This window comes from Actinoplanes sp. NPDC004185 (assembly GCF_053603475.1).
Window position 1 is genome coordinate 111383 of the sequence record NZ_JBSGFR010000013.1, and the last position, 56746, is coordinate 168128.

Annotated in this window: 55 protein-coding genes (2 of these 55 cut by a window edge); 28 read left to right on the forward strand and 27 right to left on the reverse strand. The window is 70.9% G+C overall.

Annotation, left to right across the window (positions count from 1 at the left end):
- Both ileS and ACWEOZ_RS15855 read left to right on the forward strand, forming a co-directional pair.
- Nucleotides 1–131: the end of an isoleucine--tRNA ligase gene (gene ileS, locus ACWEOZ_RS15850; protein WP_451911400.1), read on the forward strand. 2989 nt of this gene lie to the left of the window's left edge; 131 of the gene's 3120 nt are visible here — the last part of the coding sequence; its start codon lies beyond the left edge, outside the window; it ends in the stop codon at nt 129–131.
- Complete coding sequence (locus ACWEOZ_RS15855; RefSeq protein ID WP_451911401.1) at nt 131–1168, forward strand: WD40/YVTN/BNR-like repeat-containing protein; 1038 nt, start codon at nt 131–133, stop codon at nt 1166–1168. Before ileS ends, ACWEOZ_RS15855 begins: the two co-directional genes overlap by 1 nt.
- Nucleotides 1169–1186: 18 nt before the next feature.
- On the opposite strand, the gene ACWEOZ_RS15860 is transcribed toward ACWEOZ_RS15855, so the two are convergent.
- The 4 genes from ACWEOZ_RS15860 to ACWEOZ_RS15875 all read right to left on the reverse strand — a co-directional run bounded on the left by ACWEOZ_RS15860 (nt 1187) and on the right by ACWEOZ_RS15875 (nt 5740).
- Complete coding sequence (locus ACWEOZ_RS15860) at nt 1187–2719, reverse strand: methyl-accepting chemotaxis protein (protein ID WP_451911402.1); 1533 nt, start codon at nt 2717–2719, stop codon at nt 1187–1189.
- 179 nt (nt 2720–2898) lie between these two features.
- On the reverse strand, nt 2899–3813 hold the full coding sequence (locus ACWEOZ_RS15865; RefSeq protein WP_451911403.1) for a hypothetical protein: 915 nt from the start codon (nt 3811–3813) through the stop codon (nt 2899–2901).
- Nucleotides 3810–4484 carry a response regulator gene (locus ACWEOZ_RS15870; protein WP_451911404.1) on the reverse strand — a complete coding sequence of 225 codons (675 nt, stop codon included), beginning with the start codon at nt 4482–4484 and terminating at the stop codon, nt 3810–3812. The genes ACWEOZ_RS15865 and ACWEOZ_RS15870 overlap by 4 nt, the downstream gene beginning before the upstream one ends.
- Nucleotides 4481–5740, reverse strand: a complete 1260-nt coding sequence (locus ACWEOZ_RS15875) for a sensor histidine kinase (RefSeq protein WP_451911405.1) — start codon at nt 5738–5740, stop codon at nt 4481–4483. Before ACWEOZ_RS15875 ends, ACWEOZ_RS15870 begins: the two co-directional genes overlap by 4 nt.
- 145 nt (nt 5741–5885) lie before the next feature.
- On the opposite strand from ACWEOZ_RS15875, the gene ACWEOZ_RS15880 reads away from it, so the two are divergent.
- The gene (locus ACWEOZ_RS15880) at nt 5886–6800 is read left to right on the forward strand and encodes an ABC transporter ATP-binding protein (RefSeq protein WP_451911406.1); all 915 of its coding nucleotides are present in this window, start codon (nt 5886–5888) and stop codon (nt 6798–6800) included.
- The gene (locus ACWEOZ_RS15885) at nt 6797–7636 is read left to right on the forward strand and encodes an ABC transporter permease (protein WP_451911407.1); all 840 of its coding nucleotides are present in this window, start codon (nt 6797–6799) and stop codon (nt 7634–7636) included. Before ACWEOZ_RS15880 ends, ACWEOZ_RS15885 begins: the two co-directional genes overlap by 4 nt.
- Nucleotides 7637–7643: 7 nt before the next feature.
- Here ACWEOZ_RS15885 and ACWEOZ_RS15890 read toward each other — a convergent pair whose 3' ends face one another.
- Complete coding sequence (locus ACWEOZ_RS15890) at nt 7644–8252, reverse strand: CGNR zinc finger domain-containing protein (RefSeq protein ID WP_451911408.1); 609 nt, start codon at nt 8250–8252, stop codon at nt 7644–7646.
- 123 nt (nt 8253–8375) lie between these two features.
- Here ACWEOZ_RS15890 and ACWEOZ_RS15895 point away from each other — a divergent pair, with 123 nt between their 5' ends.
- The 3 genes from ACWEOZ_RS15895 (at nt 8376) to ACWEOZ_RS15905 (ending at nt 12104) form a co-directional block, all read left to right on the forward strand.
- Nucleotides 8376–9137, forward strand: coding sequence for an SDR family NAD(P)-dependent oxidoreductase (locus tag ACWEOZ_RS15895; protein WP_451911409.1), 762 nt, complete (start codon nt 8376–8378; stop codon nt 9135–9137).
- Between the two features lie 87 nt (nt 9138–9224).
- Entirely contained in the window at nt 9225–9971 is a 747-nt protein-coding gene (locus ACWEOZ_RS15900; protein ID WP_451911410.1) for an alanyl-tRNA editing protein, read from the forward strand.
- A 336-nt stretch (nt 9972–10307) separates the two neighbouring features.
- Nucleotides 10308–12104, forward strand: a complete 1797-nt coding sequence (locus tag ACWEOZ_RS15905; protein ID WP_451911411.1) for an alpha/beta hydrolase — start codon at nt 10308–10310, stop codon at nt 12102–12104.
- Between the two features lie 86 nt (nt 12105–12190).
- Here the strand turns inward: ACWEOZ_RS15905 and ACWEOZ_RS15910 are convergent, their stop codons facing one another.
- A complete protein-coding gene (locus tag ACWEOZ_RS15910; protein ID WP_451911476.1) occupies nt 12191–13543 on the reverse strand; it encodes a hypothetical protein in 1353 nt (450 codons plus the stop codon).
- Between the two features lie 5 nt (nt 13544–13548).
- Nucleotides 13549–14595, reverse strand: coding sequence for an NAD-dependent epimerase/dehydratase family protein (locus ACWEOZ_RS15915; protein ID WP_451911412.1), 1047 nt, complete (start codon nt 14593–14595; stop codon nt 13549–13551).
- Between the two features lie 131 nt (nt 14596–14726).
- Between ACWEOZ_RS15915 and ACWEOZ_RS15920 the strand changes: the two genes are divergently transcribed.
- From ACWEOZ_RS15920 to ACWEOZ_RS15960, 9 genes are all read left to right on the forward strand, one after another.
- Nucleotides 14727–15386, forward strand: coding sequence for a glycosyltransferase family 2 protein (locus ACWEOZ_RS15920; protein ID WP_451911413.1), 660 nt, complete (start codon nt 14727–14729; stop codon nt 15384–15386).
- The gene (locus tag ACWEOZ_RS15925; RefSeq protein WP_451911414.1) at nt 15383–15997 is read left to right on the forward strand and encodes a TIGR04282 family arsenosugar biosynthesis glycosyltransferase; all 615 of its coding nucleotides are present in this window, start codon (nt 15383–15385) and stop codon (nt 15995–15997) included. Before ACWEOZ_RS15920 ends, ACWEOZ_RS15925 begins: the two co-directional genes overlap by 4 nt.
- Complete coding sequence (locus ACWEOZ_RS15930; RefSeq protein WP_451911415.1) at nt 15994–16662, forward strand: methyltransferase domain-containing protein; 669 nt, start codon at nt 15994–15996, stop codon at nt 16660–16662. Before ACWEOZ_RS15925 ends, ACWEOZ_RS15930 begins: the two co-directional genes overlap by 4 nt.
- On the forward strand, nt 16635–17873 hold the full coding sequence (locus ACWEOZ_RS15935) for a molybdopterin-dependent oxidoreductase (RefSeq protein ID WP_451911416.1): 1239 nt from the start codon (nt 16635–16637) through the stop codon (nt 17871–17873). Before ACWEOZ_RS15930 ends, ACWEOZ_RS15935 begins: the two co-directional genes overlap by 28 nt.
- Before the next feature lie 17 nt (nt 17874–17890).
- A complete protein-coding gene (locus ACWEOZ_RS15940) occupies nt 17891–18481 on the forward strand; it encodes a hypothetical protein (protein ID WP_451911417.1) in 591 nt (196 codons plus the stop codon).
- A 176-nt stretch (nt 18482–18657) separates the two neighbouring features.
- The gene (locus tag ACWEOZ_RS15945; RefSeq protein ID WP_451911418.1) at nt 18658–19377 is read left to right on the forward strand and encodes a response regulator transcription factor; all 720 of its coding nucleotides are present in this window, start codon (nt 18658–18660) and stop codon (nt 19375–19377) included.
- Complete coding sequence (locus ACWEOZ_RS15950) at nt 19370–20419, forward strand: sensor histidine kinase (RefSeq protein WP_451911419.1); 1050 nt, start codon at nt 19370–19372, stop codon at nt 20417–20419. Before ACWEOZ_RS15945 ends, ACWEOZ_RS15950 begins: the two co-directional genes overlap by 8 nt.
- A 14-nt stretch (nt 20420–20433) precedes the next feature.
- Complete coding sequence (locus ACWEOZ_RS15955; RefSeq protein ID WP_451911420.1) at nt 20434–20952, forward strand: hypothetical protein; 519 nt, start codon at nt 20434–20436, stop codon at nt 20950–20952.
- 20 nt (nt 20953–20972) lie between these two features.
- Complete coding sequence (locus tag ACWEOZ_RS15960) at nt 20973–22109, forward strand: MAB_1171c family putative transporter (protein ID WP_451911421.1); 1137 nt, start codon at nt 20973–20975, stop codon at nt 22107–22109.
- Nucleotides 22110–22197: 88 nt separating this feature from the next.
- On the opposite strand, the gene ACWEOZ_RS15965 is transcribed toward ACWEOZ_RS15960, so the two are convergent.
- Entirely contained in the window at nt 22198–22617 is a 420-nt protein-coding gene (locus ACWEOZ_RS15965) for a helix-turn-helix domain-containing protein (RefSeq protein WP_451911422.1), read from the reverse strand.
- 215 nt (nt 22618–22832) lie between these two features.
- Here ACWEOZ_RS15965 and ACWEOZ_RS15970 point away from each other — a divergent pair, with 215 nt between their 5' ends.
- Complete coding sequence (locus ACWEOZ_RS15970; RefSeq protein WP_451911477.1) at nt 22833–24035, forward strand: cytochrome P450; 1203 nt, start codon at nt 22833–22835, stop codon at nt 24033–24035.
- Between the two features lie 895 nt (nt 24036–24930).
- Here the strand turns inward: ACWEOZ_RS15970 and def are convergent.
- Together def and ACWEOZ_RS15980 are read right to left on the reverse strand one after the other, a co-directional pair.
- A complete protein-coding gene (def, locus tag ACWEOZ_RS15975) occupies nt 24931–25467 on the reverse strand; it encodes a peptide deformylase (protein WP_451911423.1) in 537 nt (178 codons plus the stop codon).
- Between the two features lie 79 nt (nt 25468–25546).
- Nucleotides 25547–26674, reverse strand: a complete 1128-nt coding sequence (locus ACWEOZ_RS15980) for a M48 family metallopeptidase (protein WP_451911424.1) — start codon at nt 26672–26674, stop codon at nt 25547–25549.
- A 215-nt stretch (nt 26675–26889) separates the two neighbouring features.
- Here ACWEOZ_RS15980 and ACWEOZ_RS15985 point away from each other — a divergent pair, with 215 nt between their 5' ends.
- Nucleotides 26890–27723, forward strand: a complete 834-nt coding sequence (locus ACWEOZ_RS15985; protein ID WP_451911425.1) for a TIM barrel protein — start codon at nt 26890–26892, stop codon at nt 27721–27723.
- Here ACWEOZ_RS15985 and ACWEOZ_RS15990 read toward each other — a convergent pair.
- From ACWEOZ_RS15990 to ACWEOZ_RS16005, 4 genes are all read right to left on the reverse strand, one after another.
- The gene (locus tag ACWEOZ_RS15990; protein WP_451911426.1) at nt 27703–28221 is read right to left on the reverse strand and encodes a pyridoxamine 5'-phosphate oxidase family protein; all 519 of its coding nucleotides are present in this window, start codon (nt 28219–28221) and stop codon (nt 27703–27705) included. The two genes, ACWEOZ_RS15985 and ACWEOZ_RS15990, sit on opposite strands and share 21 nt — an antisense overlap.
- Nucleotides 28218–29423: an RNA polymerase sigma factor gene (locus ACWEOZ_RS15995; RefSeq protein ID WP_451911427.1), complete on the reverse strand. Its 1206-nt coding sequence runs from the start codon at nt 29421–29423 to the stop codon at nt 28218–28220. The genes ACWEOZ_RS15990 and ACWEOZ_RS15995 overlap by 4 nt, the downstream gene beginning before the upstream one ends.
- Entirely contained in the window at nt 29423–29758 is a 336-nt protein-coding gene (locus ACWEOZ_RS16000) for a YciI family protein (RefSeq protein ID WP_451911428.1), read from the reverse strand. Before ACWEOZ_RS16000 ends, ACWEOZ_RS15995 begins: the two co-directional genes overlap by 1 nt.
- Nucleotides 29759–29837: 79 nt before the next feature.
- On the reverse strand, nt 29838–30875 hold the full coding sequence (locus ACWEOZ_RS16005; protein WP_451911429.1) for a LacI family DNA-binding transcriptional regulator: 1038 nt from the start codon (nt 30873–30875) through the stop codon (nt 29838–29840).
- 72 nt (nt 30876–30947) lie between these two features.
- Between ACWEOZ_RS16005 and ACWEOZ_RS16010 the strand changes: the two genes are divergently transcribed.
- The 3 genes from ACWEOZ_RS16010 to ACWEOZ_RS16020 all read left to right on the forward strand — a co-directional run bounded on the left by ACWEOZ_RS16010 (nt 30948) and on the right by ACWEOZ_RS16020 (nt 35447).
- Nucleotides 30948–32063 (forward strand): phytanoyl-CoA dioxygenase family protein, encoded by a 1116-nt coding sequence (locus tag ACWEOZ_RS16010; RefSeq protein WP_451911430.1) that lies wholly within the window; start codon nt 30948–30950, stop codon nt 32061–32063.
- 175 nt (nt 32064–32238) lie between these two features.
- Nucleotides 32239–33699, forward strand: coding sequence for an adenosylhomocysteinase (gene ahcY, locus ACWEOZ_RS16015; protein ID WP_451911431.1), 1461 nt, complete (start codon nt 32239–32241; stop codon nt 33697–33699).
- Nucleotides 33700–33785: 86 nt separating this feature from the next.
- Nucleotides 33786–35447, forward strand: a complete 1662-nt coding sequence (locus tag ACWEOZ_RS16020; RefSeq protein ID WP_451911432.1) for a Na+/H+ antiporter — start codon at nt 33786–33788, stop codon at nt 35445–35447.
- 62 nt (nt 35448–35509) lie between these two features.
- Here ACWEOZ_RS16020 and ACWEOZ_RS16025 read toward each other — a convergent pair whose 3' ends face one another.
- From ACWEOZ_RS16025 to ACWEOZ_RS16070, 10 genes are all read right to left on the reverse strand, one after another.
- Complete coding sequence (locus tag ACWEOZ_RS16025) at nt 35510–37108, reverse strand: ABC transporter permease (RefSeq protein WP_451911433.1); 1599 nt, start codon at nt 37106–37108, stop codon at nt 35510–35512.
- On the reverse strand, nt 37105–37995 hold the full coding sequence (locus ACWEOZ_RS16030; RefSeq protein ID WP_451911434.1) for an ABC transporter ATP-binding protein: 891 nt from the start codon (nt 37993–37995) through the stop codon (nt 37105–37107). The genes ACWEOZ_RS16025 and ACWEOZ_RS16030 overlap by 4 nt, the downstream gene beginning before the upstream one ends.
- Before the next feature lies 1 nt (nt 37996).
- Entirely contained in the window at nt 37997–38617 is a 621-nt protein-coding gene (locus tag ACWEOZ_RS16035; RefSeq protein ID WP_451911435.1) for a TetR/AcrR family transcriptional regulator, read from the reverse strand.
- Nucleotides 38618–38680: 63 nt separating this feature from the next.
- Entirely contained in the window at nt 38681–40081 is a 1401-nt protein-coding gene (locus ACWEOZ_RS16040; protein ID WP_451911436.1) for an arabinose isomerase, read from the reverse strand.
- On the reverse strand, nt 40078–40671 hold the full coding sequence (locus ACWEOZ_RS16045; RefSeq protein WP_451911437.1) for a LutC/YkgG family protein: 594 nt from the start codon (nt 40669–40671) through the stop codon (nt 40078–40080). The genes ACWEOZ_RS16040 and ACWEOZ_RS16045 overlap by 4 nt, the downstream gene beginning before the upstream one ends.
- Nucleotides 40668–42086, reverse strand: a complete 1419-nt coding sequence (locus tag ACWEOZ_RS16050; RefSeq protein WP_451911438.1) for a lactate utilization protein B — start codon at nt 42084–42086, stop codon at nt 40668–40670. Before ACWEOZ_RS16050 ends, ACWEOZ_RS16045 begins: the two co-directional genes overlap by 4 nt.
- Nucleotides 42083–42817, reverse strand: a complete 735-nt coding sequence (locus ACWEOZ_RS16055) for a (Fe-S)-binding protein (RefSeq protein WP_451911439.1) — start codon at nt 42815–42817, stop codon at nt 42083–42085. The genes ACWEOZ_RS16050 and ACWEOZ_RS16055 overlap by 4 nt, the downstream gene beginning before the upstream one ends.
- A gap of 1 nt (nt 42818) precedes the next feature.
- Nucleotides 42819–44228: a rhamnulokinase gene (locus tag ACWEOZ_RS16060; protein WP_451911440.1), complete on the reverse strand. Its 1410-nt coding sequence runs from the start codon at nt 44226–44228 to the stop codon at nt 42819–42821.
- Nucleotides 44225–46255: a bifunctional aldolase/short-chain dehydrogenase gene (locus tag ACWEOZ_RS16065; RefSeq protein ID WP_451911441.1), complete on the reverse strand. Its 2031-nt coding sequence runs from the start codon at nt 46253–46255 to the stop codon at nt 44225–44227. The genes ACWEOZ_RS16060 and ACWEOZ_RS16065 overlap by 4 nt, the downstream gene beginning before the upstream one ends.
- 114 nt (nt 46256–46369) lie before the next feature.
- Nucleotides 46370–47404 (reverse strand): LacI family DNA-binding transcriptional regulator, encoded by a 1035-nt coding sequence (locus ACWEOZ_RS16070; protein WP_451911442.1) that lies wholly within the window; start codon nt 47402–47404, stop codon nt 46370–46372.
- Nucleotides 47405–47570: 166 nt separating this feature from the next.
- Between ACWEOZ_RS16070 and ACWEOZ_RS16075 the strand changes: the two genes are divergently transcribed.
- The 7 genes from ACWEOZ_RS16075 to ACWEOZ_RS16105 all read left to right on the forward strand — a co-directional run bounded on the left by ACWEOZ_RS16075 (nt 47571) and on the right by ACWEOZ_RS16105 (nt 54500).
- Nucleotides 47571–49097: a sugar ABC transporter ATP-binding protein gene (locus ACWEOZ_RS16075; RefSeq protein ID WP_451911443.1), complete on the forward strand. Its 1527-nt coding sequence runs from the start codon at nt 47571–47573 to the stop codon at nt 49095–49097.
- Between the two features lie 85 nt (nt 49098–49182).
- Complete coding sequence (locus ACWEOZ_RS16080) at nt 49183–50193, forward strand: ABC transporter permease (protein WP_451911444.1); 1011 nt, start codon at nt 49183–49185, stop codon at nt 50191–50193.
- Nucleotides 50186–51175: an ABC transporter permease gene (locus tag ACWEOZ_RS16085; RefSeq protein WP_451911445.1), complete on the forward strand. Its 990-nt coding sequence runs from the start codon at nt 50186–50188 to the stop codon at nt 51173–51175. The genes ACWEOZ_RS16080 and ACWEOZ_RS16085 overlap by 8 nt, the downstream gene beginning before the upstream one ends.
- A 25-nt stretch (nt 51176–51200) precedes the next feature.
- Nucleotides 51201–52274, forward strand: a complete 1074-nt coding sequence (gene rhaS / locus ACWEOZ_RS16090; RefSeq protein WP_451911446.1) for a rhamnose ABC transporter substrate-binding protein — start codon at nt 51201–51203, stop codon at nt 52272–52274.
- 3 nt (nt 52275–52277) lie between these two features.
- Entirely contained in the window at nt 52278–52604 is a 327-nt protein-coding gene (locus tag ACWEOZ_RS16095; RefSeq protein ID WP_360815918.1) for an L-rhamnose mutarotase, read from the forward strand.
- Between the two features lie 5 nt (nt 52605–52609).
- The gene (gene rhaI, locus ACWEOZ_RS16100) at nt 52610–53776 is read left to right on the forward strand and encodes an L-rhamnose isomerase (RefSeq protein ID WP_451911447.1); all 1167 of its coding nucleotides are present in this window, start codon (nt 52610–52612) and stop codon (nt 53774–53776) included.
- 88 nt (nt 53777–53864) lie between these two features.
- Entirely contained in the window at nt 53865–54500 is a 636-nt protein-coding gene (locus tag ACWEOZ_RS16105; protein ID WP_451911448.1) for a GNAT family N-acetyltransferase, read from the forward strand.
- Nucleotides 54501–54506: 6 nt separating this feature from the next.
- Here the strand turns inward: ACWEOZ_RS16105 and ACWEOZ_RS16110 are convergent, their stop codons facing one another.
- The 3 genes from ACWEOZ_RS16110 to ACWEOZ_RS16120 all read right to left on the reverse strand — a co-directional run.
- A complete protein-coding gene (locus tag ACWEOZ_RS16110; RefSeq protein WP_451911449.1) occupies nt 54507–55067 on the reverse strand; it encodes a DM13 domain-containing protein in 561 nt (186 codons plus the stop codon).
- 116 nt (nt 55068–55183) lie between these two features.
- Nucleotides 55184–55957: an ATP-binding cassette domain-containing protein gene (locus tag ACWEOZ_RS16115; protein ID WP_451911450.1), complete on the reverse strand. Its 774-nt coding sequence runs from the start codon at nt 55955–55957 to the stop codon at nt 55184–55186.
- Nucleotides 55954–56746 carry the 3' portion of an ABC transporter permease gene (locus tag ACWEOZ_RS16120; RefSeq protein WP_451911451.1) on the reverse strand. 242 nt of this gene lie beyond the right edge of the window, so the window shows 793 of its 1035 coding nt (coding positions 243–1035); its start codon lies off the right edge, out of view; its stop codon occupies nt 55954–55956. Before ACWEOZ_RS16120 ends, ACWEOZ_RS16115 begins: the two co-directional genes overlap by 4 nt.

Sequence of the window (56746 nt, forward strand, 5' to 3'; positions counted from 1 at the left end):
AGGAGCACGCCCAGTTGGTCGCCGACGAGGTGCTGGCCACGGACTACGCCCCCGGTGAGCCGGCCTGGGCCGAGGCCACCCCGGTCCACGAGGAGGCGATGGGTCTCACCTTCTGGCTGCGGAAGGCCTGATGCCGGTGGCCAGGCTGCTGCGCGCGCTCGCCGCCCTCGCGTTGGTCGGCGCCTGCGCGTCGGCGCCCACCAACGCCTGGACAGAGCTGTCGCTGCCCGGCCCGGGCACCCGGCTGCTGCGGGACGCGGTCGCCTGCGGCGAGCACTGGTACGTCGTCGGCGGCCGCGCCGGCGCCGACGGCGAGACCAGCCCGGCCGTCTGGGACAGCACGGACGGCCGGAGCTGGCGCAGCCTCACGCTGACCCCGCTGCCCGGCAGCTACTACGGCCCGCGCAGCGTCCTGTACGCCGTGGGCTGCGCGAACGGCCGGATCGCGGCGGTTGGCTCGCGCAGCGGTGGCGCGCACGGCAACCCGCGGACCAGCACCTGGTATCAGCGCCCGGACGGCTCACTCGCCGAGGCGGCGGCGCCCTTCGAGACGTACGGCGGTGACACGGCGGTCGACGTCGGCCGGATCTCGGGCGGCACGGCCGGATTCCTGATCGCCGGCAACCGGACCAGCGGCGCGGCGGCCTGGCTCTCCCCGGACGGCACGCGCTTCCGCCTCTTCGAGAACGCTCCCGGCCTGGCCCGGGCCTTCGCCCGGGACGGCGCTGTCCTGGATGGACGGTTTCTGCTCGTGGGCAGCTTCGGCGACGCACCCGCCGCGTGGAGCTCGGTCGACGGCAGCTCGTGGCAGCGCGCGGAGGTCCCCGACGAGGACGGCTACGACGAGCTGCAACGCGTGGTCCGGCTGGATGACCAGCTGATCGCGGTCGGTCCGCGCGGTGACACCTTCGGCGCGTGGCAGGGCCCGGACTGGACTGCGGTCGGCCGCTTCGGCAAGCCCGACGCCACCGGCGTACGGTCGCTGACCGTCTCGGCCGGACGGTTGTACGCGGCCGCCGGCAAACTCTGGCAGTCCGTCGACGGCGGCCGGTCCTGGGTGACGGTCACGACCCCGCGCGGCGCGAGCCCGCTGTCCGCCGTGGCCGCCCGCGACGGCGACGTCCTGCTGGTCGCCGGAGATCGGGTCTGGCTGGCTCACGGGGTGTGACGTTGCCCGCTCGTCCGGTCAGCGGGCCGGCTCCAGCCGGAAACGGTTGACGATCACCTGCAGGTCGTCGGACATCTCGGCGAGCTGACCGGCGGCCCGGTTGGCCTCGGTGACCCCGACCGTGGTGAGCTGCACCGAGGCGGCGACGTCGTTGATCGTGTCGGCCACCCGGCCGCCGGCGTCAGCCGCCTCGGTGACGTTGCGGCTCATCTCGTTGGTGGTCACGGTCTGCTCCTCGACCGCGGAGGCGATGGTGGTCTGGAACTCGTTGATCCGGCCGATGATCTCGCTGATCTCCTCGATCGCGGCGACCGCGCCGACCGTGTCGGTCTGGATGGCGGCCACCCGCTGACCGATGTCCTCGGTCGCCCGGGCGGTCTCCTGGGCCAGGTCCTTGACCTCGCTGGCCACCACGGCGAAGCCCTTGCCCATCTCCCCGGCCCGGGCCGCCTCGATCGTCGCGTTCAGGGCGAGCAGGTTGGTCTGCTCGGCGATCGAGGTGATCACCTTGATCACGTTGCCGATCTCGGTGGACGACTCGCCCAGCTTGGCCATCACACCGGTCGTGGTGGCGGTGACATCAACCGCCCGCGAGGCCACACCCACCGCCTGGGTGGCGCTCTGGCTGATCTCGCGGATGGAAGCGCCCATCTCCTCCGCGCCCGCGGCGACGGTCTGGATGTTCGACGACATGGCCGCGGCGGACTCGGCGACCGCGCTCGCCTGCCGAGCCCCGGTTTCGGCACTGGTGGCGCTGTTCTTGCTGGTGGCGGCGAGCTCACCGGCGGCGGTGCTGAGCGTGCGGGAGTGCGTGGCGAGATCGTTGACGGTCTGCCGCAGGGTCACGGTGGCCCGGCGCAGCGACGTGGCCATGTGCCCGACCTCGTCCTGCTGGTCCACGTCGAGCTGCTGGGACAGATCACCCTCGGCGACCGCCTCCAGCACCGACGAGACCCGCCGCAACGGTGTCACGATCATCCGGGCCACCCAGAGCGCGAGGAGGACGGCGAGCGCCAGCGCGATCACGATGGTCCAGATCAGGCTGGTCCGCGTGGAGCCCACGGTCGCATCGAACTGCTTTCCGGCGATCAGCGCGGCGTCGGCCCGGCTGAGCTCCGTCGCGAACTGCTCCTCGTACGCCTTGCGCAGGTCGCGGTTGGCCCCCAGGGCGACCGTGATCGCGGCCTGCCGGTCCGTGCCGTAGGTCGTGAACTCCGCGGTCAGGGCGGTGAACCAGGCGTCCGTGGCCGCCTTGATCTGGTCGACCGTGGCCTGCTGTTCGGGCGCGGCCAGCCCCCGGGCAGTGTCGAGATGCCCGTCCACGGTCTCCTTACGGCCGAGGGCATCCTCCTGGAAACTCTTCTCGCCGGCGATGAGATAGCCGCGCTCGTCGTTGGCGGCGGCCTTGGCCGCCAGGGCGGCGGAGTTCAAGCTGGTGATGTACGGGACGCCGACCTTGAGCTCGTCGTTCCGGGTGGTCTTCAGGTCGGCGATCCCGGCCAGGCTCATGTACCCGGTGACAACCATCCCGGCGATGGCCACACCTGCCACGGTGAGAACCTTGGTCGACACCCGCCGGTTCCGGGCCCATCCGGTCAGACCTGCCACGTTGTCACCCCTGTATCCGAGTTGCTCCCGTGACCCCTATCGACCCGAGTTGCCCGTCGCTGATCACCAGGGTGCAAAAAAGTTGCCGAGTCTTCCCGCCCGGCAGGCCGGCCGTGCTCTGCTCAGGCGCGCGGCGGCGTCCTGCTCGCCGCAACCGCCACCATTCTGGGCATCGCGTGCGCCGTGGCGCGCACAGCCGGCTCGCGGGCTCCGGCCTCGCGCACCTGGGCGCGGGTCAGCAGGGTCACGCCGGCCGCCGCGACCACCGCACTCACCACAGCGACCGCCGCCCCGAGCAGCCCACCGGTGATCTGCTCCCCCAGCAGCACCAGACCGATGGTCGCCGCCGCCACCGGATTGGCGAGCGTGCTCACCGCCAGCGGCGCGCCCAGCCCGTCACGATAGGACCGCTGCGTGAACAACGTCCCAGCCGTCGACAGCACAGCGATCGCCAGCGCCGCGACGGCGACCGTGGGGTTGAGCAGCGCGCCGAACCCGTCGTCCGTGACGTGCACCGCGACGGTCTGGGTGAGGGCCGACGAGACGCCGAACGACACCCCGGCCGCGGCCGCCGCCCACAGGCCCGAAGCTCCGGGCACCGCGCCCCACCCGCCCAGCGCGGTCAGCAGCGCCGCCGTGACCAGCAGCAGGCCGACGAGCTGAGCCGTGGTCAGCGCCGCGATGCTGCTGGTCGTGCCGGCCAGCAGCAGGATGCCGATCAACCCGGCCACCGTCAGCCCGATGCCCCGGCCCTCGGTCCGGGTGACCGCCCGCCGGGCCAGCATCGCCGCGAGCGGCACCGCCAGCACCAGAGTCAGCACCCCGAACGGCTGGACCAGCGACAACGGACCGTAGCGCAGCGCCACCACGTGCAGGGCCGCGCCGACCCCGTTGAGGGCGATGGCCGCCCACCACAGCGGCATCCCGAGCAGCACGCCGAGCGGCTGCTGCGCCAGCCGCGCCTGCAGCACGGCCGCAGCCGCATAACCCGCCGCCGACGCGACGCAGAGCAGGACCGCGAGAACGAGCGCGCTCACGGCTGGTCACCCGGGCGGACCAGACCACTCTGGTACGCGATGACGACCAGTTGCGCCCGGTCCCGGACACCGAGCTTGCCCATGGCCCGGTTGATGTGCGTCTTCACGGTCAGCGGCGACAGGTACAGCCGCTCGGCGATCTCGTCGTTCGACAGCCCGTACGCCACCAGCGCCAGCACTTCCCGTTCGCGGTCGGTGAGTCCGCCGAGCTCCAGGGCGGCCGGCAGCGCACTCGGCACCGGCTGGCTCAGGAAGCGGCTGACCAGCCCGCGCGTGGCGGCGGGAGACAGCAACGCCTCACCGGCGGCGACGACCCGGATGGCATGCAGCAGATCGGTGGGATCGACGTGCTTGCCGAGGAAGCCGCTGGCCCCGGCCCGCAGGGCGAGCACGACGTTGTCGTCGTTCTCGAAAGTCGTCAGGACCAGCACCCGCACGCCGGCCAGGTCCTCGGCGGCGGCGATCCGGCGGGTGGCCTCGATGCCGTCCATGTCCGGCATCCGGATGTCCATGAGCACGACGTCGGCGCGGGCGGACCGGGCGAGCTCGACGGCCTCACGACCGGTGCCGGCCTCACCGACGACCTCAACCTCGGGGTCGGGCTCGACGAACATCCGGAAACCGGCCCGGATCAGCGGCTGGTCATCGACCAGCAGCACCCGGATCGTCATGACCGAACCTGCTCGCTGCCGACGGCTTCCGCGTTCAGACGCTCCGCGTAGTCGCTGGGCGGGAGGTCTGCGCTGGGCAGCTCGGCGTGGACGGTGAAGCGGCCGGCGGCGTCCGGGCCGGCGGTCAGCGCTCCCCCGGTCGAGGCGGCACGCTCGCGCATGCCGATGATGCCGTAGCCCGAGCCGGACCTCGGGGCGTCGGGCCGGATCTGATTGGTGACGTCCAGCGCCACCCCGTCGGCCGTGTAGGCCACGGTGAGCCGGGCGGTGCCGTCGCCGTACTTCTGGGCGTTGGTCAATGCTTCCTGAGCGATCCGGAAGGCCGCGAGGTCGACCAGCGCGGGCAGCTCCCGGGCTTCGCCGAGGCGGCGGTGGTCGACCCGCAGGCCGGCCGCGGCCAGGTCGTCGAGCAGGCCGGACAGCCGGGCCAGACCGCGGGTCGGTTCGGTGGCCGGCGTCTCGCCCCCGTCCAGGTCGTCGGAGCTGCGCAGCAGGCCGACCACCGAGGCGATCTCCTTCAGCACCGCGTCCGAGGAGCGGCTGATGTGGTCCAGCGCCGGAGCGACCTGCTCCGGACGCAGGTGCAGGATGTGCTTGGCCCCGGTGGCCTGCACCTTGATGACCGCGATGTGGTGGGCCACGACGTCGTGCAGCTCGCGGGCGATCCGTACGCGTTCCTCGACGACCCGGCGCCGGGCCTCCTCGTCGCGGCTCTGCTCGGCCCGCCGGGCGCGTTCCTCGACCTCGGCCACGTACGCCCGCCGGCTGCGGGTCGCGTCGCCGACCGCGGTGGCCATGCCGATCCAGGCCAGCGCGCCGAGGTTCTCCGGGGCGTACCAGCTGCCGCCGGCCCAGATCACGCCGCTCAGGCACACGACCGCCCCGAGGCTCACCGCGGTGATCCAGGCCGTGCGCCGGTCGGCCCACGCGCCGTGCGTGAAGAAGAGCAGGACGAGGGCGATCATCAGCATCGGCTGCCGGTCACCCTGCTGGATGGTGAACAGGATCGTGGCGAACGTGGTGAGGATCAGACCGGCCAGGGTGTAACGGCGGCGGAAGGTGATCGCCACGAAGCCGAGGGCCACCGCGATCAGGTCGGCGGTGCCCAGCATGCGGGGCTCCTCGCCGTGCCCGCCGCGGCGAACGGCCAGGACCACCGGGACGACCACGGCGAGGGCCAGGGCGGCGTCGCAGAGCTGCGGGTGCCGGCGTACGGCCTGCCACGCCCGCGTCTCACGCACCTCGCCCAGCTCCATGACGATCACGTTACGCGTGGACCTGCCTGCGAAGCGTCGTCCCGGTGCGGTAACCAGGTGACCTCGGATACCACGCTGGTAGTAGTCCGATCTGCCCGCCGCCGGACGACGCCGATCACCAGCGCGGTGACCCAGGCTGGCTCACATGATCGAGGTCCACGGACTCACCAAACGGTACGGCGCCAAGACCGCCGTCGACAACCTCACCTTCACCGTCGAACCGGGCATCGTCACCGGCTTCCTGGGCCCCAACGGCGCCGGGAAGTCCACCACGATGCGGATGATCCTGGGACTGGACCGGCCGACGTCGGGCACAGCCACGATCAACGGACGCCCGTACGCGGAGCACACCGCGCCGCTGAAGCAGGCCGGCGCGTTGCTGGACGCCAAGGCCGTGCATACCGGGCGGTCCGCGTACCACCATCTGCTGGCCATGGCCGCGACCACCGGGGTGCCGCGCACCCGGGTCGACGAAGTGATCGACATCGTCGGTCTGCACGAGGTGGCCCGCAAGCGGGCCGGCGCGTTCTCGCTCGGCATGGGTCAGCGGCTCGGCATCGCGTCGGCGCTGCTGGCCGATCCGGAGGTGCTGATCCTGGACGAGCCGGTGAACGGCCTCGACCCCGAAGGCATCCTCTGGATCCGGCACCTGATGCGGGGCCTGGCCGCGCAGGGCCGTACGGTTTTCGTCTCCTCGCACCTGATGAGCGAGATGGCGCTGACCGCCGAGCACCTGGTCGTGGTCGGTCGCGGCAAGCTCATCGCCGACGTCTCGGTGGCCGAGTTCATCGAGCAGGCGGCGCACGACTCGGTCCTGGTCCGCTCGCCGCGCGCGGTGGAACTGCACGACCTGCTGGCCGGACCGGGCGTCACGATGCTCAGCGTGGAGCGCGGCGCCTTCCAGGTGACCGGCCTCTCCGCCGCCAAGATCGGCGAACGCGCGGCCGCCGCCGGCATCGCCCTGCACGAACTGACGGTGCAGCGGCCGTCGTTGGAAGAGGCGTTCATGGAGCTGACCCGGGACGCCGTCGAATACCAGACCGTAGGAGCAGCAGCATGAGCACCGCGACCCTGTCCCCCGAAACGGCACCGATCGTCGCCCCGGTCGCCGCGTCCGGCCTCGAAGTCACGCAGAGCCGGGTGATCCGCTCGGAGTGGATCAAGTTCTGGTCGCTGCGCTCGACGCTGATCACCCTGGCCACCGCGGTGGCCCTGCTGATCGGCATCGGCCTGCTCGCCTCGTCGATGCTGAACTCCGGCGCCGCACCCGGGCCGGGCCCGGAACCGGGTGAGCTCGGCCCGGTCGACGCGAGCCTGGCCGGGATCACGTTCGCCCAGCTGGCGTTCGGGACCCTGGGCGTGCTGTTCATGGCGAGTGAATACAGCACCGGGATGATCCGGTCGTCTCTCACCGCCGTACCGAAGAGGTTGCCGGTCCTCTGGGCCAAGATCGCGGTTTTCGCGGTCGTGGTCTTCGTCATCGGCCTGGCCGGGTCGGCGGTCGCCTTCACCGGCGGGCAGGCCCTGATCGGCGACGGCGCGGCGTCCTGGTCCGACGCCGGCGTGGTGCGGGCAGTGGTCGGTTCCGCGGTGATCCTGGCCGGGTCGGGCGTGCTGGGACTGGCGCTGGGAGCGCTGCTGCGGTCCACGCCGGCCGCCATCAGCACGCTGTTCGGGGCGATGTTCCTGCTCAGCGGAGTGGCGCAACTGCTGTTGCCGGACTCCTGGCGGGACAACGTCGTGCAGTATCTGCCGTCGGATGCGGGCAGTGCGTTCACATCGGTCAGCCAGGGGGCGGACGCGCTGTCGCCCTGGGTGGGGCTCGGGGTGTTCGTGGCTTACGTGGCGGCTGTGGTGGCGGGCGGGGCTTGGCGGTTGAAGCGCGCCGATGCGTGACGGGCCGTCAGCCTCGCGTCGCGTGCTGGTCAAGCTCCGGGGACTCCCGTCGGCGGGCCCGGGAAGCACGGAGATTCATGGTGTTGCCGCAGGTTTTCATGTCGTGCCAGACGCGGGTGCCGTTGCGTGACAGGTCGTAGAACGCCGCGCCGCAGGCCGGATTCATGCAGGTCTTGAGCCGGCGCAGGGTGCCGGTGTGCGATGCCAGCAGCACTTCGAGGAGAACCAGCGACGCGACGGCCGCAGCCCCGTTGCCCTGGGGCTCATAGGCCAGGCGGCCGTCGCGGAAGGAAACGTCGGCCGCCAGCGGACGCGGCGCGTGGTCCTCGGCCTCGTCGGTGAGCCAGCGGCGTATCTGGCTGCGGATCCCGCGAAGTGCGGTGAGATCGTCACCGGAGATCGTGATCCCGGGCGCGGGCCGGCCGACCTGCTCGCCCCAGGTCCGCAACGACACGTCGAGCCAGGTCTGCGCGGAGGTCTCCTCGGCCAGCAGGTCGGGCACCGAGGCCACGGGCATGCTCGCCGTGTTCAGCAGGTCCTGGACGACGCACAAACCCCCAGGAGCGGCTGCCAGCAGGAGGCGCCCGGTGCTTCCCGCGGTGTCGTCACTGTTCACACCGGCCAGCCTAGCCTTTACTCATGACACCACCGTAACGCAGTAGGTAATGTCACATGACATTGCCGTAAGGCTTACGGTGGTGTCACGCTCCCCTGGTCACCCCGACCGTGGAGGAAAACCATGAGCACCTCACTGACCGGCACGACCGCCCTCGTCACCGGAGCGAGCGGGGGCATCGGCGCCGCCACCGCGCTGTCCCTCGCCACCCAGGGCGCGAACGTGGCACTGGTCGCCCGGCGCAAGGACCGCCTCGACGACCTGGTCGAGCGCATCCAGGCCAACGGCGGCAACGCCCTGGCGATCGAAGCCGACATCACCGACCGGCCGCAGGCCACCGCCGCAGTGAAGCAGACCGTCGCAGCCTTCGGCGGCCTGGACACCCTGGTCAACAACGCCGGCATCATGCTGCTCGGCCCGGCCGAGAGCGCCCCGGTCGAAGAATGGGACCGGATGATCGCCATCAACGTGCAGGGTCTGCTGTACGCCACCCACGCCGCTCTGCCACACCTGCTGGCGGCGGCCGAAGGCGCCCGTGGCACCGCCGACATCGTCAACATCAGCTCCCTGGCCGGCCGTGTCCCGATCGCCGGGTCCGCGGTCTACAGCCTGACCAAACACGGCGTCGGGGCGTTCACCGAGGCCCTGCGGCAGGAGGTCACCGGCCGCCACGTCCGCGTTTCCCTGATCGAACCGGGGCCGGTCGCCACGGAACTGTTCACCCATATCCGTCCGGAGGTCCTGGAGGCGAGCAAGGACGCTTTTGCCAACGCGACGCTGCTGCATGCTGAGGACATCGCGGACACGGTCACGTACGTCGTCAGCCGGCCCGCGCGGGTTGTCATGAGCGAGGTGCTGATCCGCCCTGACGGCAGTCAGTGGTAGATACGCCGGGCCGGGCCGGGCTGGAGTCAGCGAGTGTCCAGCTCGGCGCGGAGGTGCGATGACGGGCCGCGGGTTTACGCTCGGGCGATGGTTTTCGAGCAGCACGGACACACCCACCGCCTCGACTGGGTTGATCCGACCATCCGCGAATGGGAATGCACCGTTGTCTGGTCCGACCCGGCCGATCCGGACGCCGGGATCGTGCTCGACCGGTCCGCGTTCTACCCGGGCGGCGGCGGCCAGCCACCGGACCACGGCGTCCTCATCTGGCAGGGCGTGCAGACCCGGATCGTCGACACCCGCAAGGGCGACGAGCACTACCTGATCCCCGCCCCAGGCGACCCGGTCCCACCCGCCGGCGCGACCGTGCGCGGCGCGGTCGACGACGACCGGCGCACCACGCTGATGCGCACCCACTCCGGCTTGCACATCCTGTGCGGCACCGTGTTCCGCGACTTCGGCGCGCTGGTCACCGGCGGGAACATGCAGCCGGGCGAGGCCCGGATGGACTTCAACCTCCCCGAGGTGCCGCCGGGCTTCAAGCAGGCCCTGGAAGACGCGGTGAACGCGGAGATCGCCGCCGACCGCAAGATCGTCGCGCGGGTGCTGCCGCGGGAGGAGGCCCTGGCGATCCCGGATCTCGTCCGCACCCAGGATGCCCTGCCACCGCTGGAGAACCCGGAGATCCGGGTGGTGGACATCGTCGGCCTGGACGTCCAGGCCGACGGCGGTACGCACGTGGCGTCGACGGCCCAGGTGGGCCGCGTCCAGGTGGTGAAGGTGGAGAGCAAGGGCCGCCAGAACCGCCGTGTCCGTATCAAGCTGGTCAGCTGAGTCTCGGCTCCGCCGTTCGCGCTCCTCCCGTCTCGGCTGATGGCGGCGCCGATGACGGGCAGCGCATTGCGCGTCGTCCTCCGCCGGCGGCTGATGCACGCCAACCCGCCCGGCGACCCGGACTATCGGGTTACGGACGCAAATCTTCTCTGAACTATGAACGACGCGACAGCCGACAACGCCATTGCCAAGCCTGAATAGACAACGGCCGAATATGAACTGAGGATTGCCGCCCGCACGGGCGGCAATCGGACGGGCAAAAAGGTGGCATCGAGTTTCTACGATCCACCCGACCGCAGCACCCTCGCTGCGGTCACCGTCCGAAAGGCAGTTCGTATGCCCTCTTCTGCCAGTCGTTTGGCGATCGCCGGAATCGCCGGCGTTGTCCTCGCAGCCGGCGCCGTGGTGCCCGCAGTGGCCGCCACGCCGCAAACCGTCGCCCCCGTTTCCGCCGTCTCGTCGCTGGCCGCCAAGAAGGCCGCGACCACGAGCGCCAAGGAACGTAAGCGAGTCGACAGCGTCAAGACGCCCAAGCTGGGCTGGTACAAGTGTTATGACACGGCGGAATGCGCCACCGTGCGCCTGCCCCTCGACTACGACAAGCCCAAGGGCGCGACGACCGAGATCGCGGTTCTGCGGGTCAAGGCCCGCAACCAGAAGCGCAAGATCGGCAGCCTGTTCCTGAACCCCGGTGGTCCCGGCGGCTCGGGCACGTCCATCGCGCTCAACGCGCCGCTGTTCCTGAGCGACTCCGTGCTCGACCGCTTCGACATCGTCGGCGTCGACCCGCGCGGCATCGCCAGCAGCGAGAACGTCAAGTGCTTCAAGTCCACCAAGGACCAGACCCAGGCGTACGCCGGCCTGAACGTCTCCTTCCCGTACACCAAGGCCGAGGAGAAGGCGTACATCAAGTCCGCCAAGGCCGTGGCCAAGGCCTGCTCGACGACCGGCAAGAAGATCGCCGGAGCCATGTCGACCGCCGAGGTCGTCCGCGACATGGACGTGCTGCGCCGCGCCGTGGGTGACAAGAAGCTGACCTACCTGGGCTTCAGCTACGGCACCGCGATCGGCCAGTACTACGCCAACATGTTCCCGGACCGCTTCCGGGCGCTCGTCGTCGACGGTGTCATCGACCCGGTTTCGTGGACGGGCACCAGCAAGACGAAGAACCAGATCCAGGACGAGCGCATGCACTCGGCCGACGGTGCGTACAAGGCGCTGCGTGAGATCCTCAAGCGCTGCGACAAGGCCGGTGAGAAGTACTGCAGCTTCGCGGCCGGTGACCCGGTCAAGAACTTCGAGACGATCGCGCAGAAGCTGCGGGCCAAGCCGCTCGTCATCACCGACGAGTTCGGCACCTACACGATCACCTATGCCGACTTCGTCGGCGGCATCCTCGGCGCGCTCTACGACCCGTACGCGGGCGACTCCGTGGCCGACATCTCGTCCCAGCTGTGGACGCTGCTGGCCGCGCCCGCCGCGACCAGCGCCGACAAGGCTGTCGCGAAGAAGGCGGTCATCGAGCGGATCAAGGACGCCCGCAGCCGCAAGCCCGCTCGCGACTTCCCGTACTACAACGACTTCGAAGCCTTCAGTGGTGTGATGTGCACCGACGGTCTGCACCCGAAGGACGCGAACTCGTGGCCGGCGGCGACGGCCAAGGCCGACAAGCGCGCTCCGTACTTCGGCCGGGCCTGGGCCTGGGGCAGCGTGCAGTGTGCCCGTAACTCGTGGACCGTCCGCGACGAGGACGCCTACACCGGCCCGTTCAACCGTCGCACGGCTGCGCCGGTCCTGGTCGTGGGCAGCTACTGGGACCCCGCCACGAACTACCAGGAGGCCGTCTCCTCCGCCAAGCTCCTGCCGAACAGCCGCCTGCTGTCCAGCACGAACTGGGGTCACACCGCGTACGGCACCTCGGCGTGCGCGACGACCGCGATCGACAACTACCTGCTCAAGGCCACGCTGCCCGCCAAGGGCAAGGTGTGCCAGGGTGACGTCCAGCCGTTCACCGAGCCGCTGGAGAGCCCGGACAAGCCGGAGGAGATGTCGACGATGCGCGCGGACCAGTCGAAGCAGCTTCCCCCGGTCGCCGACCGGATCCCGGCGTCGGTTCTCAACGGCACCAGGTAGTACCGCAGCGGCGCTGCCGCCGGCTGCCGGCTCTTCGGAGCTGCCAGCCGGTCGGCAGCGCCGCACCGCGGCCACCATCCCGGCCCCTACCAGCTCGTCAGAAGCAGATGGTTGACCAGCACTGCCATCGCGGCCTGCACGATGAGCCAGCCCCGGCGGCTCCGCGGCGGCAGCAGCACAGCGCCCGCGGCGAACCAGACCGCGAAGGGCAGCCAGATCCGTTCCACCTCGGCCTTGCTGAGCCCTGAGACGTCAGCAGCCACAATGGCCACCAGGGCAGCGATCGGGAGCAGCCGCTCCGCGGTGACCGGCCGCGCCAGGACCGCACGCCGCAGGACAGGTGCCGCCGCCAGTCCGGCCGACGCCACCACCGCCGCGAGATTCGCCCAGACCCAGTAGCCGTACGAGCGCTGGCTCGCCACACCTTGGTAGTACCGCTCCACCACGAGCTGGTAGCCGTCCCACCACCAGAAACCGGATGCGGTGAAAGCGGCGATCACGACGCCACCGCCCAGCGCCGCGAGCACGAGCGGCCGCCACCGACGGGCGAGGAAGACGACAGCCAGCACGATCGGCGCCAGCAGCGTGAGTCCGTACGAGAGATAGAGCGCGAAGGCCAGCAGAACGCCACCGAAGAACGCGGCCACCGGGGCACGCCGGGTCAACCCCCGCGCCAGCAGCATCACTCCCACAGCGGCCACCCCGGCGAACAGACCGTCGGCGGAAGCGCCCACCCACACCGCCCCGGGAAACAGCACGGCGAACGGCACAGCGGCTCGGGCAGCTTCCGTGGCCTCCGAAGCGCTCCCACCGCCCAGCAGCCGAACCGTCTCGGGCACCGCCACAGCTGCCGCCGCACCGCCCACAATGCAGACCATGGCGGCCCATCCCCCGCCACCGAGACCGACGCGGTCCAGGCCGACGAAGACGAGAAGAGCGCCCGGCGGGTGCCCCGAGACATGGGTGGTCCAGGAATCCGGCTGGAAGTCGAGAATCCGAGCCGCGAATCCCCGCATCATCACCGGCACGTCGGTGACGCCAGGAACCTCGTGCAGATACTCCGGCTTTGTGGTGAGGCGACCCGCGAGCCCTCGCTGCCAGCCGTCCACGAGGGCCAGGCTGAGCGTCCAGACGACCGCTGTGCCGTATCCCGCCACGAGCAGGGACCGCCACGACAGACGGGTGGCCAACGCCTGCCCATGCCAGACGACAAGGCCCGCGATCAGCAACGCCAACGGCGTTCCGGGCCCGATGTGCGGCACCCAGTGGGCGTAGAACGGCGGTGAACTGGCCTGCACCGGATGACCCGCCAGATAGAGCAGCCCTCCTACCAGGGCCGCGACACCGATCAGCGCCAGGGCGACCAGAGCCGCCAGGATGTCCGCCCGTGACGAACCGGACAAGCGCGCTCGGGCCCGCGACGACCGGATCCGCTGCAGGGTTGTCACGCCCGCAGCTCCGCGGCTGCGAAGTCGGCCATCCCGGTCGGCAGGTCGATCTCGGCCGAGAAACCGAGCTCCTTGGCTGCCCGTTCCGGGGAGGCGACCACATGGCGGACGTCGCCGAGGCGGAACTCCCCGGTCACCACCGGTGCGGGACCGGCCATCACGTCGGACAGGGCCTGCGCCATGTCACCGACCGTCGCCGGGCGACCCGAAGCGATGTTGTAAGCCGAGAAGGCCGACGTCCCGGTCGCTTCGAGAGCCGCCACGTTGGCCCGGGCCACATCGGTCACGTGCACGAAGTCGCGACGCTGCCGGCCGTCCTCGAAGACCCGCGGTGGCCGGCCCGCCTCCAGCGCAGAGCGGAAGATCGCTGCCACTCCGCTGTAGGGAGTGTCGCGGGGCATCCCCGGCCCGTAGACGTTGTGGTAGCGCAAGGCGACCACTGAACCGCCGCTCTGCCGCGCCCAGGCCGCTGACAGGTGCTCCTGGGCGAGTTTGGTGGCCGCGTACACACTGCGGGGCTCGAGTCCGGCGTCCTCGCTGGTGGTGATCGAGATCAGCGGAGCGCGGCACACGGGGCACGGCGGTTCGAATCGGCCGGCCTCGAGATCCGTGGCGGTTCGGGCCGGTGGGCGCTGCGGGCCGTGGTCCGGGCACGCGTACGAGCCCTCGCCGTAGACGACCATCGAGCTGGCCAGCACGAGGCGACGCACTTCGGTGCGGGCCATCTCGGCGAGCAGCACGGCGGTGGCCAGGTCGTTGCTGCCGACGTAGTCCGGGAGGTCCGCCAGATCCACGCCCATGCCGACCATGGCAGCCTGATGAACGACGACCTCGACGCCCCGAAGCGCGGTGGCGACGGCATCGCGGTCACGGAGATCGGCGATCTGCACCGAGGCGCCGGCAACGGTCGCCGGCAGGGGCTCCCGGTGCGCCGCCGGGTGGCCGTTGTCCAGGATCGCCACGGAATGCCCGGCCGCGAGCAGCGCGGCAGTCACGTGGGTTCCGATGAAGCCGGCGCCGCCGGTCACAAGCACATGGGTCACGGCGGCCACGTTAGGCCTCGGCGGCGGGATGCGGGATGGATCGGCGGAGGCGTCAGCGGTTCGTAAGAACTGTCCTCGACGTCATTATCTTGTAAGGGTTTCCGCAGCTCCTTCCCCGCTAGCTTGCGGACATGACCGATGTGGTGCTGCCCTGCCTGAACGAGGCTCCCGCCCTGCCGTGGCTGCTCACGCGGCTGCCCCCGGGTTACCGGGCGATCGTCGCCGACAACGGCTCGACGGACGGTTCGGCGGATGTCGCACGCGCCCACGGTGCCGAGGTGGTGTCGGTCCCCGAGCCGGGTTACGGCGCCGCCGTGCACGCCGGACTCCTGGCCACGGATCCGGACGACGGTGTCGTCTGCATGCTGGACGCCGACGGCTCGTTCGATCCCGCCGACCTTCCCCGGCTGGCCGATCCCGTCCGCGCTGGTGCGGCGGAGCTGGTCGTCGGGCGACGCCGGCCGACGACCCGGAGCGCGTGGCCGGCGCATGCCCGGCTCGGCAATGCGGTGCTGTCGCAGCGTCTGCGCCGCACCACCGGGCTGCCCGTCCATGACATCGGGCCGATCCGGGCCGCGCGCAGGTCCGATCTGCTGGCGCTCGAGTTGCGTGACCGCCGCTTCGGTTACCCGCTCGAGCTGCTGATCGCGGCGGGCAAGGCCGGCTGGCGGGTCACCGAGATCGACGTCGCCTACCACCCGCGCACCGCCGGCACCCGGTCCAAGGTCACCGGGACGGTACGGGGCACCGCCCGCGCGATCCGCGACATGAGTGCGGTGCTGGCCCGATGACCCGGATCCTCGTGCTGGCGAAGACCCCCGTTCCCGGCCGGGTGAAGACGCGGCTCTGCCCACCCTGGACGCTCGAGCAGGCCGCCTCGGTGGCAGCAGCCGCGCTCGACGACACCCTCGAGACTGTGGGCGCGGGTGTGCTGGTGGTGGACGGGGACCACCCCGCACCGGCCGGCTGGGCGCGGATCGCCCAGCGTGGCGACCAGCTTCCGGCTCGGCTGGCCAACGCCTTCACTGACGCCGGAGCAGGTCCGGTGGTGCTGATCGGCATGGACACCCCGCAAGTGACGCGCGCCCTTCTCGCCCAGGCGGCGGCCCGGCTCGCCGACGCGGACGCCGTTCTGGGACAGGCCGAGGACGGCGGCTGGTGGGCGCTGGGGCTCCGCGATCCGGCCCATGCCGAAATGCTCCGCACCATTCCGACCTCGCTGGCGGACACGGGCGTACGCACCCTCCGGGCGCTGCAGGATGCAGGCCTGCGGGTGAGTTCCCTGCCGGTTCTCCGGGACGTCGACACGGTGGCGGATGCCCGTGCGGTCGCCGGCCTGTGCCCGCCCGACAGCCAGTTCAGGCGTGTCGTGAACGCTCTCGACGCGGAAGTGCCGGTATGACCACCACGACGGTCAGCAGCCTGGAAATCCTCGACGTCTACGAGGAGGCGCTGCGCCGGGCCGAAGCCGGCGAGAAGGCCGAGCTCGTCCTGCGGAGCCCGCACGGCGCCGAGCGGGTCATCGATGCCGCGGCCTGGTGCCGGGCCCGGATCCCGGGTGATTCCGGTCTGCTCCGGCGCTGTTCCGGTCCGACCCTCGACATCGGGTGTGGTCCGGGCCGGCTCATCAACGCCTTGAACCGCTGGGGTTGTCCCGCTCTCGGAGTCGACATCAGCGCGACCGCTGTTCGCATCGCTCGGGCGCGGGGAGCGACAGTGCTCCGGCGTGACGTTTTCGGGCAGTTGCCGGGGCACGGCCGCTGGCGGCATCTCCTGCTGGCCGACGGAAACATCGGCATCGGGGGCGATCCGGTGACTCTGTTGCGTCGGTGCCGTGAGCTGCTCGGCTCCGACGGGCGCCTGCACGCTGAGCTCGCGGCCGCGGGCACCCGAAGCTGGGCCGGCGCGGCGAGCATCCGCGCGGCGGGCGACCCGGCCGCGGCGACGTTCCGGTGGGCGGAGGTGGCGCCGGAGGACCTGGCTGATCTTGCTGAACTGTCGGCTCTGCGGGTGACCGAGACCTGGAAGGAGGCAGGGCGATGGTTCGCGACCCTCACCCCGGCATGACCACGTCGCCGGCCCGGCGCATCCAGCTGCCCAATCTGCTCCGACAGCCGCTCCCCCAACCTCCCGAGGCTTTGCGCCGCGGGCCGTTGGCGGAGGGTGCGTTTCCCTCGATCCTGAGGTCGACACGACTGACGAGTCAGCTCGGGATCGCCCTCGCGGTCGCCTTCGCCATCTGCTTCCTGACCGGGCTGAGCAGTCACTTCATTCAGCACCCACCGTCCTGGTTCTGGTGGCCGTCACGCCCAGCGGGCCTCTACAGATTCACCCAGGGGCTGCACGTCATCACCGGCCTGGCCTCGATCCCGCTGCTCGGAGTGAAGCTCTGGTCGGTCTACTCACGGCTCTTCGAATGGCCGCCGGCGCGGAGCATCGTGCACGCCATCGAGCGCGCAAGCATCGCGGTGCTGGTCGCGTCGGCCCTGTTCCAGCTGATCGGTGGCGTACTCAACATCGCCCGCTGGTACGGCCCCCTGCCGTTCTACTTCACGACCGGCCACTACTGGGTGGCGTGGCTGACCGTCGGCGCGCTCCTGGTGCACATCGGCGTCAAGCTTCCGGTGGTCCGCGAGGCGTTCGTCCGGCCCGCACCGGAAGAACCCGGTCGAGGGCTCAGCCGACGAGGCCTGCTCGGCACTGTCGGAGCCGCAGCCGGCGTGATCACTCTCGCTACGGCGGGACAGACCGTTACTCCGCTGGCGCCGGTCTCCGTGCTCGCACCGCGACGGTCCACCTTCGGGCCGCAGCACCTTCCGGTCAACAAGACCGCAGCCGGCGCTGGTGTGCGGGACAGGGCACTCGACCCGGCATATCGCCTGACCATCGCGGGTCCGACCGGAGAGGTCGCCCTCTCCTTGGACGGCCTCGCCGCGCTGGAACAGCACACCGTCGTGCTGCCGATCGCATGCGTCGAGGGCTGGAGCGCGACCGGCACCTGGACGGGCGTACGGCTCCGGGATCTGATCGCCCTGGCCGGCGGTGACCCGGAAACGGCGTCGGCCGAGGTGGAGTCACTGGAGCAAGGCGGGCGATATCGAACGGCGACCGTGGCGTCTCCGCACGTGCGGGACCACTGGACGTTGGTCGCGCTTCGCCTCAACGGCGCACCGCTGGAGCTGGACCACGGCTTTCCGGCGAGGCTCGTCGCACCGAACAGGCCCGGCGTGCTGCAGACCAAGTGGCTCGCCCGCATCACCGTTCAGGAGGCGTCGTGAGGGGCGCGCTGATCGCGGTGGGCGCGATCGTGATGGGATACGCGGTGCTGGGCGCGGCCACCGACCCGGACCTCAAGCCCGGCGGCGTCCTGCTCTTCCTGGCCGCAGTTCTCGTGGCGCACGATGCGGTGCTCCTGCCGGCCACGATCGCGGGAGGGGCGATCATCGGGCGCTTCGCTCCTCGCCGGTTCCTGCCCGGCATCCGGGCGGCAGCGATCATCAGCATCGCCGTCGGTGTCGTGGCGCTCCCGCTTGTGCTCGGCTACGGCCGCTCCGCTGACAACCCGTCGGTTCTACCCCTCGCCTACGGTCGCGGCCTGCTCATGGTCATCGCCGTGACCTGGGCTGCCGCGTTGGTGTCGGCCGGAGTGGTGCGCCACCGGGCCGGTCCAGCCCAGGGGGACCGCCCGACATCGTCGAAGCCAGCAGAAGTCGCTTCTGCTCCGGCGCACGATCGGCCGCACGGACCAGCGACAGTCCTGCGCGCGCCATCGCCCCAGCTGAGCGAAGACCCGCGACGGCCAGCCGCCGGTCCACGCTCATCACCGCCGGAAGCAGCCGAAGATCCGCAAGCGGCACCGCCTCAGCCGTCCGAAGGACAGCAGTGACTGACTCCCATCGTGACCAGCCGCGCCTCACGTCCGGCCGAACGAGGCCGGCACAGGGCCTCACAGCCGGCTCCCACTCCCGACCGACTCAACCGGCTCACCCTGCCCGGATCCGCCGAGAACCAGCACCCCGCGGCAACACCGTAAGAGGATTGCAAGGTCTCTCCGGCCCTCGCATGGGTAGCGTCGCAGCCGTGAGCCACCGCGTACTCGTCGTCGACGACGACCCGACTGTCAGCGACGTCGTCCGCCGCTATCTTGAGCAGGAAGGCTGCCAGGTCCGGCTCGTCAGCGACGGGCTCGCCGCCCTTGCCGCCGTGGCGTCCGAGATGCCCGACATCGTCGTCCTCGACCTCATGATGCCCGGGATCGACGGCTTGGAGGTCTGCCGGCGCCTGCGCCGCGACGCACCCGAGCTACCCGTCGTCATGCTCACCGCGCTGGGCGAGGAGTCGGATCGGGTGCTGGGACTCGAGGTCGGCGCCGACGACTACGTCACCAAGCCGTTCTCGCCGCGTGAGCTCGTGCTGCGGATCCGCTCGGTGCTGCGCCGGACGGTGGCACCTGTCGTCCCGCCCGCCTCGGCCGCTGTCGTCGACGGAGACCTCACCGCCGACACCGGGCGCCGGATCGCTCGCCTCGGTGGTGAAGTGCTTCCGCTGACCACCCGGGAGTTCGATCTGCTGGAGTTCCTGATGCGCCATCCGGCTCGGGCCTGGTCGCGGGCCGAGCTGCTCGACAAGGTGTGGGGCTGGCAGTTCGGCGACCACTCGACGGTGACGGTTCACGTGCGGCGACTGCGGGAGAAGATCGAGGCCGACCCGGCGTCCCCGCGGCGCATCCTTACCGCCTGGGGTGTCGGCTACCGCTACGAACGGGTGTCCGGCAATGTCTGATCTCATTCTCATCGGTCTCTACGCCCTCGCCGCCGGCGCTGTTGTCGGAGTGGTCGGCGAGATCGCGTTGCGACTGCTGCGGAAGCGGTCGATCATCCTGCATGTCTGCGTGCTGCTGACGATCACCGTCGCTTCCGTCGTGGCCGGTGTCGCCGCCGTGGCCCGGGCCATGTTTCTCTCGGCCCACGACCTTCAGGTCGTGCTGATCACCGTGGCAGCATCGGCCGCGGTCAGCCTCGGGGTCGGCGCCACCTTCGGCCGCCGGCTCGCCACGGCCTCGGTCTGGGCCGCTCAAGCCCGCGAGCGGGAACGCCAGCTGGAGGCCGGCCGGCGGGATCTGGTGGCCTGGGTGTCGCACGACCTCCGCACCCCGCTCGCCGGCCTGCGGGCGATGGCCGAGGCCCTCGAGGACAACGTCGTCGGCGACCCGGCGACCGTGGCCGAGTATCACCGGCGGATCCGCATCGAGACCGACCGGATGGCCTATCTCGTCGACGACCTGTTCGAGCTGTCGCGCATCAACGCCGGCGCACTGCGGCTCGCGCTGTCCAGCGTGCCGCTCGGTGACGTCGTCTCGGATGCCATCGCGACCACCGCGCCACTCGCGGCCATGCGAGGAGTGCGGATCCTTGCCCGCGAGTCCGGCTGGCCCGTGGTGACGGCCGGGGAGCCGGAGCTGAGCCGGGTCGTGGCCAATCTCCTGGTCAACTCCGTGCGGTACACCCCGCCGGACGGCACCGTTGTGGTCGACGCCGGGGCCGAGCGCGGCGAGGTCTGGCTGGCTGTTTCGGACACCTGCGGCGGCATCCCTGAGGCTGACCTGCCCAGGGTCTTTGACGTGGCGTTTCGCGGCGAGCGGTCCCGGACGCCGCGACCGCAGGATCACGGCCCGGGCAATGCCGCGGCCGGCGGTGGTCTCGGGTTGGCGATCGTCCGGGGGCTGGTGGAGGCGCACGGCGGACACGTCGGCGTACGCAACACCGTCGACGGCTGTCGGTTCGAAGTACGGATACCTGCGAGTAGCCTGGGCAGCCGGACCTAGACCGGGGGGAACAGGTGAGCCGGCTGCGTCGGCGCTGCGAGCGCCGCCTCGAGAACATTGCCATTCCGAATCCGTTCGATCTGGACATTTTCTGCGCTGCCATGGCTACTCATCGCGGACGCCCGCTCACTCTGCAACCGATGCCGGGGCTCAGCGCGGGAGCGCCGTGCGGGTTGTGGATCTCCGTGGAGAGCGCGGATTACGTGTTCTATGACCCGGAGACCTCGCAGCTGCACGCCGAGCACATCGTTTTGCATGAGTTGAGTCACATGCTCAGCGGCCACACCACGAGCGTCAACGCCGGACCGGGCGGCAAAAGCAGCAGCAGCGGGATCGGCCGGCTGGTTCCCGACCTCGACCCTCGGACCATCGAAACCATCCTCGGCCGCGTCAGCTACACCACGACCCAGGAGCGCGAGGCCGAGATGCTGGCGTCGTTGATCCGGGCCCGCTCAGCCTTCGGCGTGGCAACCGGTCGCCGATCCGGGGACACGCTCGGCCGAGTTGCCGATGTCCTGAAGTTCTCGTCTTGAACGGCGCCCTCACCGGCATCGTGCTCGTGCTGCTGTGGGGCACTGTCGTCGCTCGCCTGCCCGCCCTCTGGCGCGACGCCCAGCAACGAGCCATGTGGGCGACGCTGTTCTCCCTCGCCCTGGCCAAGACCGTGGCGACGCCCGGAGTGAACGCGACGGTCGGCGACTGGATCCCGCAGTCACAGGTCATCCCCCATGTCCTGGGTGTCCTCACCGCGTTCTTCCTGCTGCGATTCGTCTCCCTGATCACCGACTACGACGCGAAGCACCCGCGCGCGGCGCGCTATCAGCAGCTGCTGGCCGCCTCGGTGCTGGTCGCTCTCATCATCTTGATCAGCGCCACACCCGGTGGCATCAAGACCAAGGCCACCGAGCTTCTGGATGCGGCCATACCGCCGACGGCAGCGGCCTACTGGGTGGTGCTGAACGGATATCTGGGCGCAGTCCTCGCCATCACCACGGCATTGTTCTGGCGGACCAGCCGCTCGGCCCAAGCCGCCCTGCTGCGCAACGGGCTGCGCGCGATGGCCCTCGGCACCTTCCTCGTCGCCGTTTACGCAGTGCTGAAGACCGCGGCGATCGTCGCGCACAGCCTCGGCGTCCAAATGCCGATCGAACGAGCCGAGCCCGGGGCCAACGCCCTCCGCACGATCGGCACCATTATCTGTCTCATCGGTGTGACCGTGCCGGCGAGGGGCAAGCTGCGCTCCGTTCTCCGGGCTTACCGATCACTGTGGGCGCTGCGTCCACTGTGGCAAGTCATGCGAGAGACCTTTCCCGACGTCATCCTCTTCCCCCGGCGACGGGCGCTGCTCGAGTTGGCCGGGGTGGACGAGGTTCAGCTACGCCTCTACCGGCGGGTGATCGAGATCCGGGACGGCATGCTGACGCTGCGGGACTACCTGCCGGCGGGCGCGCTCGACGAGGCACGGAAATACGTCGGCGACCGTCCGGCGCTGGTCGAAGCATGCGGTATCGCCCTCGCCCTTCGACTGCGCCGGGACGGGACGCCCCCGATCGAGAACGGTGACCGCTGGGCGGACATCGGCGGGGAGATCGCCGACGAGGTGGCCTGGCTCAGCGCCGTGAGCGCCGCCTTCCGCCGCGACGAGCCAGCAGCCTTCGCCGCTCACCGGCCCGCACCCGCAGCCCCGTGAACCGAAACGCCAAGTCCGAAGACGCAAGTCGGCCGAGACCGGCGTCGAGGGTGGGTGCTCGAGAGGCCGGCTCGTGGAGAGCAGACGCTCAAGCGTCAGGCTTGCCGCGGTCCCGTTCCAGCTCCCACACCTTGCGAACCAGCTCGCCGATCGTGTCGCGGCTGCTCGGTGACACGTCAGCCGCACGCAGAGCGATCTCCTTCACCTTGGCGTCGCGCAGGGTGCCGAGCAGGGCCAGCTGACTGTCGATCTTCCGGGCCTCGTCGTCGTCCAGGAAGTAGGCGATCGGGACGCCGAAGTACGTCGCCAGGCCTTTCAGGTGCTGGACGGTCGGATTGGTGCGGCGTCCGGTGCGGAGCTGCCAGATGTACGTGTGCGAGATCTGGATGCCCTGCTGCGCCCGGATGGCCTCGGCCACCGCCATGTAGCTGGCCTCGCCCTGGCCCGCGGACCTGACCTGGGTGAAGAGGCGGTCCAGTTTTTCGGCGATGGAGAACTCGCTGGGCACCGCACTCCCCTCGTCGCCGGGCCAAGATGGGACATGCGGATCATACCGACGAAAACCGGTCGCAGCATCGACGCCCATGAGCAGCCGAGGCTGCACATCCCCCGATGTAGGGGCGTCGGTGAACGACCGTAAACTCAGATTGATGACGCTCGGCCGAGCCTAAACGATGCACCCCGCCCACTCAACCCGCCGGTATCCTTTTCACCGTGACGGACATTGTGGAGAGTCCAGAAGTATCGACATTGCTCGATGAGTTGACCCACCTGACCGGCCGCGAGGATCCGTACCCTCGTTATCAGCGACTCCGCGAGATCTCCCCCGTCGTGCGCGCCGACGACGGCGCGCTGGTTGTCACCCGGCACGCCGACTGCATCGCGGTCACCCGCGATCCACGGCTCGGGCACATGCCGTCGCACATGCTCGAGTTCGTCCGGGCCGACTGGGCCGACCACCCCGCGCTGCACCAGCTCTTCACCAGCATCCTGGCGATCAACCCGCCGGACCACACCCGGCTGCGCCGGCTGGTCAGTTCCTCCTTCACCGCCCGCCGGGTCCAGGCCCTGCAGCCGCGGATCACCGAGATGGTCGAGGATCTTCTGGTACGGATGAACGGCGACGTCGACTTCATCGATGCGTTCGCGTTCCCCCTGCCGGTCAACGTCATCGGTGAGCTGCTCGGCATCCCCGAGGAGGATCGCGCGCAGTTCCAAGGGCTGGTCCGGGACTGGACCCAGGTGCTCGAAGTGATCACGCCCGAGGTGCTGGCCACCGCGGACCCGGCGGCCGCCACCATCCGCGCCTATCTCGCCGGCCTGGCCGCCGAGCGCCGCCGCAAACCGGGTGACGACCTGATCAGTGCGCTGGTTGCAGCCGAGGAAGACGGCGAGAAGCTCACCGAGGACGAGCTGCTCACGATGGCGGCGCTGCTGTTCGCGGCCGGCTTCGAGACCACCACCAACCTGCTGGCCAACAGCGTCGTCGCCCTGCTGCGCAACCCCGACCAGCTCGACCTGCTGCGCGGGGAGCCCGGGCTGGCGGTGTCAGCGGTCGAGGAGCTGCTGCGCTTCGACACTCCGGTGCAGTTGCTGAGCCGGGTGGCCTGGGACGATGTCGAAATCGCGGGCGTGCCGGTGGCCGGCGGCGAACGGATCGTGGCCTACCTGGGAGCAGGCAACCGCGACCCGGAACGCTTCACCGACCCGGACCGGCTGGACCTTCGCCGCCCGGACAATGCTCCACTGTCCTTCGGCGGCGGCATCCACTACTGCCTCGGTGCGCCCCTGGCCCGGCTCGAAGCGCAGATCGCCATCCCGGCGTTGCTGGCCCGCTTCCCGCAGCTCGCCCTGGCCGGCGAACCCGGCCGTCGCGACAGCCTGGCGATCCGCGGCTACACCAACCTGCCGATCTCCGTCGGCTGAGCCCGTCACCGGCCGGCCAGGAAGCGCTGGGGGTTCAGCGGCAGGAAACGCCGGACGGTTCAAGCAACCGGCCATGGGATGGAATCAGCGACGGGTGCTCAGCACTCGCGGCGCAGCGAGGACCGGCGAGGCATGGCCCACCGGGCCGGGAGACCTCCTTGGGCCGGGACGGCTCGCCGGAGCGAAAGGCTCGCGGACCGGGACGACTCGCCGGACCAGGAAGGCTCGCGGACTGGGACGGCTCGCGGACTGGGACGGCTCGCGGACTGGGACGGCTCGCCGGACCGGGAAGGCTTGCGGACCGGGACGGCTCGCCGGACCGGGAAGGCTTGCGGACCGGGACGGCTCGCCGGACCGGGAAGGCTCGCGGACCGGGACGGCTCGCCGGACCGGGAAGGCTCGCGGACCGGGACGACTCGCCGGGCCCGCAAGTCGCGCAGGGCGGGGGCCGCGGAGACGCAGAGCGCCGGGAGACGCAGAGGACCAGGAGACGCAAAGGGCGGGGGACACAGAGGGCCGGGGCCGCAGAGGGCCGGGCCGCGCAGCCGCGGAGGGCGGGGGGCTGTGTAGCCGCGGAGGGCCAGAAGCCACACACGGCCGGAAAATAGGAGCGCCGCTGCGAATTCCACGGGGGAAGAACTCGCAACGGCGTCGTAGGAAAGAGTATCGACCGTGGCGGTTATTGTCCATCCGTACCGTCGATCATCGCCGAATGGCCGAATCTCCGATGGTCCACTCTCCGGTCAGCAGGGGCGGGTCGGCGGAAGCGGCGGCCCGCCGGGCCGTCGCGACGGTCGCAGCCTCCGGTCGGCGGACGCCGACCACCCGCCCGGCGCGGGCCCGTCCCGGCTCGGATGATCCCCGGCGCAGACAGGGCTGATCACCCGGCCGGCGATTACTCCGTGACGCCCACAGCCGGAGCCTCGGCACTCTCCGCAAGCAGCCGCTTACGCTTCTTCCCCGGCAGCCGGTCGACGTAGAGCAGCCCGTCCAGGTGATCCGTCTCGTGCTGCAGGCAGCGGGCCAACAACCCCGTCCCGTCGATGCGTACCGGCTTGCCGAACATGTCGACGCCTGTCACGTAGGCGGTCGCGGGCCGGCCGACGTCGGCGCGGACCCCCGGGACCGACAGACAGCCCTCGCTGTCCACCTCCAGGTCGCGCGCATCCGGCACGTGCAGGACCGGGTTGACGACGTGCGCCACGACGTTCGTCTCCGTCGCGTCGGGGCAGTCGACGACGAAGATCCGGGCGTCGACGCCGATCTGGTTCGCCGCCAGGCCCACCCCTTCCGCGGCGGCCATCGAGGCGAACATGTCGGCGATGAGCTGTTGCAGCTCCTCGTCGAACACGGTCACGTCGGCGCATCGCCGATGCAGGACGGGGTTCCCGTAGCGGGTGATGGGTCGTGGGGTTCCGGCACGCGTCTGCACAGCCCGATTTTATGCCGAGCACCGTGCTGGGGGACCGCCCGCGCCGGGGGTGGGGTACCAAAGGCGCGGGCGGTCCCGGTCAGACCGGCGGGGTGTCGCCGGCCGGCGGGTCAGCGGGCCGGTCGGCCGGACGGCTCTCGCGGCGCGCCGCCCGTCCGGCCGCGTCCGCCGCCGTGCTGGCCCACGCCCGGGCCTTGCCGGCCTGGGTGCCGGCCCAGTCGCCCAGGTCGGCCGCTCCGCCGGTCACCCGGCGGGCCAGCGTCACCAGCGGGTCCTGGGAGTTCTCGAACGACTCGCGGTAGTGGCTCGCTGCCGCCTTGACGTCGCCGGTCACCGAGGTGTTGCCGTCCGAGTCGCGGCGCGGGTAGTCGCCGCCGATGATGCGGCTGTACTCGCCGGAGTCGACCCAGCGGCGCAGTTCCGCCGCGCGGGCCACCGGGACCGGGTGGCTGCTCCACGCGGTCATGCTGATCTTGTGGATGCTGTCGCGCAGGTCGCCGCCGCCCTGGTACTCGGCCGCCTGCTCCAGGAACGCCGCCGTGTCGATCTGGGAGAGGTCACCGCCGCCGGCCAGTTTCATCAGCAGGCGGATCGACGCGGCCGGGTCCTGGCCGGCGAGCAGGCCCGCCCGGTCGGCCGACAGTTCCGCCTTGCGCCACCACTCGTACATGGCGGCGATGATGGCGCGCAGGGCGATCGCGCCGATCGGGAGCCAGCTGACGTTGGTCGCCCACTTGGTCAGAATCATCATGATCGTCTTGTAGACAGCGTGGCCGCTGCGTACGTGGCCGATCTCGTGACCCAACAGGGCCCGCAGCTCGTCGTCGTCCAGCTTCTCCACCGCGGCGGTCGTGATCACGATGAACGGCTTGTCCATGCCGATCGCCTGGCCGTGGATCATCGGTGACTGGCTGACGAACAGTTCCGGCAGCTCGGCCACGTCGAGGGTGGTCGCCGCCTCGGTGAACCGCTGGTACACGCGGGGGTACTGGCGGTGGTCGACCCGGATCGAGCCGGCCAGGTACTGCAGGCGGAAGCCGCGCTCGTTCCACATGCCGAAGAACGCCTTCACGACGTCGTCGAAGCCGCGCAGTTCACGCAGGGCGGTGAGGGCGCCGCGGTCGGCGGGGTGTTCCCACGCCCGGGAGCTGATATCGGTCAGCGTGACCCGTTGCCGGGCCGGCCGATTCTCGTCGTCGATCGTCATGGTGGTCCTTCCGCGCCTCGTCTGGAGATCCGAGATGAGCTTCGCCAATGCGGCCACCCGGGCGCATCGGCTCCGAGCGGGACTTCACCGTGCGTGAATCAGACTTTCGGCCGACCCGGGGTGCCCGCCGCTGAGGTGTTTTTGATGGACGGGGCCGCTTGTGACCCATTCCCGGCCAGCCCATTCTCAAGGAGGAGCACAGCGAGGAGCGCAGCATGAAGATCGCCGGAGCGCCCATCTCCTGGGGTGTCTGTGAGGTGCCGGGCTGGGGACATCAGCTGAGCCCGGAACGGGTCCTGCGGGAGATGCGCGAGGTGGGCCTGACCGCGACGGAGTTCGGTCCGGACGGCTTCCTGCCCTCCGACGAGCTCCTGCGGGAGCTGGGTCTGCGCGCCGTCGGCGGCTTCGTACCGGTGGTTTTGCACGATCCGGCGCATCAGCCGGTCCTGGACCTGGACCGGTTCGTGGCCGCCGGGGCGGACACCGTGGTGCTGGCCGCGGCCACCGGCCAGGAGGGTTACGACGCCCGGCCCGAACTGGACGCCGAGGGCTGGCAGCGGTTGCTCACCAATCTCGACAAGCTCGACGCCCAAGCCCGGGAGCGTGGTCTCACCGCGGTGCTGCACCCGCACGTCGGCACGATGGTCGAGCAGACCGCCGAGGTGCAGCGGGTCCTGGACGGCAGCGGCATCGGGCTCTGCCTGGACACCGGGCACCTGCTGATCGGCGGCACCGACCCGGTGGCGCTGGCCCGGTCGGCCGGCGACCGGATCGCCCACGTGCACGCCAAGGACGTCGACGACAGCATCGCCGGGCAGGTCCGGTCCGGCCGGCGCACCTACACCGACGCCGTGGACGCGGGCATGTACCGGCCGATCGGCGACGGGGACGTGGACTTCGCCGCGGTCGCGGCGGCGCTGCGGCGCCACGACTACGACGGCTGGTGGGTGCTCGAGCAGGACACGATCCTGCGGGCGGAGCCGGTGGGCGAGGGCCCGGTCGCCGACGTACGCCGCAGCGCCGACCGGCTACGCGCGATCCTCGGCTGAGGCGAAGCGGTATCTGGTCTGCGTGTATGGCCCCTTGCCGAAGGAAAGCACCTTCGTGGGCCGGACGCCGTAGACCAGGCCGTTGCGTCCGGCCGGGTCCCGGAAGGCGTCCTCGCCCACCTCGAAGTGCCAGTCCAGTTTGGACTTCCAGAGGGCCGCGAGCTCCCGCAGCCGGTCCGGCCCGGTGACGCGGACGGCGACGCCCTCGACCACCACGTCCAGGCCGCCGTGCAAAGCGCTGGTGCCGGTGGACAGCACGCAGGCCGGGTTGCGGGCCAGGTTCTTCGCCTTCTGCTCCTGGTCGCCGGTGCAGATGTGCAGCACACCGCGGTCCCAGATCGCCGGCAGCGGGGTGACGTGCGGGCGGCCGTCGGCCCGGACGGTCGACAGGAAGAACATCTCCGACGTCGTCAGCACCCGCTCGACGTCGGCCCAGGGCACCGCCGGGGCGCCCGGCTCGCTGAAGTCACCGTTGAATTCCACGGTCGGTGTGGTCATGGTTCCTCGTCTCGGGATAGTTCCTCGGCCCGGGTCAGCAGAGCCCGGCGCACGGGTCCGGCCGGGGCGGCCGCGGCGGCCTGTTCGAAGAGCGTCACGGCCCGGCCGGTGTCCCCGGCCCGGGCGGTCAGGTCGGCCTCCGCGGCGATGGCGTACGGGTACCCGTCCAGCACCCCACCGACCCCCGCCTCGGCCAGCAGCCGCAACCCGGCCGCCGGCTCGTACGCGTACCCGTGGGCCACCGCCCGGTTGAGTGCCACCACCGGTGTCGGCAGCAGCGAGAACAACTGGTCGTAGAGGCCGGCGACGGCCGGCCAGTCGGTCGGCGTCGTGGCGTGGCAGGCGGCGATGCGGGCCTGCAACGCGTACGGGCCGGTGGTCGCCGGCAGCAGCGCGAGCGCCTCGGCGATGGCGGCGTGGTCCCAGAGTGACCGGTCCTGCTGGTCCAGTGTGCGCAGGTTGCCGTCGTCGTCGCGGCGGGCGGCCCGCCGGGAGTGTTGGAGCAGGCACAACGCCAGCAGCCCGGTGATCTCCGGCTCCCCCGGCATCAGGTCGTGGAGCAGCCGGGTCAGCCGGATCGCCTCCTCGGCGAAGGCCGGCTCCCCGTCGGCGTCGTAGCCCCGGGTGAACAGCAGGTACAACACCGCCAGGACGCCGGGCAGCCGCTCGGCCAGCGCCGCCCCGGCCGGCACCCGGTACGGGATACCGGCCGTGGCGATCCTGGCCTTGGCCCGGGTCAGCCGCCGCGTCATGGTCGACTCGGTGACCAGGAAGGCGCTCGCGATGTCCGCGGTCGGCACCCCGGCGATGGTCCGCAGGGTCAGCGCGACCCGGGCCTCCAACGCCAGCGCGGGATGGCAACAGGTGAAGATCAGCCGCAGCCGGTCGTCCACGACTTCCTCCCCCTGCTGGTCCTCGCGCTCGACGGGCTCGGTCAGCACAGCCAGTTCCTGGAGCTTGCGGCGTTCGACGGTCGCGCGCCGCAGCACGTCCAGCGCACGGTTGCGCGCGACCGTCATCAGCCAGCCACCCGGGTTCGCCGGCACCCCGTCCTGCGGCCAGCGTTCGAGGGCCGTCGTCAACGCCTCCTGGGCGCAGTCCTCGGCCAGGGTCCAGTCACCGGTCACCCGGATCAGGGCGGCGACGATCCGCGGATACGAGTCCGCGCCCGCCGCGGCGACCGCCTGCCCGGGGTCCGGCATCAGTTGTCCAGATCCACGAACGGCCGCAGCTCCAGCCGGCCGCCGTAGGCCATCGGGTGCTTGCGGGCCACCTCGATCGCCTCGTCCAGGTCGGCGCACTCCAGGATGTCGAAGCCCACGATGACCTCCTTGGTCTCGGCGAACGGGCCGTCGGAGACGAGCAGGTCGCCGCCGCGTACCCGGACCGTCGTGGCCGCCGCGGGCGAGCCGAGCACGCTGCCCTCCACCCGCCGGCCGGCGGCGTCGTTCTCGGCCACCCAGGTCTCGATGTCGGGCACCAGCGTCTCGTCGGTCTCCGGCTCGGTGTCGGTGCAGACGAACATCATGAACTTCATCTCGGGGCTCTCCTCTTTTTCGTGATCTCACCACGGTGACGAACGGGCACCGCGGTTCCGGACAGCCGGACGAGAAACTTCAGAATTCCGCGGGCGGGGCGTTGTGCGGCGTGATCACCTGGATCGCCGACGGGTTCGAGCGCACCGGTCCGGGCAGCGCGCCCTGCGCCTGCATCACCACCTGGCAGGCCCGGCGCAGGTCCTGGCGCAGGTCGTGGTGCAGCACGGCGGAGAGCCGGCGCTCGCGCAGCAACGCGGTGTTCTCCCCGTCGAGGTCGTGCGCGACGAACACGTCGTAGGAACGCCGCTGCCGGTCGAATGCGTCGACCACCGCGGCGTTGCCGCCGGCACCGGCATAGAGCGAATAAACCGCGCGGACCGCCGGGTGTGCGGCGAGGACCTCCCGGGTGCCGATGTGTACGGCGTCAGCCCGGTCCTCCTCGTCCACGACCTCCAGCAGCCGGCGCCCCGCGTTGCGCGCGCGCATCTCGGCCCGGAACCCCATCTCGCGCTCGTCCTCTCCCCGGAACGAACCGTGCCCGCGCACCACCAGCACGTCCCCGGCCCGGTCCGCGAGCCACTGCTGCACCAGATAAGCAGCCGTGGCACCGGCCGCGCGGTTGTCGATGCCCACGTACGCGGCCCGGGCGCTCGTCGGCAGGTCCGTGACCAGGGTCACGACCGGCGTGCCGCGCCCGGTCAGCCGGGTCACCGCGGTCACCACCTCGGGCACGTCCGGGGCCTTGAGGATGACGCCGTGCGAGCCCTTGCGGATCACCCGGTCGAGCACGCCGACGAGGTCGCCGACCGCCGGGCTGTCCAGGAAGTGGAAACGGGACCGGATGACGGCGGGGCGCAGCGCGGGCAGCTCGGCCTCGAGGGCGGCGCGTACGGCGGTGCAGAACCGCTGCGGGGCCTGCACGACGACGTCGACCATGAACGTGCGGCCGCCGAGGCGCAGCTGCGACTGCTGCCGGTCCAGGTCGGCGATGGCCTGTTCGACCTCGCGGACCGTGCTCGCCCGGACCCCGCCCCGGGCGTGCAGCACCCGGTCGACCGTGGCCGGGCTCAACCCGGACTGGGCGGCGATCTCCCGGATCCGGTACGGGTGCTTCACCCGTACACGATGAGGGTTTATTGAGGGGTTCTCAAGGGCTTCTGAGGTGGTCGGCGGGCCTAGCCTGCCGATATGACTACCTGGTTCGCGGCGGCCGACTGCCGCCTCGCCGACTTCCGGGCCCTGATCGAGCAGGCGACCGACCCGGCCGACTACCCGCACGCCGCCCAGGTGCGGCAGAACGTGCTGATCTACGAGCCGGACGTTGCCGCCGCCGACCGCCGTGGGGTGCAGTCCGAGCTGGCCCGCGCGCTGCTCGACGGCCCCGGCATCGTGGTCATCCGGGGCGCGTTCGACCCGGCCGTGGTGGACCGCGCCACCGCAGTCTTCACCGCGATGATCGAGGAGCAGAAAGCGGCCGGGGTGGTCGGCGGCGACCACTTCGCCAAACCGGGCGCCAACGATCGCGTCTGGGGCGCGCTGGACAAGTTCGCCCTGCGGGATCCGGCGGCGTTCGCCGACTACTACGCCAACGACACCCTCGCGCTGGTCTCCTCGGCCTGGCTGGGCCGCGGCTACCAGGTCACCTCCCAGATCAACGTGGTGAACCCGGGTGGGCGGGCCCAGGTGGCGCACCGCGACTACCACCTCGGCTTCATGAGCCGGGAGCAGGCCGAGAGCTATCCGGCGCACATCCATCAGCTCTCCCCCGCGCTGACCTTGCAGGGTGCGGTCGCCCACGTCGACATGCCGGTGGAGACCGGCCCGACGCTGTACCTGCCGCACTCGCAGAAGTACCCGGCCGGCTATCTCGCCTTCCACCTGGCCGAGTTCACCGCCTACTTCGAGGCCAACCACGTGCAGCTGCCGCTGGAGAAGGGCGACGCGGTGTTCTTCAACCCGGCGCTGTTCCACGGCGCGGGCACCAATCGCAGCGCGGACGTCCACCGGATGGCCAACCTGCTGCAGGTGTCCTCGGCGTTCGGCCGGGCCATGGAGACCGTGGACCGGACCGCCATGTGCCGGGCGCTCTACCCGGTGCTGCGCGGCTTCAATGGGAACGTGGCCAACGTGGTCGCGGCGGCGGCCGAGGGCTACGCGTTCCCCACGAACCTGGACCGTGACCAGCCGATCGGCGGTCTGGCCCCGCCGACCCAGGCAGACCTGCTGCACCGGGCCCTGACCGAACAGTGGGACACGCCACAATTTACTCAGGCCCTGCTTGACCAGCAGGAACGCCGAGCCTGAGGTTTCGGTCGTAGCAGCGATCTTGGAGCTTGGCCGCTATGGTGGAACGTGCGCCGAAAGCGGCGCGAGCCCCGGGTCGAGAGGCGCTGCGACGGAGTCCACGGACATCCGCCACGCTCGGCCCCTCGGGTCACAGACGCAAGGGCGCCTCCCGATGAGGGGGGTGCCCTTCTTCATGAACAATCGTCTCCAGCAGCGCAACGGCCTCGACTTCGCCGTTGCCGACCTGTCGCTGGCCGCCTTCGGCCGCCACCAGATGCGTCTGGCCGAGCACGAGATGCCGGGCCTGATGTCGATCCGCGCCGAGTACGCCGACACCAAGCCGCTGCGCGGCGCGCGCATCGCCGGCTCGCTGCACATGACCATCCAGACGGCCGTGCTGATCGAGACCCTCGTGGCTCTCGGCGCCGACGTCCGCTGGGTCTCCTGCAACATCTTCTCGACCCAGGACGAGGCTGCCGCGGCCGTCGTCGTGGGCCCCGAGGGCACCGTCGAGGCGCCCACCGGTACCCCCGTCTTCGCCTGGAAGGGCGAGACGCTGGAGGAGTACTGGTGGTGCACCGAGCAGCTGTTCACCTTCGGTGACGGCCTCGGCCCCAACATGATCCTCGACGACGGCGGCGACGCCACCCTGCTCGTGCACAAGGGCCGGGAGTTCGAGCTGGCCGGCGCGGTCCCGGCGACCACCGCCGAGGACTCCCACGAATACACGATCATCCTCGACACCCTGCGCCGCAGCCTGGCGTCGGACTCCCAGCGGTTCACCAAGATCGCCGCCGGGATCAAGGGCGTCACCGAGGAGACCACCACCGGCGTCGCCCGGCTCTACAAGTTCGCCAAGACCGGCGAGCTGCTCTTCCCGGCGATCAACGTCAACGACTCGGTCACCAAGAGCAAGTTCGACAACAAGTACGGCATCCGGCACTCGCTGGTCGACGGCCTGAACCGGGCCACCGACGTCATGCTGGGCGGCAAGCTCGCCGTGGTGTGCGGCTACGGCGACGTCGGCAAGGGCTCGGCCGAGACGCTGCGGGGCCAGGGTGCCCGCGTCGTCGTCACCGAGATCGACCCGATCTGCGCGCTGCAGGCGGCGATGGACGGCATGCAGGTCGCCCGGATCGAGGACGTCGTCGCCGAGGCGGACATCTTCATCACCACCACCGGTGGCCAGGACATCATCACGCCCGAGCACATGGCGCAGATGAAGCACAACGCGATCGTCGGCAACGTCGGTCACTTCGACGACGAGATCGACATGGCCGGCCTGGCCAAGGTCCCGGGCATCGAGAAGGTCGAGATCAAGCCGCAGGTCCACGAGTGGCGCTTCCCGGACGGCCACGCGGTGATCGTGCTGTCCGAGGGCCGCCTGATGAACCTGGGCAACGCCACCGGGCACCCGAGCTTCGTGATGTCGAACTCCTTCACCAACCAGGTGATGGCCCAGATCGAGCTCTGGACCAAGCCGGAGGCGTACGACAAACAGGTCTACGTGCTGCCCAAGCACCTGGACGAGAAGGTCGCGCGGCTGCACCTGGACGCGCTCGGCGTCCGGCTCACCACGCTGACCAAGAAGCAGGCGGAATACCTCGGCATCGACGTCGAGGGCCCGTACAAGCCGGACCACTACCGGTACTGATCGATCGACGGTCCGGGTCTCGCCGCTCGCCGGGAGACCCGGGCCACCGTCGATCATGAGCGCGCGATCGGCCGCCGTCCGGGAGAATGTGCCGGGTGAAAGTCGAGACGACGTTGCTGTTCATCCTGGCCGGTGTCGCCGTGGTGGTGGCGATGCGGTGGGTCGCCGGCAAGACCGGTCTGCCCGCCGCCGCCCTGCTGACGGTCATCGGCATTGTCTACGCCGTCCTGCCCGGCCCCAACATCGAGCTGGACCCCCATCTGGTCCTGACGCTCATCCTGCCGCCGCTGCTCTACAGCGCGGCGCTGGACTCCTCGCTGGTCGACATCCGGCGCAACCTGCGCACAGTGATCAGCCTCTCCGTCGTGCTGGTGCTGCTCACCGCCCTGCTCATCGGCTACGGCTTCAGCCTGTTCGTGGCGGGCGCCACGCTCGCCGCCGGCGTCGCCGTGGGCGCCGCGGTGGCGCCGCCCGATCCCGTGGCCGCACTCGCGATCGGCAAGCGGATCGGCCTGCCCCGCAACATCGTCACCCTGATCCAGGGTGAGGGCCTGCTCAACGACGCCACCGCGCTGACCCTGCTCAGCGTCGCGCTGGCCGCCGCCTCCAACGGCAGCTTCTCCATCACCTCGGCCGTGGGCGAGTTCGTCATCATGGCGGTCGGCGGAGTGATCGCCGGCATGGTCGTCGCCTACACCGTCCGGGCCGCCCGGCGGCTCATGCAGGACCCGCTGATCGCCAACGCCATCTCGCTCGGCACGCCGTTCGTGGCGTACCTGCTGGCCGAGCGGGTGCACGTCTCCGGGGTGCTGGCCGTGGTGGTGGCCGGACTGATCGTCGGGCACGACATGCCCAGGATGAGCTCGGGCGCCAGCCGCTTGCAGGTGAGCGCGGTCTGGCGGCTGGTCGACTTCCTGCTGGAGGGGCTGGTCTTCCTGATGATCGGTCAGCAGATGCCGGCCGTGGTCCGGGGCCTGTCGCAGTACGAGACCTCCACGATCGTCATCGCGGTGTCCATCTCGGTCGGCGTGGTGCTGCTGTTGCGCCCGCTGTTCCTGGTGCTGACCCAGATGCTGCCGATCTCGCTGCACACCCGGCTCGGCGGCACCAGCGACGAGACCGAGCAGCGCGGCCGGGACCGGGAACGCGGGCTCAACGGCAAGGAGATCACGGCGCTGAGCTGGGCCGGCACCCGCGGGGTCATCACCCTGGCGGCCATCTTCACCGTGCCGCTGACCACCAAGAGCGGCGCGCCGTTCCCGGACCGGGACCTGCTGCTGTTCTGCGCGTTCGTCGTGGTGCTGGTGACGCTGGTCGGCCAGGGCGTCACGTTCGCCCCGCTGGTGCGGATGCTCGGGCTGCGGGCCAACGAGGCCGACAAGGTGCGGCTGCGCAACGAGGCCCGCTCGGCGTCGGTGCAGGCGGCCCTGGACCGGCTCGACGAGATCGACCACGAGAAGCACGACGACATCGAGGACCACGCCATCGAGACGGTGCGCAAGCAGCTCGGCCTGCGGATGGAGCGCTACCGCCGCCGGCTGGACCTGCTCGACCAGTCCGACTCGGACGAGGTGCCGGTGTCCCCGCAGTACGAGGCCGGGCTCCGGGTGCGCCGGGCGGTGATCGACGCCCAGAGGGAGGAGCTGCTGCGCTGGCGGGACGCTGACCGCCTCTCCGACGAAGGTCTGCGGGTGCTGGAACGCGAGCTCGACTTCGAGGAACGCCTGCTCCCCGACCGGCCCCGCTGACCGTGCCGCCGCCGGCCCCACCTCGGGCCGGCGGCGGGTCGGCGGCGCGGGCGCGGGACCGGTCAGAAGGTCGGCACGTCGCGGCGCCGGAAGCCGGCCAGCCCGGCGGCGCCCACCACCACGGCGACCAGCGTCAGCACCACGAAGGGGGTGGCCGTGGCGTGCCCGCCCGGTAGGTGCGGGACGTGGGTGAACGGCGAGAGGTCCAGCACCCACTGCGAGAGCTGGAGGGCGGCACCGACCAGCAGCACGAGCAGGCACGCCGCGACGGCACCCCAGGCGACCGGGGCGAACCTCGGCAGCAGGCCGAAGAGCCCGACCGCCACCGCGGCCAGCACCCAGACCGCGGGCACCTGAGCGAGCACACCGCCCAGCACCGCGGCGACCTCGCCACCCAAGTCACCGGACGCCAGTCCGTGCACCAGACCGGCGACCGCGCCGCTCACCGCCAGGGCCAGGACCGGCCCCAGGAAGGCGAACACCAGGTGGCTCGCCAGCCAGCGCAGCCGGCTCACGCCGGTGCTCAGCACCAGCTCCGCCGACCCGGCCCCCTCCTCGTCGCGGAGCCGCAGCAGGGCCTGCACGGCGTAGGCCGCGGCGATCAGTCCCAGGATGCCGGTGACCCCGGCGAGGTAGCTGTCGACCGCCCCCGCGGCGCCACCCAGCCGGGTGAAGACATCGGCCAGCTCGGGACTGTCCCCGACCAGGTCGGCGACGCTCTGCGCGACGGCGCCGAAGACGAGCCCGAGCAGCGCGAAGCCGGTCACCCAGCCGATCAGCATGCCGCGGTGCAACCGCCAGGCCAGCGCCAGCGGGGAACGCAGCCCGGGGGCAGCGACCGCCGGGCCGGGGCGGTCGGGCAGCACACCGGCGCCGACGTCGCGGTGCGCGGCCAGGAACACGGCGACCCCGACGAGCAGAGCGCTGAGCCCGGCGGCGGGGATGATCGGCCACCACACGTCCGCGCCGTACGGGAACATGTGCTGGACCCAGCCGATCGGGGAGAGCCAGGAGAGCCAGCCGGTCGCGCCGTTCCCCAGGTCGCTGACGTCGCCGGCCAGGCGCAGCACGTACGCGATTCCCAGCGCGACCAGCGCGAGCGAGCGCGCCGACCGCGCGCCCCCGGCCAGCTGGGCGCAGACCGCGGCGACGGCGGCGAACATGCCGCCGGCCAGCGCGAATTCCAGCGCCATCAGCACCGAGCCGGTGACCGGCAGCCCCTGGGAGATCATCACCGGTGCCTGGATCAGGGCCAGCACCGCGTTGGCGCCGAAGGCCACGATCAGCGCGGCGAAGAGCCCGGCGTGCCGCGAGACCGCGGCGGCCCCGATCAGCTCGGTGCGTCCGGCCTCCTCATCCGTACGGGTGTGCCGGACGACCGTGAGCACGCTGAACAGCGCGACCAGCACCGGGATGAAGCCGCCCCGCCAGGCGACCAGCTCGCCGAGGCCGGTGCCGTGCAGCGGACCGTAGAGCGCGACGAAACCGGCGTTGCCCGCGCTGACCCGGGCGTAGGCGATGCGGCCGGCGTCGGTCGGGAACAACGCCTCGAAGGACGAGACGTAGAGCGCCGGGATGAGCGTCAGCGGCACCACCCAGAGCGGCAGCAGCACCCGGTCGCGGCGCAGGATCAGCCGGATGAGCTGGCCGGTGCCGGTCATCGCGCCGGCTCCCGGTACTGCCGGAGGAACAGCTCCTCCAGGGTGGGCGGCTGGCTGACCAGGCTGCGCACACCCACCCCGACCAGCTTGCGCAGCGCCGGGTCGAGCGCGTCGGCGTCCACGTCGAAGTGCACCCGGCCCGCCTCGGTGCGCAGGCCGTGCACGCCCGGCAGGGTGGCCAGCCCGTCGACCGGCCCGATCAGCTCCGCCTCGATCGAGGTACGGGTCAGGTGGCGCAGGTCGGCCAGCGTGCCCGTCTCCACGGTGCGGCCCTCGCGGATGATGGTGATCCGGTCGCAGAGCGCCTCGACCTCGGACAGGATGTGGCTGGACAGCAGCACGGTCCGGTCGTTGCGGCGCTCGTCGCGGATGACGTCGCGGAACACCTCCTCCATCAACGGGTCCAGCCCCGAGGTCGGCTCGTCCAGGATGAGCAGCTCCACATCGGAGGCCAGCGCGGCGACCAGGGCGACCTTCTGCCGGTTGCCCTTGGAGTAGGTGCGGCCCTTCTTGCGCGGGTCCAGCTCGAAACGCTCCAGCAGCTCGTCGCGGCGCCGCGGGTCGAGCCCGCCGCGCAGCCGGCCCAGCAGGTCGATGACCTCGCCACCGGACAGGTTGGGCCAGAGCGTGACGTCGCCCGGCACGTACGCGAGCCGCTTGTGCAGTGCGGTCGCGTCGGCCCACGGATCGCCGCCCAGCAGGGAGGCGCTGCCGGCGTCGGCGCGCATGAGGCCCAGCAGGATGCGGATGGTGGTGGTCTTGCCGGCGCCGTTGGGCCCGAGGAAGCCGTGCACCTCGCCGGTCCGCACGTGCAGGTACAGGCCGCTCAGGGCCCGGGTGCGCCCGAAGCTCTTGGTGAGCCCGGCGACGCTGATCGCCTCGGTCATGTCATGACTCCTCAGGGACGATGAGCCGGTCCAGGGCCGCGTACGCCTCGTCGGCCCGGTCGGCATCGAGCAGCGGTTGCGTGAAGATCTCGACGGAGGCCCGGAGCATGCGGGCGTGGTGGGCGGGCTCGTCGAGATCGACGCCGAGCACCCGGGAGAGCTGTTCCCGCATGAGGAACATGCCCATCTTCATCGCGACGAGCACGGCGGCGTACGCGCGCGGATCCTTGCTCTTGATCGGCTGGTCGGCCAGCCACAGCTCCCCGGCCTCCACCATCCGTTCGAACATGACCTCGGCCGCGGGTGATCCGTCCATCATGGAGCGCACGAGATAGCGCTGCAGCAGCATCGACTCGGGGTGCACCGAACCGACGAAGGCGGCATCGCCGAAGGCGCCCCGCGCCAGCAGTTGTGCGCGCAGGGTGGCCATCCGCTCGGTCGCGAAGTCGTCGCAGGCGTCGCGCAGGCCCTCCTTGGACCCGAAGTGGTGCCGCAGCAGGCCCGAGGACACGGAGGCGGCCTGGGCGATGTCGCGGATCGTGGCCGGACCGATGCCCTTCTCGGCGAAGAGGCGGATGGCCGCGTCCCGGATGCGGGCTCGCGCCGTCAGATCACTACTCACGTGTGTAGGTTATTACACACGCGTGTAGTCGCCTAGAGCGGCGGCGCAAGATCTTTCCAGCGTTCAGACTTGCCGGAAGTCGATGCCCAGCAGGCTCGCCGCTGCCTTGTAGTCCGCGGCCCGGTGGTCCAGCGACAGTGACCAGTGGTGGCCCACCCCGGACGCGCTCCAGTCGTCCACCCATTCGCCCGGGTCGCGGCCGAAGTCGACCCGGCTGGTCGTGTTGCCGATCGCCAGCAGCGGACCCGGCACTACGGTCCCCTCGGCGGCGATGAACGACAGCGACCCGTCCCGGTCCTGCCCCAGACCCAGCAACGTGACCGGGCCGGGCCGTACGTCGAACTCGACGCTGACGCCCCAGCCGCGCTTGCCGTGGTAGACGCCCAGCCCGCGCAGCAGCGGGTCGCTGGCGCTGACCGCCAGGTGCGCCGGGCCGTCGTGGCCCATCTCCACCACGTTGTCCTCGAAGTTCAGCGCCTGCAGCTCGCAGAAGGAGCCGCCGGCCCCGACCGCCTGGGTGGCCAGCTGGGCCACGGTCGTGCGCAGCTCGTACTCGCCGGTCGTCGGGATGCCGCGGGCGGTGAGCAGCGACGCGCCCAGGATCATGCCGGCACCGAGCCGTTCGTGCTGCTCGCCGTCGAGGCCGCGGTGGTAGTAGGCGATGCTGTCCAGCTCGAAGTCGTCGACGAGGCGGTCCAGCGCCACGGAGACGGTCGCGCCCCAGGCGAAGTCCTCCTCCCGGACCGTGTCGTCCAGGGTGAAGATCTCCCGGGCCAGGTCCATCCGCTGCCTGGTCTCGGCCTCGGTGACCTTCTCGACGCGCTGCCGCAGGTCGTCGAACTCCAGCACCTCGACGTGCGAGCCGAAGGTCACCGGCAGCAGCGTCAGGTCGGTCGAGACGTCGAGCATGCCGGGGTAGAGGTGACCCATCAGGCCGTGCCGGGCGTGCCGCAGCGCCGCCCGGACGTGCGCGGCCCGGATCCACTGGCCGATCCGCCGCCAGGCCGACTCCTGCCGCAGCCAGCCGGAGACCGACCGGAACGGGATCCCGGCACGGCGGAACGTGTTGCCCATCTCCGGCACCGGACACTGCCCGCAGTAGGCCAGCCAGGCGCCGGTGTCGAAGGACGCGTGGTCCATCTTCTCGGTCGGCTGCAGGTCGATCACCAGCACCGGGGTGTTGGCGCGCTGGGCGATCGGCAAGACCATCGAGGCAGTGAGGTACGTCGTCAGGAACAGCACGATCAGGTCGCAGTCAGCGCGGCGCAGCTTCTCCGCGGCCGCCGCCCCCTCCTGGGCGTCCGAGATGAACCCGACGTCGACGACCTCGGTCTCCATCTCCTGGAACCGCTGCGAGACATAACGGGCCGATTCCTGCAGCTGCGGCAACAGCCCCGGGAACTGCGGCCAGTACGTCCCCAGCCCGCCCGCCACCAGGCCGATCCTGGTCTGCCGTTGAGTCACGATGCCTCCAGAAGGATGACGTGCAGGCGGCGCGGGCCGTGCACGCCCTCGACGCGGTTGAGTTCGATGTCGCTGGTCGCCGACGGGCCGCTGATCCAGGTCAGCGGGCGGTGCGGGTCGAGCCGGGTCAGCGCCTCCGGCACCGACGCGACCACCTGGTCCGCGCGTACCACGCAGATGTGCAGGTCCGGCAGCAGGGAGATGATCCGGCGGCCCTGGTCGGGCGAGCCGTCGAGCACGATGGTCCCGGTCTCCGCGACGGCGACCGTGGCCGCGGTCAGCACTCCCCCGGCGACCGCCAGCGTGTCGGCGCTCAGCCCGTCGTCGCGCAGCGCCTCGACACCGTCCGGCAGCCACGCGGGATCGATGCCGGGCGGCACGATCAGTGGCGCGGGGGCGAGGGCGGCCACGGTCCCGGCGATCGAGACACCGCAGTGCACGACCGCCTTGTAGTCCTCGAGCCGGTGCACCAGCAGGTCGAGATCGGCCACCTGGTCGCCGCGGCGGTAGTCGCGTGGGATCGCGGCCGGCGGCGCGGTGTCGCCGAGCGCGGCCCGGATCCGGCCCAGCATCAGCTCGCGGCTGCTCATCGCTTGGCCCACCAGTCGCGGAAGGTCTCCGGCGGCGGGTCCGGCAGGTCCCGGCTGGCGGTCCAGCCGTTGAACGGCGGCGGCAACCGCCGGCCGGCGAGTTTGCTGAGCTTGGCGGCATGCTGCGCGGCCGCGTAGAGCTTCGGGTGGTCCATCGTGTACGCCGCCGACGCCATCACCGCCTTCTCGGCCCGTGGATGGGGCACCTCGTTGCGCAGGTGCACCAGGATCGAGGGGATGTCGATCTTCACCGGGCAGGCGTCGAAACAGGCACCGCAGAGCGACGACGCGTACGGCAGTGAAGCGTTGTCCTCGACCCCGGTGAGCTGCGGCGACAGCACCGCCCCGATCGGCCCGGGATAGACCGACCCGTACGCGTGCCCGCCGGTCCGCTCGTACACCGGGCACACGTTGAGGCACGCCGAGCAACGGATGCAGTGCAGCGCCTGGCGGCCCACCTCGTCGGCCAGCACCGCGCTGCGCCCGTTGTCCAGCAGCACCAGGTGGAAGTTCTGCGGCCCGTCGCCGGGCGTCACCCCGGTCCACATCGACGTGTACGGGTTCATCCGCTCCCCGGTCGACGCCCGCGGCAGCAGTTGCAGGAACACCTCGAGGTCCTGCCACGTCGGCACGAGCTTCTCGATGCCCATGACCGTGATCAGGGTTTCCGGCAGGGTCAGGCACATCCGGCCGTTGCCCTCGGACTCCAGCACCGCCAGCGTCCCGGTCTCCGCGATGGCGAAGTTGGCCCCGGACACCGCGACCTTGGTGCTGAGGAAGGTCTCGCGCAGGTAGCGCCGCGCGGCCCCGGCCAGGATCACCGGTTCGTCGGTCAGCGCCGGGTCGACCCCGGGCATCTCGCGCAGGAAGATCTCGCGGATCTCGGCGCGGTTGCGGTGGATCGCCGGCACCAGGATGTGGCTGGGCTTGTCGTGCCCGAGCTGGACGATGAGCTCGGCCAGGTCGGTCTCCACCGGCTCGATGCCGGCCGCCTCCAGCGCCTCGTTGAGGCCGATCTCCTGGGTGGCCATCGATTTGACCTTGATGACCCGGTCGTGGCCGGTGGCCCGTACCAGCTCCGTGACGATCTGGTTGGCCTCGTTCGCGTCGGCCGCCCAGTGCACGACGCCGCCGGCCGCGGTGACCTTCTCCTCCAGCTGGAGCAGCAGCTCGGGCAGCCGCGCCATGGTGTCGGTCTTGAGCGCCGAGCCGGCCGTACGCAGCTCCTGCCAGTCGGGCAGCTCGCCGATGACCGCGCCGGACTTCGCCCGGATCGTCGTGGTGGCGTGGCCCAGGTTGCGGCGCAGCTGCGCGTTGCCCAGCGCCTTGCGGGCGGCGGCCGGGAACGGCTCGTCGCCACGCAGGTTTCCCACTCCGCGCGGCGCGGGCGTGGGCATACCCAGGAAAGTGGTCATGGGGCCTCCGTCGCGGCGAGGATCTCGGCGAGGTGCACGGTCCGGACGCCCGCGTCGAGCCGGGACAGGCCGCCGCCGATGTGCATCAGGCAGGACGAGTCGCCGGCCGTGCAGACCTCCGCGCCGGTGTCGAGCACGTGGCGCATCTTGTCGGCCAGCATCGCGGTCGACGTGTCGGCGTTCTTCAGGGCGAAGGTGCCGCCGAACCCGCAGCACTGGTCGGCCGCGGGCAGCTCGATAAGTTCCAGCCCGCGGACGTGGCGCAGCAGCCGCTGCGGCTTGTCGCCGACCCGGATCATCCGCAGCGAGTGGCAGGTCGGGTGGTACGTGACCCGGTGTGGGTAGTACGCCCCGACGTCCTCCACCCCGAGCACGTCCACCAGCAGCTCGGACAGCTCGTACGTCCGGCCGGCGACGTCCTCGGCCCGCGCGGCCAGCCCTTCGTCGCCCGCCGCCCGGGCCACCATGGCGTGCTGGTGCCGCACCGACCCGACACACGATCCGGAGGGCGCCACCACCACGTCGTACGGCGCGAACGTGCGCACGTGCCGGCGGACCAGCGGCAGTGCGTCCTTCTGGTAGCCGGTGTTGATGTGCATCTGGCCGCAGCAGGTCTGCCCCGCGGGGAAGACCACCTCGTGGCCCAGCCGCTCCAGCAACTGCACGGTCGCCTTGGCCGCGGCCGGGAACATGGTGTCGGCCAGGCAGGTCACGAACAAGGCGATGCGCATGTCAGGCCTCCAGCCGGCGCTCGACCGCTTGCCACGCGGCTGCGTCGCCGCGCGGTTCGTAGCGCACGATCTGCTGAGTCTCCCGCAGCAGGGCCCGTAGTGCCGAGAGATCACCGCTGATCGTTCCGGCCGCCCGCGCCTGCACGAGCACGTTGCCGAATGCGGTCGCCTCGACCGGGCCGGCCAGCACGGGCAGCCCGCAGGCGTCGGCCGTGAGCTGGCAGAGCAGCTCGTTGCGGGCGCCACCGCCGACGATGTGCACCGCGTCGACGTGCCGCCCGGACAGCTCCTGGGCCTGGCGCACCGCACGACGGTGGGCGAGCGCCAGGCTGTCCAGGATGCACCGCACTGTTTCCGCCGGCCCCGACAGCGAGCGCCCACCGGCCCGGCTCAGGCGGCCGACCATGTCCCCCGGCGGCAGGAACACGGGATCGTCCAGGTCGACGACAACCCGGAAGGCGGGCACGGCGGCCGCCTCGCGCAGCAGCACCGGCAGGTCCGGCGCACCCCACTCGCGCAGGCACTCCTGCAACGGCCAGAGCCCCATCACGTTGCGCAGATAGCGCACAGTGCCGTCGACGCCGCCCTCGTTGGTGAAGTTGGCCAGCCGGGACGCCTCGGTCAGCACCGGCGCGTCCAGCTCGACGCCGACCAGCGACCACGTCCCGCAGGAGATGTACGCGAAATTGTCACCGGCGGCCGGGACGCCCACCACGGCCGAGGCGGTGTCGTGCGAGCCGACCGCGATGACGTCCGGAGTGCCCAGGCCGAGCTCGGGCCGCACCGGTCCGATCACCGTGCCGGGCGCGCGCAGCGGCGGGAAGAGAGTGGGCCGGATCCCGAGCGCGGACATCAGTTCTCCGGCCCACCCCCCTGAGCCTAGATCGAGAAGCTGGGTGGTGGAAGCGTTGGTGAATTCCGCTCCCGTTTCACCGGTCAGCCAGTAGGCCAGCAGGTCCGGGATCATGAGCAGCTGCCGGGCCGCGTCCAGCTGCGGGGTGCCGGCCGCGGCCACCAGCTGGTAGATCGTGTTGAACGGCAGCTTCTGCAGGCCGGTCAGCGCGTACAGCTTGTCCTCGCCGACGACCGCGGCGACCTTGGCGGCCGCGCCCTCGGTGCGGGTGTCCCGGTAGTGCACCGGGTTGCCGAGCAGGGTCCCGGTCGCGTCGAGCAGCCCGTAGTCCACCGCCCACGAGTCGATGCCGATGCCGTCGACCGGCCCGGCGAGGCGCAGACCCTCCAGGACCCCGCGGTACAGCGCGAGGATGTCCCAGTACAGCGTCCCGCCGGCGCGCACCGGCTCGTTGGCGAAACGGTTGACGGCGTCCAGCGACAGCGACCCTGGACCGACCCGGCCGACCATGACGCGCCCGCTGGACGCGCCCAGGTCGACCGCCGCGAAGGTGTTCACCGCAGGAAGGCCGCCGCCACCCCGGCGTCGACCGGGATGTGCAGGCCGGTCGTGTGCGACAGCTCCCCGCCGGTCAGCACGAACACCGCGTTGGCCACGTGCTCCGGGAGCACCTCGCGCTTGAGCAGCGTGCGCTGGGCGTAGTAGGCGCCGAGCTCGGATTCCGGTACGCCGTACACGGCGGCCCGCTGGGCGCCCCAGCCACCGGCGAAGATGCCGGAGCCGCGGACCACGCCGTCGGGGTTGATGCCGTTGACCCGGATGCCGTGCCCGCCCAGCTCGGCCGCGAGCAGCCGGACCTGGTGGGCCTGGTCGGCCTTGGCCGCGCCGTACGCGACGTTGTTCGGGCCCGCGAACAGCGAGTTCTTGCTGGAGATGTAGACGATGTCGCCGCCCAGCCCCTGCCCGATCATGACGCCGGCGGCGGCCTTGGCGACCAGGAACGAGCCCTTGGCCATGACGTCGTGCTGCAGGTCCCAGTCGGCCTCGGTGGTCTCCAGCAGCGGCTTGGAGATGGACAGCCCGGCGTTGTTGACCACCAGGTCCACCCCGCCGAAGGCCAGCACCGCGTCCCGCAGCGCGGTGCCGATCTGCGCCTCGGAGGTCACGTCGGCGGCCACCGCCACCGCGACGTCCGGGCCGCCGATCTCGGCCGCCACCGCGGTCGCGGCCTCGAAGTCCCGGTCCGCCACGACCACGCAGGCGCCCTCGGCGGCGAGCCGCAGCGCGATCGCCTTGCCGATGCCCGAGCCGCCACCGGTGACGAACGCGATCCGGGTGGCCAGCGGCTTGGGCCGGGGCATCCGCCGGAGCTTGGCCTCCTCGAGGGCCCAGTACTCGATCCGGAACTTCTCCGACTCGTCGATCGGCGCGTAGGTCGAGACCGACTCGGCACCGTGCATCACGTTGATCGCGTTGACGTAGAACTCGCCGGCCACCCGCGCGGTCTGCTTGTTGGCACCGAAGCTGAACATGCCGACGCCGGGGATCAGCACGATCGCCGGGTCCGCGCCGCGCATGGCCGGGCTGTCCGGGCCGGCGTGCCGCTCGTAGTAGCCGCGGTAGTCCTCGCGGTAGGCGGCGTGCAGCTCCTTGAGCCGGGCCTCGACCTCCTCCAGCGGGGCGTCCGGCGCCGTGTCGAGCACCAGCGGCTTGACCTTGGTACGCAGGAAGTGGTCCGGACAGGAGGTGCCCAGCGCGGCCAGCTCGGGCATCCGCTCGCGGCGTACGAAGTCGAGCACGACCTCGCTGTCGGTGTAGTGGCCCACCTGCGGACGATCCGTGGAGGCGAGACCGCGCACGATCGGGAACAGGGCGGCCGCGCGCTCACGGCGTACCGCATCGGGCAGGGGCTCGTGGACCAGCGGGCCGAACGGCGCCTCGCGGCCGTGCGCGGCGATCCACGCCGCGGCGGTGTTGATGATCTCCAGCGAGTTGGCCTCGCACTCGGCGCTGGTGGCGCCCCACGCGGTGATCCCGTGCCCGCCGAGCACGACGCCGATGGCCTGCGGATTGGCCCGCTGCACGGCGGCGATGTCGAGGCCGAGCTGGAAACCGGGCCGGCGCCACGGCACCCACAGCACCCGGTCGCCGAAGATCTCCTTGGTCAGTGCCGGGCCGTCGGCCGCGGTCGCCAGCGCGATGCCGGCGTCCGGGTGCAGGTGATCGACGTGCGGCGCGTCCACCAGGCCGTGCATGGCCGTGTCGATCGACGGGGCAGCGCCACCGCGGCCGTGCAGGCAGTAGTCGAAGGCGGCCACCATCTCGTCCTCGCGGTCGACGCCGGGGAAGACGCCGGCCAGCGCCCGGAGCCGGTCCACCCGCAGCACCGCGAGGCCGGACTCCTGCAGCGTGCCGAGGTCGCCGCCCGACCCCTTGACCCAGACCAGCTCGGTCAGCGCCGCGGTGACGGGGTCGATCTCCGTCCCCTTGGCCGAGGTGTTGCCGCCGGCGTAGTTGGTGTTGCGCGGGTCGGCGCCCAGGCGGTTGCTGCGGGCCAGGAGGTCGCTGACTGCGGGGTTCGACATGAGCATCCTTCGCAGGCGGGGCCATGAAACGTTTCACAGATTGCCAGCAGGTTACGGCCCGGGCGCAGCCGCGGTCAATACTTCGCGCCGGATCCGCCGCCTGATGAATCGTTGTCAGTAAGCGCGGGAACGGACGACGGTGGAGGCCCGCGCGACCAGCTCCGGGACGAACAACGGCTGCTGGTGCACGTGCTCGGGATTGGTCGCCTCGTCCAGCACCAGCTGCGCCGCGGCCCGGCCCAGCTCCTGGCGCGGCTGGCGCACCGAGGTGAGCGGCACCGCAGCCGCGGCGGCGAACTCGATGTCGTCGAAGCCCACGATGGCCAGCTCCTCCGGCACCTGCAGGCCCGCGCCGATGCTCTGCTGCAACAGGCCGAGCGCGAGCAGGTCGTTGGCGCAGAACGCGGCGGTCGGCCGGCGTCGGGCCGGGATGCCGGCGAGCCGCTCACCGGCCGAGCGGCCCTCGGCGACGGTCAGCCCGGCCGTCGGCAGATAGGTCAGGTCCTCCGGCGGCAGGCCCAGCTCGGCCCAGATCTGCCGGGCCCCCTCGACGCGCTCGCGGACCTGGCCGATCGACTCCGGCCCGCCGACCACCGCGACCCGGGTGTGCCCCTGCTCGGCCAGATGCTCGACCGCGATCCGGCCGCCCAGCACGTCATCGACGGCGACAGAGCAGAAGAGACCACCCGCACCGACCCGGTCGACGATGACCACCGGGATGCCGCGCCGGCTGATCTCGGCCAGGTGCGGCGCGTCCGGATTGACCGGGGTGATCAGGATGCCCTGCACCCGCTGCTGCATGAGGCGGTCGAGGTGGACCTCCTCGCGCTCGGCCCGGCCGTTGCTGTTGCAGATGAACAGCGAGAGGTCGGCGTCCTCGGCGGCGAGCTCGATGCCCTGCGCGACATCGTGGAAGAAGGGGTTGCTGCCGTCCAGCATCACGTACGCCAGGGTGCGGCTGGTGCCGGCCCGCAGCTGCCGGGCCGACTCGTTGCGCACGAAGCCCAGCTCCGCCATCGCCCGCTCGACCCGCTCCCGGGTGCTGGGGCTGACCACCTCGGGGCGGTTCATCACGTTCGAGACCGTGCCCAGGGAGACCCCGGCCGAGCGGGCGACGTCCTTGACGGACGGTGTCCTGCCGTTGACCACGGATCCCCCTTTGAAACGTTGAAGCGACATCGTACGGGATAACTCGTACCACCCGGCTTCTCGTTTCGAGAAGGTTTCACCAGGTGCTTGACACGTGTGATCGGGGCCACCTACGTTCGTCACACGCCGTATGAAACATTTCAAACATCCCCTGCGGAGGTGGCCCGTGGCGGCAACGCCCGACGAGTCGCGGCCCGGCCCGGCATTGCTCGAAGTGCGCGAGGTGACCAAGTCCTTCGGCGCCGTCGCGGCCGTGCAGGGCGTCAGCTTCCCCCTGTACGCGGGCGAGGCGCACGCCCTGGTCGGCGAGAACGGCGCGGGCAAGTCCACCATCGTCAAGATGCTCGCCGGCGTGCACCGGCCGGACACCGGCGCGCTGGCCGTCAACGGCACGGAGGTCGAGTTCGCCGGGCCCGGTGACGCCAAGGCGGCCGGCATCGCGGTGATCTACCAGGAGCCGACGCTCTTCCCCGACCTGTCCGTGGCCGAGAACATCGCGATGGGCAACCAGCCGCTCACCCGCTTGCGGCAGATCGACCGCCGGGCGATGCACGACAACGCGGCCCGGCTCTTCACCCGCCTCGGCGTGCACATCGACCCGGACCGCCCGGCGCGCGGGCTCTCCATCGCCGACCAGCAGCTCGTCGAGATCGCCAAGGCGCTCTCCAGCGAGGCCCGAGTCCTGATCATGGATGAGCCGACCGCCGCGCTCAGCGGGGTCGAGGTCGACCGGCTCTTCGCGGTCACCCGGGCGCTGCGCGACGAGGGCGCCGCGATCATGTTCATCTCGCACCGCTTCGAGGAGATCACCGCGCTCTGCCAGCGGGTCACGATCATGCGGGACGGCAAGCACGTGTGCACCGAGCTGGTCGCCGACCTCAGCGTCGACGACATGATCCGGCGGATGGTCGGACGCGACCTGAGCACGCTGTTCCCCAAGCAGGACACCGAGATCGGCGAGACCGTGCTCGAAGTGGACGGACTCGGCCGCGAAGGGGTCTTCCGGGACATCAGCTTCACGGTCCGGGCCGGCGAGATCGTCGCGCTGGCCGGGCTGGTCGGTGCGGGCCGTTCCGAGGTCATGCAGGCGGTGTTCGGCGTCGACCGGTACGACACCGGGTCGGTCCGCTTCCTCGGCAAGCCGCTCAAGGCGGGTTCGCCCCGCGCGGCCATGGCCGCCGGCATGGCCCTGGTCCCCGAGGACCGCCGCCAGCAGGGGCTGATCATGGACCTGTCGGTCGAGCGCAACGTGACCCTGCCGCGCAGCCGGGCGCTGGCCAGGCTCGGTCTGCTCTTCGGCACGGCCGAACGCCGCGAGGCGACGAGCTGGACGAGTCAGCTGCAGACCAAGCTGGGCCGGCTGTCCGACCCGGTGGGCACGCTGTCCGGCGGCAACCAGCAGAAGGTGGTGCTGGCCAAATGGCTGGCCACCGACCCGAGGCTGCTGATCGTCGACGAGCCCACCCGCGGCATCGACGTCGGCACCAAGGCCGAGGTGCACCGGCTGATGTCGTCGCTGGCGGCCCGCGGGCTCGCCGTCGTCATGGTCTCGTCCGAGCTGCCCGAGGTGCTGGGCATGGCCGACCGGATCATCGTCCTGCGCGAGGGGCACGTGGCGGCCCAGCTCACCCGCGCCGAAGCCACCGAGGAGAACGTCATGTACGCGGCAATGGGCCAGCAGGTGACGGCATGACCGCCTGCACCGAGCGTCACCTCCCGGCGGCCGGCAACGGCCGCGACCGCGAGGGCCAGAAGGGCATGCCAAAGGGGGGCACGGCATGACCGCGGCCGTGGCGGCACCCCGCCGGATCTTCTCCGGGCTGGTCAAGACCCGCGAGCTCGGTATCATCCTGGCCCTGGTGGTGCTGGTCGCCTACACCGCCGCGAGCAACCCGCGGTTCCTGTCCGGGCAGAGCATCCGCGACATCCTGCTCAACACGGCCATCCTCGCGGTGATGGCCGCCGGGCAGGCCGTCGTGGTCATCACCCGCAACATCGACCTCTCGGTCGGGTCGGTGCTCGGCCTCAGCGCCTTCACCGTCGCTACCATGATGAGCGACAACCCCGGCCTGCCGATGGTCGTCGCGATCCTCGTGGGCCTCGCCGTCGGCGGCGCGGCCGGCCTGCTCAACGGCGTGCTGGTCCGGTACGGCCGGGTGCCCGCCCTGGTGGTCACGCTGGGCACGCTGTACATGTTCCGCGGCATCACCTACTCGTGGGCCGGTGGCCAGCAGGTCAACGCCGACGAGCTGCCGCGGCACTTCCTGACCTTCGCCAACGACGCGATCCTGGGCATCCCGTGGCTGGTGCTGATCGCGCTGGTCGTGGTCGGTGGCGTCTCGCTGCTGATGCGCAACTACCGGGTGGGCCGCGAGCTGTACGCGATGGGCTCCAGCCCGCAGGCCGCCGAGCTGGCCGGCATCAAGGTGGCCCGCAACCTGCTCGGCGCGTTCATCCTGAGCGGCGCCCTCGCCGGACTGGCCGGGGTGCTCTTCGCCGCCCGGTTCGGCACGGTCGACGCGGCCGCCGGCACCGGCCTGGAGCTCAACGTCGTGGCGGCTGTGGTCGTCGGCGGGGTGGCGGTCTTCGGCGGCAGCGGCACGGTCTGGGGCGCGGGTCTCGGCGCCCTGCTGCTGACCGTGATCGGCAGCGCCCTGACCGTGCTGGACATCAACCAGTTCTGGCAGCAGGCCATCGTCGGCGCCCTGATCATCCTGGCCATCTGCGCCGACCGCCTGGTCGCGGTGCGGATCGCCCGCTCGCTGCGGAAGAAGGACAGCCATGTCTGAGCTCAGAAGGAGACTCGCCTCCTGGGACAGCATCATCGTGCTGCTGACCGTCTTCGTGCTGATCGTGGCGTCGTTCTCGGTGACCAACTTCGGCACCAGCCGCAACTTCACCTTCCTGATCCTGGACCTGCTGCCGATCATGCTGGTGGCGCTGCCGATGACGTTCATCATCGTCACCGGGGAGATCGACCTGTCGGTGGCGAGCACACTCGGCCTGGCCAGCTCGATCATGGGCTACCTGTGGAACCAGGGCCTGTCCATCGAGTCGATCATCCCGATCTGCGTCATCGCCGGCGCGCTCCTCGGCGCGGTGAACGGCTTCCTGGTCACCGGGCTGGGCCTGCCGTCGCTGGCGGTCACGATCGGCACCCTCGCCCTGTACCGCGGGCTCGCGCTGGTCGTCCTGGGTGACGGCGCGGTCGCGGACTTCCCGTTCAGCTACACCGGCTGGGTGACCGGCACGATCGGCGACGGGCCGGTGCCCAACGTGCTCATCCTGATCGTCGTCCTGGCGGCGATCTTCGGGGTGATCCTGCACGCGACCCCGTTCGGCCGGTCGCTGTACGCGATCGGCGCGAACGCCCAGGCCGCCCACTTCTCCGGCATCCGGGTGGCCCGCACCAAGTTCTGGCTGTATGTGGTCAGCGGCGCGGTCGCCGGACTGGTCGGGGTGCTCTGGACGCTGCGCTACTCCAGCGCCCGGGCTGACAACGGCGCCGGGCTCGAGCTGGCCGTGGTCGCCGCGGTCCTGCTCGGCGGCGTCTCCATCTTCGGCGGCAAGGGCACCCTCCCCGGCGTCCTGGCCGGCGTGGTCCTGCTCGCCGCTCTGCAGAACGCCCTGCGCCTGCAGGACGTGTCGGGCCAGGCGCTGAACATCGTCACTGGTGCCCTGCTCGTGCTCTCCGTGCTGCTGCCCAACATCGCGACCTCGATCCGCACCACCTGGCAAAGGCGGAAACTTCGCCGCGCCGCTGCTGTCTGACCCCTCGCCCTCCAAGGAGTACGCCATGCTTCGTTCCCACCGACGCCTACTCTCCGCAGGCGCCGCCTCACTTCTTGTCCTCGGCATCGCTGCCTGCGGTGGCACCACCAAGGACAGTGCCGACAACTCCGGCCCCGCCGCCGCGCAGTCCGGCGCGGCCGACCCGAACGCGAAGCTCAAGGAAGGCCTCAAGATCGCCTTCCTGCCGAAGCAGCTCAACAACCCGTACACCGACGTCGAGGTGGGTGGCGGCAAGGTCGCCGCGGGCGAGCTCAAGGGCGAGTACAAGCTGGTCGGCCCGAACGACGCCAGCGCCTCCTCGCAGGTCAGCTACATCAACACGCTGATCCAGCAGCAGCAGAACGTGATCGGCATCGCGGCCAACGACCCGAACGCGGTCTGCCCGTCGCTCAACCAGGCCCGCCAGGCCGGCATCAAGATCGTGGCCTTCGACTCGGACGCCTCCAAGGACTGCCGGGACGTCTTCATCAACCAGGCCACCACCCAGGGCATCGGCGAGAGCCTGGTCAAGATGGCCAGTGAGCTGGCCGGTGGCTCCGGTGAGATCGCGATCCTCTCGGCGACCCCGAACGCGACCAACCAGAACGCCTGGATCGAGGTCATGAAGACCGAGCTCGCCAAGCCCGAGAACGCCAAGCTCAAGCTGGTCAAGACCGCGTACGGCAACGACGACGACCAGAAGTCGTTCCAGGAGGCGCAGGGTCTGCTGCAGTCGTACCCGAACCTGAAGGTCATCGTCTCGCCGACCACCGTGGGCATCGCCGCGGCCTCGCGCTACGTCAGCTCCTCGAACTACAAGGGCAAGGTGGCGATCACCGGGCTGGGCCTGCCGAACCAGATGCGCGAGTACGTCAAGGACGGCACCGTGAAGAAGTTCGCGCTGTGGAACCCGGCCGACATCGGCTACCTGGCCGCGTACGCGGGTGCGGCACTGGCCTCGAACCAGATCACCGGCAAGGAAGGCGAGAAGTTCAAGGCCGGCAAGCTCGGCGAGTACACCGTCGGCGCGGCCGGCGAGATCGTGCTCGGCCCGCCGACCGAGTTCACCGCCGAGAACATCGACCAGTTCAACTTCTGACCGATGCGCTACTGCTTCAACCTCCAGGTCCGCCCCGAGCGGATGGCGGAGTACGTGGAGCGGCACCAGGCCGTGTGGCCCGAGATGCAGGACGCATTGCGGGCCACCGGCTGGCGCAACTACTCCCTGTTCCTGCGTTCCGACGGGCTGCTGGTCGGCTACGTCGAGACCGACGACCTCGCGGCGGCCCAGGCGGCAATGGCGCGGACCGAGGTGAACGCCCGCTGGCAGGCGGAGATGGCCGAGTTCTTCACCGGCATCGACGGCCGCCCACCGGACGAGAGCTTCGTGCTGCTGACCGAGGTCTTCCACCTAGCAGAAGAGAAGTGATCCACATGGCTGATCTGGCCGCCGTCAAGCGGGCCCTCGCCGCCCAGCGGATCGAGACCCCGTCCTGGGCCTTCGGCAACTCCGGCACCCGGTTCAAGGTCTTCGCCCAGGCCGGCGTGCCCCGCAACCCGCAGGAGAAGATCGCCGACGCCGCCACCGTGCACAAGTTCACCGGGGTGGCGCCGACGGTCGCGCTGCACATCCCGTGGGACAAGGTGGACGACTACGCCGAGCTGCGTTCGTACGCCGAGTCGCTCGGGGTGGGGATCGGCGCCATCAACACCAACGTCTTCCAGGACGACGACTACAAGCTGGGCTCGGTCACCAACCCGGACGCCGGCGTACGCCGCAAGGCCACCGACCACCTGCTCGAGGCGATCGCCATCATGGACGCGACCGGCTCGCGGGATCTGAAGCTGTGGTTCGCCGACGGCATCAACTACCCCGGCCAGGACGACCTGCGCAACCGCCAGGACCGGCTGGCCGCGGCCCTGCGCGAGACGTACGACCGGCTCGGCGACGACCAGCGCATCCTGCTGGAGTACAAGCTGTTCGAGCCGGCCTTCTACGCCACCGACGTCCCGGACTGGGGCACGTCGTACGCGCACTGCATCGAGCTGGGTGAGAAGGCGACGGTGTGCATCGACACCGGCCACCACGCCCCCGGCACGAACATCGAGTTCATCGTGGCGTTCCTGCTGCGCCAGAACAAGCTGGGCGCCTTCGACTTCAACAGCCGCTTCTACGCCGACGACGACCTGATGGCCGGGGCGGCGGACCCGTTCCAGCTGTTCCGGATCATGTACGAGATCGTCCGCGGCGGCGCGCTGGACCCGGCCTACGGCATCAACTTCATGCTGGACCAGTGCCACAACATCGAGACGAAGATCCCCGCGATCATCCGCTCGGTGATGAACATCCAGGAGGCGACGGCCAAGGCGCTGCTGGTCGACCGGGACGCGCTGGGCCGGGCCCAGAACGACGGCGACGTGCTGGAGGCCAACGCGGTGCTGATGGATGCCTACAACACCGACGTCCGGCCGCTGCTGGCCGAGGTCCGCGCGGACGCGGGCCTGGATCCGAACCCGGTCGCGGCCTACCGGCGCAGCGGTTACCAGGAGAAGATCCTGCAGGAGCGGGTCGGCGGTCAGCAGGCCGGCTGGGGCGCCTGAGCCGGGCGGATTATTCGGTCGTGCCGGGGAGGCGGCGAGCGCCAGGATGGGCGAGAACGCTTCCCCGCGCCCGAAGGAGCACCTCCCGATGGACTTCCCGATGCCGGCTCCGGTGCTGACGGGCTCTCTGGTGCGGCTGGAGCCGCTCGGCCTCCAGCACGCGGCCGATCTGGCCGTGGCCGCCGAGGAGGATCGCGGATCCTTCGGCTACACCTGGGTGCCGCGGGCGGACGAGATGACCGGGTACATCGCGGAGCAGCTGGCCCGGGCCGCGTCGGGACGGCTGGCGCCCTACGCGCAGGTCGCCCTGTCGTCGGGGCGGGCCGTCGGCGCCACTGCCTACTGGGAGCCGCGGCTGTGGCCGGACGGGATCCGGGTGTGCGCGGTCGAGGTGGGGTTCACCTGGCTGGCCGCTTCGGCCCAGGGCACCGGCATCAACACCGAGGCGAAGTTCCTGCTGTTCGACCACGCCTTCACGACCGCGGGCGTCGCCCGGGTCGATCTGAAGACCGATGCCCGCAACGCCCGGTCGCGGGCGGCGATCGCCAGTGTCGGCGCGCGCTTCGAGGGCGTGCTGCGGAACTGGTCCCGCTCCTGGGCGCCGGGTGAGGACGGGTGCCTGCGCGACTCGGCGATGTTTTCGATCATCGCGCCGGAGTGGCCGTCCTGCCGGGCCCGGCTCGAGGCCCGGCTGGCCACCCGCGCTGCTGACCGCAGCGCCTGAGACCCGTCACTGCAGCGCGGCGGCTCCGAACGAGACGGCGAAGCGCTTGCACCAGATGCTGATGCTGCGGTAGTCCTCGGGGTCGACCTTGCCCGGCACCGGGTAGACCTGGTCACCGCGGTTGCCCTTGAGGCGGCCGAGCTCCGTCCACTTGCCGTCGTCGAAGACCCGCCAGCCCGCGGAGCCTTCGCGGACCTCCTGGTCGGTGAGCCAGACCCGCAGGTCCGGGCCGTCCGAGGTGTCCAGGCCGACCAGCTCGACCTGGTGGCTGCCGTCCGGGTTGCGGACCAGGCGGGCCGTGCCGGCCGTCGCGTGCTCGTGAGTGATGAACGAACCCGTGCGCACCACGACCGGTCCCGCGGGCTCAGCTGCGACACTCGGCGCGGCGGCGCTGCTCGGCGCGGCGGCGCTGCTCGGGGCAGCGACCACTGTGGACAGCGTTTCGTTGACCGTGTTGTCGGTGAACAGCCGCCAGGGCTGGAACCAGTAGAGACCGACGGCGGCGCCGGCCCCCAGCACGAGGACGGCCACCCAGGTCACGGGTTTCGCGAACAAGCGTTTCAGCACAGTGCTGAGTCAACACGCCCGCCGGGGACCACCGGAAGCATTCCGGGCATTACCGCTTCCTTACGGCCGCCGGACAGGACTCCGCCCCCGCCGAACGCGCGGGGGCGGAGGACCGGTCAGGCCACCGGCGGCGGCGGCTCCGCGGCGCCGGTCATGATGGCGACCGCTTCGGACATGGAATGGCTCTTCGGGGTGATCACGGTGGCCCGGCGGCCCAGCCGCTGGATGTGGATGCGGTCGGCCACCTCGAACACGTGCGGCATGTTGTGGCTGATCAGGATCACCGGCAGGCCCCGGTCGCGGACGTCACGGATCAGTTGCAGCACCCGGTTGCCCTCCTTGACGCCCAGCGCCGCGGTGGGCTCGTCCAGGATCACGACCTTGCTGCCGAACGCGGCAGAACGGGCCACCGCCACCGCCTGGCGCTGGCCGCCGGACAGCGATTCCACCGCCTGGCCGATGTTCTGCAGCGTCGCCACGCCCAGCTCGTTCATGTGACGCTTGGCCTCGGTACGCATGTGCGCCTTGTCGAGCATCCGGAAGACCGAGCCCAGCACCCCCGGCTTGCGTTCCTCCCGGCCCAGGAACAGGTTGTCGGCGATGTCCAGCCCGGGGGCCACCGCCAGGGTCTGGTAGACCGTCTCGATCCCGGCCGCCCGCGCGTCCATCGGGTTGCGGAAGTTGACCCGCTGCCCGTCCAGGTAGATCTCGCCGCTGTCCGGGACCACCGCGCCGGACAGCGCCTTGATCAGGCTCGACTTGCCGGCGCCGTTGTCCCCGATGACCGCCAGGATCTCGCCCGGGTAGAGCTCCAGGTCGCCGCTCTCGATCGCGGTGACCCGGCCGTACCGCTTGGTCAGGCCGCGCGCCTCCAGCACCGGCGTGGTCATGTCTTCACCTTCCTGATCCACTGGTCGAGGGAGACGGCCACCAGCACGAGCAGGCCGATGGCGAAGCCCTGCCAGACGACTTCCACGCCGGCCAGTTGCAGGCCGTTACGGAAGACGCCGACGATCAGGGCGCCGATGAGAGTGCCGAGCACGCCACCGCGACCGCCGAAGAGGCTGGTGCCGCCGAGCACGACAGCGGTGATCGAGTCGAGGTTGTAGTCGACGCCCACGTTGGGGCTGGCCGAGGCGAGGCGGCCGATCAGGATCCACGCGCCGACGGCGTACAGCAGGCCGGCCACGGTGTAGACGGAGAACAGCACGCGGCTGGTCCGGATGCCGGCCAGCCGGGCCGACTCGATGTCGTCGCCGGTCGCGTAGACGTGCTTGCCCCAGGCGGTGGAGCTGAGCGCGTAGAAGAACGCCCCGAACAGCAGCAGCATGATGATCGAGCCGTAGGTCAGCCGGAAGCCGCCGATCGGGATCGTGGTGCCGGTCCAGGTCATCAGGCCGGGCATGTCGGAGCCGCGGATCGTCTCGCTCTTGGACACGACCGAGTTCAGCGAGAAGAAGATGCTGAGCGTGCCGAGGGTGACGATGAACGGTGGCAGTTTGATCCGGGTGACCAGGAAGCCGTTGAGGGCTCCCATCGCCGTACCCGCGACCAGGCCGAGCAGCAGCGCCAGGATCCCCGGCATGCCGAGCTTGGTGGCGAAGCTGGCCATCAGGATCGAGGAGAAGACCGCGATGGCGCCGACCGACAGGTCGATGCCGGCGGTCAGGATGATCAGG

Coding starts and splice junctions, on each gene's coding strand:
- ACWEOZ_RS15855 (WP_451911401.1), top strand. CDS start 131: ATGCCGGTGGCCAGGCTGCTGCGCGCGCTCGCCGCCCTCGCGTTGGTC.
- ACWEOZ_RS15870 (WP_451911404.1), bottom strand. CDS start 4,484: ATGACGATCCGGGTGCTGCTGGTCGATGACCAGCCGCTGATCCGGGCC.
- ACWEOZ_RS15875 (WP_451911405.1), bottom strand. CDS start 5,740: ATGGAGCTGGGCGAGGTGCGTGAGACGCGGGCGTGGCAGGCCGTACGC.
- ACWEOZ_RS15880 (WP_451911406.1), top strand. CDS start 5,886: ATGATCGAGGTCCACGGACTCACCAAACGGTACGGCGCCAAGACCGCC.
- ACWEOZ_RS15885 (WP_451911407.1), top strand. CDS start 6,797: ATGAGCACCGCGACCCTGTCCCCCGAAACGGCACCGATCGTCGCCCCG.
- ACWEOZ_RS15895 (WP_451911409.1), top strand. CDS start 8,376: ATGAGCACCTCACTGACCGGCACGACCGCCCTCGTCACCGGAGCGAGC.
- ACWEOZ_RS15900 (WP_451911410.1), top strand. CDS start 9,225: ATGGTTTTCGAGCAGCACGGACACACCCACCGCCTCGACTGGGTTGAT.
- ACWEOZ_RS15905 (WP_451911411.1), top strand. CDS start 10,308: ATGCCCTCTTCTGCCAGTCGTTTGGCGATCGCCGGAATCGCCGGCGTT.
- ACWEOZ_RS15920 (WP_451911413.1), top strand. CDS start 14,727: ATGACCGATGTGGTGCTGCCCTGCCTGAACGAGGCTCCCGCCCTGCCG.
- ACWEOZ_RS15925 (WP_451911414.1), top strand. CDS start 15,383: ATGACCCGGATCCTCGTGCTGGCGAAGACCCCCGTTCCCGGCCGGGTG.
- ACWEOZ_RS15930 (WP_451911415.1), top strand. CDS start 15,994: ATGACCACCACGACGGTCAGCAGCCTGGAAATCCTCGACGTCTACGAG.
- ACWEOZ_RS15935 (WP_451911416.1), top strand. CDS start 16,635: ATGGTTCGCGACCCTCACCCCGGCATGACCACGTCGCCGGCCCGGCGC.
- ACWEOZ_RS15945 (WP_451911418.1), top strand. CDS start 18,658: ATGGGTAGCGTCGCAGCCGTGAGCCACCGCGTACTCGTCGTCGACGAC.
- ACWEOZ_RS15950 (WP_451911419.1), top strand. CDS start 19,370: ATGTCTGATCTCATTCTCATCGGTCTCTACGCCCTCGCCGCCGGCGCT.
- ACWEOZ_RS15980 (WP_451911424.1), bottom strand. CDS start 26,674: ATGACGATCGACGACGAGAATCGGCCGGCCCGGCAACGGGTCACGCTG.
- ACWEOZ_RS15985 (WP_451911425.1), top strand. CDS start 26,890: ATGAAGATCGCCGGAGCGCCCATCTCCTGGGGTGTCTGTGAGGTGCCG.
- ACWEOZ_RS15990 (WP_451911426.1), bottom strand. CDS start 28,221: ATGACCACACCGACCGTGGAATTCAACGGTGACTTCAGCGAGCCGGGC.
- ACWEOZ_RS15995 (WP_451911427.1), bottom strand. CDS start 29,423: ATGCCGGACCCCGGGCAGGCGGTCGCCGCGGCGGGCGCGGACTCGTAT.
- ACWEOZ_RS16000 (WP_451911428.1), bottom strand. CDS start 29,758: ATGAAGTTCATGATGTTCGTCTGCACCGACACCGAGCCGGAGACCGAC.
- ACWEOZ_RS16010 (WP_451911430.1), top strand. CDS start 30,948: ATGACTACCTGGTTCGCGGCGGCCGACTGCCGCCTCGCCGACTTCCGG.
- ahcY (WP_451911431.1), top strand. CDS start 32,239: ATGAACAATCGTCTCCAGCAGCGCAACGGCCTCGACTTCGCCGTTGCC.
- ACWEOZ_RS16020 (WP_451911432.1), top strand. CDS start 33,786: ATGTGCCGGGTGAAAGTCGAGACGACGTTGCTGTTCATCCTGGCCGGT.
- ACWEOZ_RS16025 (WP_451911433.1), bottom strand. CDS start 37,108: ATGACCGGCACCGGCCAGCTCATCCGGCTGATCCTGCGCCGCGACCGG.
- ACWEOZ_RS16030 (WP_451911434.1), bottom strand. CDS start 37,995: ATGACCGAGGCGATCAGCGTCGCCGGGCTCACCAAGAGCTTCGGGCGC.
- ACWEOZ_RS16045 (WP_451911437.1), bottom strand. CDS start 40,671: ATGAGCAGCCGCGAGCTGATGCTGGGCCGGATCCGGGCCGCGCTCGGC.
- ACWEOZ_RS16050 (WP_451911438.1), bottom strand. CDS start 42,086: ATGACCACTTTCCTGGGTATGCCCACGCCCGCGCCGCGCGGAGTGGGA.
- ACWEOZ_RS16055 (WP_451911439.1), bottom strand. CDS start 42,817: ATGCGCATCGCCTTGTTCGTGACCTGCCTGGCCGACACCATGTTCCCG.
- ACWEOZ_RS16065 (WP_451911441.1), bottom strand. CDS start 46,255: ATGTCGAACCCCGCAGTCAGCGACCTCCTGGCCCGCAGCAACCGCCTG.
- ACWEOZ_RS16080 (WP_451911444.1), top strand. CDS start 49,183: ATGACCGCGGCCGTGGCGGCACCCCGCCGGATCTTCTCCGGGCTGGTC.
- ACWEOZ_RS16085 (WP_451911445.1), top strand. CDS start 50,186: ATGTCTGAGCTCAGAAGGAGACTCGCCTCCTGGGACAGCATCATCGTG.
- rhaS (WP_451911446.1), top strand. CDS start 51,201: ATGCTTCGTTCCCACCGACGCCTACTCTCCGCAGGCGCCGCCTCACTT.
- ACWEOZ_RS16095 (WP_360815918.1), top strand. CDS start 52,278: ATGCGCTACTGCTTCAACCTCCAGGTCCGCCCCGAGCGGATGGCGGAG.
- rhaI (WP_451911447.1), top strand. CDS start 52,610: ATGGCTGATCTGGCCGCCGTCAAGCGGGCCCTCGCCGCCCAGCGGATC.
- ACWEOZ_RS16105 (WP_451911448.1), top strand. CDS start 53,865: ATGGACTTCCCGATGCCGGCTCCGGTGCTGACGGGCTCTCTGGTGCGG.
- ACWEOZ_RS16115 (WP_451911450.1), bottom strand. CDS start 55,957: ATGACCACGCCGGTGCTGGAGGCGCGCGGCCTGACCAAGCGGTACGGC.